Genomic DNA, 50,252 nt, shown 5'->3' on the forward strand with positions numbered 1-50,252 from the left:
GGGGAACCCTTTCGGCAGTTCCTTCTGCGGGAAACCCGCAAGATCGGACTGCCTTACCAACGCAGTGGCTCCCCTATGTATCATTTCAAAAATCAAATCGGATTCCTGTATTCACCTCTACGAGTAATACCATTTCACTTTAATGTTGATCCTAATAGGTAGCAGGTGACTAGGGGCAGGGACACAAATATCAATAAAAGTTGATTTTACTTTTTCTATAAAAAAATCAAATATCAAACACAAATATCTTAAAAAGACATTACTAGATCCCTATTAAGCACAAAGGAATGCTATTATTTAATAACATACCAAAAATTTAACAAAGTAGTTTGAATCGAACTGTTCGGCTTTGTTAAAGGTCTATAATTTGGCATCAATTCAAAAATCAGTCGTAGATAAAAGCGACCAAGTTGCCGATTGAGTGATTGGGGATAAAAATGTCTCACTTTTATAAATGGTAAGTTTAAGTTCTCAGTCTACAACTCAAAATTTTATCGTTGAGTAGTGAGATCGATGTTTCTCCCCAATACATTACCCGGTAGATTTTAGTAGTAGCTAATTACATTTACCATATAGTTTTTTGGTTTCACTAAATCCTTTTAAATCTCTTTTTATAAATCAAGTATAAAATTATACAAAACTATATGTAAATATTATCTAAGTATATAAGAGCTTTTCGGCACAGCATATGAGAGTCTAGCTTTATCAGTATCCCATCCTTTTAAGCTGTGAATAGGAGCATAAGTGTAAATACTTGCAGTAATATTACGGTTATGTAGTAGATAAATTACAGCAAAAACACTTTTTTTGATATGTGTGCCAGAAATTACCCGGAAATTCATAATTTTGACTACCAACAACCTCATAGTTGAAGCATAATAAATAATCTGAAGTGAAAATATCGCCTTCAGTCGGGTGTATACTACTTACTTTCCTACGGTTAATAAATTTGTAAACGTGCTATTTAACTGTCTGTTATATGAGTAACGACATAGATCTGATCAAACGTCTCAGCCCCAGTGCGATGGATCAGATCATGCTTTATCTGGCTTTTAGTGCCATGCGGACCAGTGGGCACAGGCATGGGGCATTTTTAGATGCAGCGGCTACGGCTGCCAAATGTGCAATTTACATGACCTATCTAGAGCAAGGTCAAAACTTGCGAATGACAGGGCATTTGCACCACTTGGAGCCGAAACGGGTCAAAATCATTGTGGAGGAAGTCAGACAGGCCCTGACTGAAGGTAAATTGCTGAAAATGCTGGGTTCTCAGGAGCCTCGCTACTTGATTCAATTGCCTTATGTTTGGATGGAAAAATTTCCTTGGCGTCCGGGGAAATCGCGCATTCCTGGCACAAGTCTGACAAGCGAGGAAAAAAGGCAAATTGAGCAGAAACTACCAAGTAATCTGCCTGATGCCCAGTTAATTACATCTTTTGAGTTTTTAGAATTAATTGAATTTTTGCACAAGCGATCGCAGGAGGACATGCCAACCCAGCACCAGATGCCTTTAAGTGAAGCTTTAGCGGAGCATATCAAGCGCCGTCTACTCTACTCTGGCACGGTGACGCGCATTGATTCTCCGTGGGGTATGCCTTTCTACGCTCTTACCCGTCCTTTTTATGCGCCGGCAGACGATCAAGAGCGTACCTATATCATGGTGGAAGATACCGCTCGGTATTTTCGGCTGATGAAAGATTGGGCAGAACGGCGACCAAATTCCATGCGAGCCTTAGAGGAACTTGACATTCCTCCAGAGCGCTTAGACCAGGCTATGGAAGAGTTGGATGAAGTTATCCGCGCTTGGGCAGATAGATATCACCAAGAAGGTGGCATACCAATGATTTTACAGTTGGTGTTTGGCAAAAAAGAAGACTGATAACTCAGGTCAACACTCAAGGGTCAAGGGGAGCCACTGCGGCTTGGGGTCGCACGCCAGTCCGCTCAACGGGGAGGAACCCTCGCACGCGGCTGGGTCCCCAAGTAGAGCAAGTGGCGTTCAAGAGTCATAATTTAAAATTATGAATTGTTTATCTTCCTTGTCCCCCTTGTCTTTCTTCGGTGCAACAAAAATCCTAACGGCTATTGCCTCTATGAGCTTCAATTACTACCTGGTTGTGTAGGAATTGGGGCCGTTTCAAAAGTAGGGCGAAATTCTGTAGGTCCTTGAACTTGAGGTAGAGCCGAAGGTGTAAAGGTGCTAACTGTGTCACTGCCACTGATACAAGTATCTAATGCCTGAGCGAGAGCAAACTTAATTTCACTACGTAAACCTACCACACATTGACCAAAGCGGACAGGCAACAAACTCCGACCGCAGTAATTTAAAATTGCTGGGTTAGCTGCCTCTTTATTAGGATAGAGGCTAATCCCAATTACACAACTAGCTAAATCTTCAGGACGTCTTGCTTGTCGACAGGTAGTAAGAGCATCTACAGCGCTGATTTGTGTCTGCCTGCTAATTGAAACTACACAGGAAGACAAATCTCGTGGACGGAGTGCCCCTGCACAAGCTTGTGATGCAGAGTTCGCATTAACATTGACGCGCAATAGCTGACCAGCACAGGCACGGTAATCATTGCTGCTGTAGGAGGCGGTGATAGCCATACTGGGAACCATCGTTGCCAACCATCCTGCGATCGCTAAAACTGGCGCGGTCACCTTTACTGTTTTAGCCGACAACATTCTGTAGTCAGAACCGCCTTTTTTGCTCATCGATTTTTGCTCCTTAACATTGCCGTTCTCCAAACACCCAAGGCTATGCTAACTCAATAAGTGCAACCAATCTTCTCCATCTAGGGAATTTTAGTTGCATAGTCGAGGATAACTCAGCAATTCAAAATTCAACAAGGTTAACAGTCAATAGTCAATGGTCATTTGTCATTAGTTCTTTCTTCCTCTCCCTGCCCTCCTTTCTCCCCTGCTTTTTTCTCCTTGTCCCCTTTTCATGTAAAGTAATAAAAGTTTTTTAATTGCGATTGCCTATTGGCATTAGCACAAAATTCTGATGATGAAATCGATAATTTCTGGAAATTCTGTTTTCCAGGTATTTATAATGGAATGTCTGGGTAAAGTTGAAACAGGATTAGATTAAGGAAACACATGTCCCGATATAGAGGGCCTCGCCTCAGAATTGTCCGTCGCTTGGGCGACTTACCAGGATTAACTCGTAAAAGCGCTAGACGCGCTTATCCACCTGGTCAACATGGTCAGAACCGCAAAAAGCGTTCTGAGTATGCTATCCGTCTGGAAGAAAAGCAAAAGCTGCGCTTAAACTATGGTCTGACCGAAAAGCAACTGCTACGCTATGTCCGTAAAGCCAGACGTGTGACTGGTTCTACCGGACAAGTGCTGTTGCAACTGCTAGAAATGCGCCTAGATAATACAGTTTTCCGCTTGGGTTTAGCTCCGACTATTCCCGCAGCGCGGCAACTAGTGAATCATGGTCATATCACAGTGAATGGACGTGTAGTTAATATTGCTAGCTATCAGTGCCGTCCTGGTGAAGTCATCGCTGTCAAGGATAAAGAAGCATCGCGTAAGTTGGTAGAAGCCAACCTACAATATCCTGGACTAGCTAACCTACCCAGTCATCTGGAGTTTGATAAAACCAAGCTGGTTGGTAAAGTCAACGCTGTTATTGAGCGGGAATGGGTGGCTCTACAAGTTAACGAACTGCTCGTGGTGGAATACTACTCACGACAAGCGTAATAGTCATTAGTCCTTAGTCATTTGTCCTTAGTCATTTGCAAAGGACAAATGACAAATTACTATTGACTACCCGCCAATTTGCGACATAGTACGGGTATATGTACCCGCAGTGCCAGATTCACGCTGTTTAAAATTAATTTCTGGCTTCATTGCCAGCAAAGATCTCACCTGCTCTTGCAATTGTGCGGTGCTGATACCAGCCCTAAGAGCAGTTTTTAAATCAATTTGACCAGTTTCATTCAATAGACAAGGACGTAGCCAACCGTCTGCACTCAAACGCATCCGGTTACAGCGATCGCAAAAACACTCCGACATCTGACTGATGAATCCCAGTGTTCCCTTGGCTCCCGGAATCTGAAACACATCTGCGGGACCAGCACCACGAACTTGGGATTCTGTCAATCCCCAACGATCGCGGATTTGTTGACGTAATTGTGCTGAAGAAATCCAACCGCGATCGCCAAATAATTGTCCGTTACCAATCGGCATAAACTCAATAAATCGGATGTGCCAGTTGCGGTCAAGACTTAAAGCAGCCAAATCGAGCACTTCATGATCGTTCACCCCAGGAATCACCACTACATTCAGCTTCAGGGGGTCGAAGCCGACGCGATAGGCAGCTTGAATTCCATCCCAGACTTGCGTCCATCGCCCACGACCGCGATTACCGATAATTTGCTCAAATGTATCTGGTTCCAAAGAGTCCAGGCTAATATTGATGCGCCGCAACCCAGCATCGTAGAGATTTTGGGCGATGGGGGCTAGTAAAAACCCGTTGGTTGTCATTGACAAGTCTTGGGTTTGGGGAAAAGACGCGATCGCCCCGACTAATTCCACTACATGGGGACGCAGTAACGGTTCCCCACCAGTCAAACGAAACCGGGTAAAACCTACAGGGATAAATACCTCTTGAATCAGGGTGAGGAGTTCCTCATCACTCAGAAGTTGTTGCTTGAGAATATAGTCTACTTCTGCACCTTCCGGCATACAGTATTGACACCGGAAATTGCAGCGGTCGATCAAACTAATCCTGAGGTAATCTACCTGGTTCATTTTTTAGTGTTTATTTCTATTCTATTTCCGTAAGCGAGAAGCAAACTGATAGCCAGCGATCGCCCTGATTAAAAATGGGTATATCCAAAATTTCCGCAACCAACTAGAATGGGATATTCTTTTAGCGTCCTCAGCAATTACTACATGCCTTTGTTATTTCATTGTTTTGAATGCATACAGTCAATCTTTCTCCCTCAATCTCGTTCTTTAAGCAAGTTTTAAGTCTAGCGAATTTTTAATAATTATTTTGAGGGATGACTAGATGGTAGTAAAAGTACAACATAGAAAAAATATAAACCAATTTTCGGTTTCACGTTGTTTTTCTGTAATGCTGCTCTTGGGTCAGGTTTTGCTGCATTTACTCCAAGGAAAAACTTATCACCGTAAAATCCTGGAACACATGGTAACTGCTGGACCAGCTTCTCTGCCTCCAGTTCTTCTTGTCAGTGGTTTTGCTGGGATGATTTTCACTATTCAAACAGCCAGAGAATTAGTGCAATTTGGGGCTGAGAGTGCTGTAGGTGGGGCCTTTGCCTTAGCTTTTTGCAGAGAATTAGCCCCCATATTGTCGGCTAGCATTATTGCCGGCCAAGTAGGTTCAGCGTTTGCAGCCGAGATAGGTGCAATGCGAGTCACAGACCAGATTGATGCACTGCATATGCTCAGAACCGATCCTATTGATTATTTAGTACTTCCGAGAGTCATTGCTTGCTGCTTGATGACACCATTATTGACAATTTTTGGTTTAGTTACAGGCATCCTTGGTGGAATTTTTGCCGCCTCACAGTTTTATCAAATTACTCCAGAGGCATTTTTAGAGTCAGTCAGAAGTTTTTTAGAACCCTCAGATTTGTGGATTATTTTGCTGAAAGGGTTTATTTTTGGAGCTATAGTTGCTATCAATGGCTGTAGTTGGGGGCTAACTACCAGAGGTGGAGCCAAGGAAGTAGGAGAGTCAGCAACAACAGCAGTTGTGACTACCTGGGTGACAATTTTTATGATGGATTTCTTTTTGTCTTTGTTACTGTTTGGGAAACCCACGCTTTAAAAGTCTGCATAATATCTCAGCGCATATGCCGTTGCGATTGTGAATTGTTAAAGCTGATTGATCGAGTAAATCTTAAATTTGTAGTGGTACGGCACACTTACGTAATATACATAGCACTTAGAGTTTTGTTAGCCTTTTAAAGGGTTTTTAGCTAAAGTACGTTGCCATCGTTTGCTTTTCACACTGACTGGTTCGTTTGTGTAGAGATTGGCTTTTCTTGAGACTTAGACGGTGCAAGATATGCTCCAGCACCAAGTGCAACCATTCCCCCACCTATGGCATACATAACATTTTTATGAAAGTATTGGGAGCCGAGGTAGCCAAAAGCAATTGCCGCGACTGTTGTAACAATCATTTGAGGTAGTTTCATAAATAGGCCGTCCTTTGATTAACGCTCTATTGAGGCAGATAGTGAGCAATTTGTTGCCAGCGGTGTGTTGTTCTACTATGTAAATTCATCTCAGTGGTTACATAGTAAACTTTTGGTAGAGCTTGCACTACATTCTACAGAGAGGGAATCATACTTCTTTGGGTAGAAAAACAGGAGCGATCGCTTCTCAAACAAACATTATTTGAACTACCTTGTTGTCCATAAATAACCTCTAATCACCATCAGACTTAGGGATTTCCAGAAATTAAATTATCCAATTTTGAGACGCGAAGACGACGATCAGATTCTTTCTCCCCCAGCCTCCCCAGCTACCCCAGCTTCAAAAGCGATGGGATAATTATTTATTTGGAAGTCCCTTACCCAGCCGCTACCAACGGCTTTGGTGCTTCTTGTCTTTGCCGCACCGCTTGTCCTGTAAGGATTTCCACCACATCCATACCATTGCCAATTACACCAGGTACGCTGGGGTAGCCGGCACTCGCTCCCACCATGAAAAGATTGGGGAATTCCGTTGTATATCCTAGGCGATCTAAGCCCACCTGTTTGGGCACCAACTTCGCGCCGTAAATATTTCCTTGGGGTTGTCCCAGATAAAATTCACTGGTGGTCGGTGTGCCGTAAAGTTTCATCCGTGCATAATTGTCTACATCTGGAATCAAATCTCGCACACTGGTCATAATCTGCTGATAAACTTCCCGCTTTTTCGCTTTATAGGCTTTCGGGTCGTGTTTGTGCAGGTATTCAAATGGTTCGTAGGGACAGATGGTAGCAATCTCCAGAACATGATGCCCGCGTGGTCCTATTCCTGGTTCCTGAGTCTTCATGGTTGGACAAGAGAGGAAAATCCACGGGCGGCTAAAGTCTCCGGCTAATTGTTGTTGATATTCTCTGTTGAGGTCACCTGTGGGATAGTACCAAATATTCCAGTTACCAATACCGTAGCGTTCCGGCTCAAAGCGACTATCTAAACCCAGGTAAATATTGAAAGCACTAGCTGAGTATTCGTAGCCAGTTAAGCGCTGATGTTCCTTACGGCTCAAGGCTTCAGAATCATGCATCAACTCCACTGTTAATTTGGGGTCGAGGTCACTGATGTAAGCTTTACTAGCGCTATAAGTTTTACCATTGGCAATAACGCTGTGAATACTGTTGTGACTAACTTGAATATGTTCAACAGGCGTTGAGTATTTAATTACGCCTCCACCAGAGGTAATTGCTTCAGTAATCGTGTCAACAAAGTGTCTAAAGTGATATTTTGGATAGTACGCTCCTTCTGAGTAGTCCCAAACTAGGGAAGTGTGGGTGATGAGCGCAATTTCTTCGGGTGGTAGCGCATAGTCACCACTTTGCCCCGCCAGCACTGCTTGTAGTTTGGGCGACAATCCCACGTAGTTATACAAATCTTGTAGAGTCCAACTCCGCTTCCAAAATAGATTCCAATATTTTGGTAACTTCAACCAATCAGACCACTTGCGATCGAACCAACGCACTTCTCGCACCAAGCTCCGAATTTCTTGACGGAGTTGCTTAATCTCATCACAGTAGCGGTTGATCGCTTGCTGTTCTTCTGGAAAGCTAGAGAGCAAAGCTGTACGCAAATTTTCCCATCCCAAGGGAATTTGGAAATCCGCCTCTGGTGTAATAACGCGGTCGATGCAGCCTGGATCGAGGCTATTAAAGACTACATTCCGTTCAATGTAATTGAGAAATTGGTCTATGGTCTTACCAGGACCACATTGAGAAATATAATGCACATCAGCACAAAAGCTGTATTCACCATAATCAAAGGTGTGACAGCAGCCTCCCGGTAAGTAATGTTTCTCCAGAACTACTACCCGGTATCCTTGCTTAGTTAAACAGGCTGCGGCTGACAGTCCACCTAATCCAGCTCCTAAAATCACATAATCGAAGATTTCCATCACAAACTCCTCTGGCAATCTTGATATCTCTTGATTTCGGCAGTATGGTTGTTATTTTTGTGGTCGAATGGCAAAAATAATCAAAATATTGGCATATTTTCACCTAGCTTTTATGTTTTCAAATCATCTTAATTAGAGATGGGTAAAAACTAAATTAGCGAGGTCAACATTAGTTAGCAAACAAAATCTCTTTAACTACTCGGATAGCTATATAATCTGCAACCGAGCGTCAATCAATACAAAAGATTTATCTTAAATAACACAAACTCAATTAAACCAAACACTCTTGGTTTAAGCTTAAGCTATGGGAAGAGTAAAATATTTTTTCAAATTCAGGTTTTTAAGGCTAATTTGAAAAAATACACTAATCAATCTGTAGCTTGTATTGTATTCCAGGCAAGCGTTTGAAAAGTTTTACAGTACGGTATTTATACTTGATGTCTTCAGCTTATCAAAGACAAAAAGATTTGTTTGTTAAGCTTGAAAAATTGTAGTTTTTCTTAATAAAAGTAATTATATAGAGGCAGAAGACGGAAGGCAGAGGGCAGAAAAAATATTTAATAAGACTGAACAAAAGAGATTATTTCTAATAGCTGAAAATCTCAAAATTACTATACAGTTGTAAAAAGTTATGGTAATATATAGTTGGAATCACAAAGAACTTCTCAAATAGGAGGAAGTGGCGACACCCTTAACACAAGTGTTTGGTTAAGAGTCATGCCAAACCAGGATCTTAGGAAGAAACGACTATGAGAGGTTCTGGCTAAGAGAGCGAGACCAATAAACTCACATTCGTCATGGAGGAAAAATTGGATCAAATTGAATCGCAGACCTGAGGGGTTTAGTTGCTAGCAACTAGACCCCTCGGCTTATGGGTGAGTATCATCCTTTGATCACAGCTACAGGTCTAAGCCGAGCCACCTTACGGGCAATACCAGCATTGTGGACAACATTAACAACACGGCTAACATCTTTGTAAGCCTGTGGTGCTTCCTCAGCTAAACCAGACATCGAACCAGCCCGGATATTGATGCCTTCTTGTTCAAGTTCTCCACGCAAGCGATCGCCTTTGAGTTCCCGCTTCGCCTTAGCGCGACTCATAACTCGCCCCGCGCCGTGACAACTAGAGCCAAAAGAAAGGCGATCGCTTCTTTCAGTTCCAAGCAAAATCCAGCTTTGCGTACCCATCGAACCAGGAACCAAGACAGGTTGACCCAAAGCACGATAGTCAGCAGGTAAATCAGCAAACCCAGGCCCAAAGGCTCTAGTCGCTCCTTTGCGGTGAACACATACTGTCATCTGTTCGCCTTCAATTTCGTGAGTTTCAATTTTGCCCATATTGTGAGCGATGTCATAGACTTGGCGCAAATTCGAGTTTTGTTTACCAAATACTTCCTGAAAGCTGCGGCGTGTATGCGATGCTAAAACCTGACGGTTAGTAAAGGCATAGTTAGCAGCTGACTTCATCGCCGCCAGATAAGCTTGTCCTTCAGGAGATTCAATAGGGGCGCAAACTAGTTCTCGATCTGGCAAATCTATTCCATAGCTGATGACTGCAAATTGAAAATCTTGCACATAATCTGTGCAAATTTGATGCCCAAAACCGCGCGAACCACTATGAATCTGCACAGCCAGACAACCTTCATGTAAGCCCATGACATCGCCTGCTTCTGAGTCGTAAACTTGTTCTACTACATCCACTTCGAGAAAATGATTACCGGCACCCAAAGTACCTAGCTGTCCTCTGGCTCGCTCTTTAGCTCGTTTGCTGACACGTTCTGGATCTGCGCCTTTCAAACAACCAAATTCTTCTGTATATTCCAAATCTTCTGGTTCGGCATAACTTTCAGCCAGTGCCCAACCTGCACCTTCACGACAAACTTGATCTAATTCTGCTGTAGTTAATCGGACATTGCCCTTTTCTCCTACACCACTAGGACAGTTACGGTACAGGGTAGTTGCTAAATTACTCAGTTGGGATTTAGCAGTCTTATACTCAAGTGTCGATGCTAAAACGCGTACACCACAGTTGATGTCATAGCCAATTGCTCCCGGGGAGATAATGCCACCAGGTACTTTGGCTGCCATCACCCCACCGATAGGCATTCCATAGCCTTGGTGGACATCGGGCATGACAACTACATGACCCACTAAACCAGGTAACATGGCAACATTAATCGCCTGTTGAACCGATAAATCTCCCAAGGCATCCTCTAGGAGCTTTTGATCGGCAAAAATCCAGACAGGAACTTTCATATTTGGATGGTAGGAAGTAGGAATTTCCCACAAATAATCCTCAATCCGCCGGAAATCTCTTTTATTAAACATAGACTCCTCTGGCTTTAGAAATTGCTAATTGTCTGATGTCTTAAGGGGCAAAAAGCTCTTAAGTTGTGACGCATTTAGACTGTATATTGACTCGTCAAGGCTGTCCTTTGTCATTGGTCATTTGTGTTTATAAAGGACTAATGATTAATGACAGTTTTATATACGTATTAGCTTAGTTAGTTATCAAACATCCAACACTAAAGTAGCTTCCAGACCTTTTTCTGTAGTCTGAATTGCCAGATTGTTATAAGTTACTGCCTTGATTAACTTATTCCAGTTTTTAACTGGTGCACCACTAACTTTTGCTTGTAAATTGTGCCGATCCAGATGCAGGATTTCAAATTGGTTAAACCCCAAGCCTTCGCTTTCGTGCAGATACAAAAGTTCATTTAACCAAGCAACTAGTAGACTTTCGTAGTCTACGCCGTGGAGTTGAATATTACGGCTAACTGGAGAATTGGCTCCTCGCTGGACAGATGCGATCGCATAAAGTCCATTTGCCGCCTGGATAAATAACTCTGCTAGATTTTGTCCCCATACACGATAAGCCCAATCAGCTGTATGTTCAACCTCCTCAAACCCTGCTAGTGAATTGAGGAAGTCTGGACTTTGCATAAAAACCTCCAAGATTTTTCCATACTATCAACTGGAGGTTACTGATATTTCAATCTTTAGTTAGATTCAGGCGTAACTATCGGTTGAGTTAAAAGTAAAACTAAATAAACTGAAGCATTGCCTCAAGTAGATATTTTTGATATCAAACCATATATGTACACACGAAGTGGCTTCCCGTATGGTACACAGATAAATATCGGTGTTTATCTGTGTTCATCTGTGGTTCCTTATATTTGATTTATATATAATTTCTAGTTACAAGAAATTTGTATCCCTAAGAAACTCAACAATCGCTGTATTTACATCTTTTGAAGAACCAGCTGCTGCATCGTGACAGCAGTTAGGCAAAATTTGCAATTTCGCATTGGGGATAGATTTATGCAATTTTTCTCCATGAGTTACAGGAAACCAACTATCTTGCGCACCCCATAAAATTAGTGTAGGGCATTGAATAGCGTTTAATTTATTTTGAATTTTACTAAGCAAATTTGGTTTCTGACTTTGCCAATGCTCAATTTCTCGTGCTGCTATTTGTAACTCTTCAGCAACTTTTACGAGAGTACCAGGAATTTCAATAAAAGGGTAAGTTATCCAATAGATATCTTCTTGGGTTAGCATTGATGGATCGAATAGCACCCGACGCCTTTCGATTGCCATAACTTCTCTAAATAGAGGTGCAAACAAATATGCCAAACGCAAAGAGTCAATTGTTCCGATTATTTCTAGCGGCGTTTGAGCAAGCACCCACATCGCCCAATGCGGTAATTTTTCAGCAAAAATCGGTACATTAACGACTACTAAACGCCCTACTAAGCCGGGATATTGTTGAGCAAGAGAAAGGGCAATTAATCCTCCTAAAGATTCTGCAACAATTACAGGCGGTTCATCACATAATTCCTGAATTATTCGTGCTAGTTCAACAATTTGATGACCGCTATCTTCTCGCCTTGTCAAAGGTTTTTCTGAAAATCCGTAGCCTTTGGCATCAAAAGAAATTACCCGGCAATATTTAGATAATGGAGCGATACTATGACGCCAATTGTAGCTCCAAGTACCCATGCCATGTAATAAAATTAGCGGTTTACCTGTACCTTTTTCACCATAAGCAATTTGTACAGGATAACCTTGAGTATCAGTAATAATTACACTTTGTCGCCCTTGAGGAAAAGTCGCTTGCCACCAATCTTTCATTCCATTATCAATCAATTATTTAACTACCACTTAAAGCTTGCCACAGCCATCTAATTATTATCATAGGCAATATAACTAAGACAATGGCAATAAGCAACAATCCAGCTACAAGCGCTAAGATAAACCACTTATCTGCTTTTTTAGTTGGGATGGGAGACTGTAAGTGATTTTCTAATAGTTGAATATTAAGAGTATTAGCTTTCCAAGCAAAATCAAACAAGTCTCCCAGCATGGGGATAGAGCCTACCAAACCATCAATGATGATATTAAATACCATTCTGCCGAGAGTAGCTCTAGATGCACCTAATCGCGCTGCTTCTACAACAATGTAACCAGAAAGGATGACTCCTACAACATCACCGCCTATAGGTAACAATCCTAAAATTGGATCTAGACCAACACTAACCTGGGTTCCGGGAACAGTAATCACATTATCCATCAGCCTACTGATCTGACGCAGCCGCTTTAAGGTAGGAGCCTTAGCATCAGGTTCAATAATGGGATATCGAGAAGGAGAATCAGGCATGAGTGCGATCGCTTTTTGAAGTTGAATAGTTAAGTATTTTACTGCTGTATATTAATTAATTTTGTTTAAGAAGATTTGGTTGCCTGCGGGAACGCATATCTTCACCGACTGTAACGTTTAATTGATCGCCCACGAGGAGAACAAAGGCACTCATCCACAGCCAAAGCATTAGCACAATCACAGCCCCCACAGCACCATATACTTTATTGTAGTTACCAAAATTAGCCACATAAAGGCGAAACAACCCAGACAAAATGGCCCAAAAAACAGCAGCTAAACTGGCTCCTGGCATCATTGGTGTACCTGAATTCCACACGCTTGGACCATAGCGATAAACAAAGCTAAAGGCAAGAGCAACAATACTTAAAGCTACAGGCCAGCGTAATAGTCGCCAAAGATCTAACAAGAATACCAAAGAATAATTTTCCAGCACCACTATTGCCAATATTAGGTCGCTGATAAACACTAAAAATGAAGCCAATACTAAAAGCAACATAGTACCGACTGTTAGTCCCAGAGAAACTAGTTTAGCTTTCCAAAAGGGACGCATGTTTTCGGGGGGAATTTGATGAATTTGATCTAGCGCTGTCATCGCAGTACTTACCGCACCCGAAGCAGTCCAAATTGCGATCGCAAAGCTCAGAGAAAACAAACCGCTATTTTTGGAATGAGCGATTTCTGTTGTGGCAAAATCCCGAATTATAACTAGTGCTGCTTCCGGTGCAATTTGACTGATCTGCGCCGCTAGTTGTTTAAAGGTGTATTGTAAGGATTCTGCAAATAAGCCAATGGCTGTGAAGAAAGCCAGAATTGCTGGAAATAAAGACAACATGGCGTTGAAAGCAATTTCTGAAGCAAGTCCCAAAAGTCGTCTTTCGATTGTCCTAGCAACAGTTTTCTTGAGGGTGCGCCAGTTGAGATGGCGAAAGAAGCGGACAAAACGAGGCTGGTACATGACTGTGGTGTTCTGAGTGCTGATTCAAATAATTTGCCAAATTTCCAGTACTCAGCACTTTATTTATTTTTACATTTTTTACCAAAATAATACTGATATGAGAGCAGCAAGGGAGTAGGAAGCAAGAGCAATGCCCAATGCCTATTGACTATTGACTATTGAGCAATGACTATTGACTATTAACTAACCAACAATCTCTATGAGTCAAGACTTAACAACACAATGGTTGACTGAAATCCAGTCCCTCAAACAGCAGATGATAGCAATTGGGCGCGATCGCGACGCAGCTTGGGAAAGCGCGGAGAAGTGGCGTAAACTCTATAACACAGAGGCAGAGCAACGCCGCACCGATACTCAGCTATCTCAACAAGCGATCGCATCTCTAAAAGCAGAATTGCAAAAAGTTCAAGGTTTGGATACACAGGCACTTCCTGATGCCACAGCAGTAACGGCTATCCAACAGGAAATTGAACAACTCCAGTCTGTGGAAGAGTTGAAAACTAAATTAGTTACAGCCATCAAAGAACGCGATCGCCTGTTACAAGCTTTGAAAACTGAGCAAGACAACCACGCCCAAACCCGCGACAACTTAACTACCGCTTTGGGTGATGCTATTGATGGCTGGACGCGGGAGCGAGTTGCTCTCGAACATGATACGCAACCGACTCTTTGAGAAGCCGCACCCGACGCGGGAACGTTTCAGAAGCCAGATACAGGAAGACGCGGAGGAAGATGTTGTTTAATCAATTTTCCCCGCGTCTTTGCCTCCCTATGTGTCTGTGTTGGTTTATCTAAGTACCTTCTTGTTGCAAAATTTTGAATTTTTAAAATCCCATCGCCTCGGCTACTGCTCCCAGTTCTGCCTCAATACCCTGTTTAAATTGACTGTGACTGTGTTTAATGGCTGTATCTGGGTCTTTTAGACCATTGCCAGTGAGGACGCAAACTACTGTTGCTCCTGTAGGAATTTGGTCTTTCACCTGCAACAGCCCTGCTACAGAAGCAGCACTGGCAGGCTCACAAAATATGCCTTCAGATGATGCCAATAATCGGTAAGCATCGAGAATTTCGGCATCGGTGACGGCGTGGAAGTTTCCTTGACTAGCTGATTTAACAGCGATCGCTTTTTCCCAACTCGCCGGATTGCCAATGCGAATAGCTGTTGCCAAGGTTTCTGGATGCTGTACTGGCTGACCGTGTACTAAGGGGGCCGCGCCTGCTGCTTGAAATCCCATCACCTTGGGTAAGCGATCGCATTTCCCGGCTTGATGATATTGGCAAAATCCCATCCAGTATGCTGAGATATTACCCGCGTTACCTACTGGGATACACAGCCAGTCTGGAGCATTACCCAACACATCAACAATTTCAAACGCAGCTGTTTTCTGCCCTTCTAAGCGGTAAGGATTTACCGAATTCACCAAAGTGATCGGATAGGTTTGCGCCATCTCGCGGACGATTTCTAAGGCGCGGTCAAAATTACCTTTTACAGCCAGTACCTCAGCCCCATAAAGTAAAGCCTGCGCCAACTTACCTAGCGCCACATAACCATCAGGAATTAGCACAAAGGCACTCATTCCCCCACGCCTAGCGTAAGCTGCTGCTGCTGCTGAGGTGTTGCCTGTACTGGCACAAATCACTGCCTTCGCCCCTGCTTCTTTAGCCTTGGAAATTGCCATTGTCATTCCCCGGTCTTTGAAGCTACCAGTGGGGTTAAGACCGTCGTATTTGACAAAAACACGCACTTGTCTGCCGATAATTTCAGCGAGCGCCGGCGCTGGGATTAGAGGCGTGTTACCCTCCAACAGGGTGACAACCGGCGTTTTTTCGCTGACAGGCAAGTACTCACGATAGGCTTCTATCAGTCCGGGCCAGGGTTGGCGATGAGATTTAGCAACAGACAGGCTTACAGTCACGGTTATTTATACAAATTTTTAGTACAAACAGAAAAATACCAGGGGTAGATATCTTGCACCACGAGACAGTCTCATTACAAGCAGAAAGAAATTTCTGATGGTGCAGGCGTTTTACCTATAACTTTTATTTACCATTTTCCCAGGCAGCTTTGCCAGAAGTTTTGTCACAAAAGGATCGCAGGTGTGATGTTTTCTCTGGAACACAGTCATCACAATTTGAGTCTCTTATCACAAATCTAAAAACCTATTAGAGTAAATGATGTAAAATATACAATCTTTTAACAAAGCTTAAAACTACATTATTATAATATCTCTAATGGTGTGAGTTGAGTTGTGGATCTAGTTAACTATGTCTACCTGTTCATCTAGTGTTTCCGATCGCGTGTCCCAAGCTGCCTGGGCAAGCAAGTTAAACAAGTCTTATTACCAAGACGATCAGCAAGTTAAATTTATGCACTTGCAAGCAGAGATAGACTCTTTGCTCATGCAGTTGCAGAATCTCAAGCAGCAACGCCTGTCTAGCAATAGTCAAGAACAAGAAGTCTAGAAATTTTGTTAGGGTTTTGGATTGTTAAATTTGTCCCTTGTCTATGCTGCTAGTAGTAGCTAATTGGGGCAATACACCAAACACAATCGAAAACCCAAACCACAGAGCGATCGCCATAGTTAAGAAACTGCTATTCAAAGCGCTGATTTTTTTGTGACCAACGCTTGAGGCTATACTTATCGCCATTCTCTACTAACAAAGCTAGAGACTGTCCATCTGAAAGCTTGGCGATCGCTGTCAGTGCTTGCTCGGAATTTCTTTGAAAATCAGTATAAAGTACTTTACCGCTATCAGACAAGATCAGGGTACGGGGACGGAATAAATTTTCTTCCTGCTTCTGTTCTCCATAAAGCGATTGCTTCAAAGATGCTATTGCTTCTGCTGAGATAGTTAGTACAGTTTCTGTTTGAGAATTATTTGTTAAATTCATTACTTGTACAGGCCAATAGCCTAGTGCTTGTAGCATCTGTGCCAAGTTAGGCCTAGCGCCATTGGGAATGTGACCAGATTGTTGTAAAGTCTGCCACACAGTCGGCAGCATTGCCGTTACTCTGGCTGGATCTTGTTGATATAGTTCTTCCAGAGTGATGGGAGAAGGTTGTACCCATTCTAAGGCAGCATCTGTCAAGGCTAAAGGCTGGGGTTGGAGAAGATTATTTTGATTATTAGCAATTTTTTGTCCGGCAACTAGTAACCGCAAACCCCCCCCTTGTAATTTCACCCCTTTAATTGTGGCGGTAGTTATTTGTTGTTCTCCATTTGGCAACCAAACCACAAGTAAAATTCCTGGGTCAGAATTGATGCCCAATGTTTCCCAGATAAATTTGGCAGGAGAAGTGTTAGGTAGCTGCAAACTTCCAAAAGGGAAATTGAGCCAGCGTTTACCGTCATTAAATGCACTCACCTCTACCTGATACCAAATTTCGTTATCCATCAGTTGGAAGTCTGCTTTTGGGTTTGGTCTGAGCCAATCACTGCTGATTACTTGAGTGAGGGGTTGCACTGAACCTAAAATTCGGCTTGGGTGACCAGAAATGATTTTAGGTCTGACTCCTTCATTACTAAGGCGTACTAATAGATCCTGAATCCGGGTAAGAGTATCTGGCGTAATTTTTGGTTGTGCCTCCAACCAAGAAATTGCCCGTTCTTCCCCTCGTTGAACAGCTAAAATCAATGCTCCCCAAGCTTGTACCTCCGGTCTATTTGGGTTAACTCGCAATGCTGTTGTGGTACGATTCCACAACCGTCCCCCATCCATTTGTAGTAGAGTGGCAATTTCTAGGACATTCTCCGAAGAAGCTTCAAATACCTCTAAAGCTTTCGCCCAGCGACCATCAATCAAATCTGCTAGTACCTGTTGACTTGGAATTGCCCAAACCTTATCAGCTTGGGTTTTGGTTAGTTGGGAGTGTAAGCCAATCAAATCAATTTGCGCCTGTGCCGCTTCCGGAAGCACCTCTTTTCGTTGTTTCTGAAAAGATTTCAACCACTCGAAGGCTGGTGTCCACAGTCCACTACGGGCAAGTAACAAAGCATTTTGGTAAGCAGTATCTTTGAGGACTGGTGTTTTCAGAGAAATTTCTTCTAGTTGAATCGGGTTGAGGAATAACTTAATAGCTTTGACTTGGTAAATGCGTAACTGTGGTTCTAAACCTACTGTTTGATCGATGACTAATTCTTTAACAGTACTACCAGTTACCTGCTGCCATTTAGGCACTTGTCCATTGGGACTTTTCCACGACAACATCTGTTGGAGTTTACTGCGTTGTGGATTGTAGTAGACAATGTGACCGTAGGCGATCGCACCAGTTCCTTGTTGGAGTTTACCTTGTAAATCAAACCAAAAACCTGATGATGGTGTCTCACCATCAAAGCGCTTGACTTCATCTAATGGTAAAGGAATGCTGTTTTCTGAGTTTTCTAGTTTAGTCTCATCAGAAGCAGCCAACACAAAGGATTCTTCTGGCCCGGTGATGGGTAATTGCGCCACAAGACGGTAATATTTTTCTGTCTGGGATTGGAATTCCAAGTCTTTGGCTTGCTGATAAACCCTTAGTTCTACAACTACTTGACAATCAAACTGACAATTAGGTCGCTGTTGCAAAACTGGCAGTAAAAAAGAGTTTTCTTTATCTTGCTCCAAAGCTAGGGTTTTCCCAGCTATACGTTTTTGTTTACTGAGGCTGTTTTGTATTTGTTTAAAGGTCTGAGGACGCTCACCGTAATTACCGACGGAAATTTGTGCCCATTCTGGTAAAAATTTATTTAGCCAAATAATTTGTTCTGGATTGAATATAAATAGAATGCTGATCCAGGCAAAAGTTATAAGTAAACCCACACTGCTCAACAATGCCGCGATCGCTAGCGTTGATGTTAGCAAATTTCCCAGTTGAGTATTGTTCTGGGGTTTTTTAAAGAGATGTTTGATCCTACTTGCACGAGGCTGATTTTGCCCTAAGGGCTTTGCCGTCAGCTTTCGCAACCGATTTGCCATGCTAATTTTCACTCTATCCAGAGAGTATATTTGGGCTAGTTAATTTATCTTTTATACTCGCGCTTGTTAGATATTGCCCAGATTTTTTTTAATCTAGTTTATTATAAAATACGTAATTATACTAATGCTATTAATAGATAATTTTACATACACTCATGGCTTATATATATGATATTGAGTAAAATAAATTGAAAATTAAAATAATTAACCACAGTAAGAGTAGAGCTTGGATGCTCGGATGGTTAATCATTGCGAGCGTCAACGGATTTGTACAAAAAGCAACCGCACAAAACTATAGCTTTCCATCCTCTACAAATCAATCTTACTTAGAAGAAGCCGAACCGATGTCACAAGTCACATCGGTATCTCAATTAAAAGACGTGCAGCCTACAGATTGGGCGTTTCAAGCCTTGCAATCTTTAGTAGAACGCTATGGTTGCATAGCAGGTTATCCAGATAACAGCTATCGTGGTAATCGCGCCTTGACTCGCTATGAATTCGCCGCAGGTGTCAATGCTTGCCTAGATAGAGTCAATGAGTTAATCGCTACAGCTACAAGTGATTTAGTTAGCCGCGAAGATTTAGCGAAGTTACAAAAATTACAATCAGAATTTGCTTCAGAATTAGCAACATTGCGGGGTCGAGTTGATAGCTTAGAAGCTCGCACTACCGAACTTGAAGCTAAGCAATTCTCTACAACAACTAAACTCAGTGGATTAGTAATAGTTGGTGTGCAAGGACGGAATAGCAATAGTGGTGATGTTAATCCCAGAGATGGTATCAAAGACACAAATGATGGTGGTACCAACATTGGTTTAATGTCCCTAACCCAGCTATCTTTAACTACGCAATTTACCCCTCGTAGTTACTTATTTACAGCTCTTTTAAATGGAATTGGTAGCTCTGGTCCTCGATTTACCAATAGCGTGTCTCGCAATGATATAAATCTCGGCTATGAATATCCTACAGATAACCAGTTTATTATCAGTGATCTCAATTATCATTGGTTAATTGCTGACAACTTAGCGCTGATGGTAGGAACCGAAGGCGTGAGTATGGCAAGTGCTTTCCGAGGACCAAACCGTGTAGAAAGTGCTGCTACCGGACCATTATCTTTCTTTGCCCAACGAAATCCGATTTTAGATATAGGATTTGGTCATGGTGGTATAGCTATAGATTGGCAGTTTGCTAAACGTGCTAGCTTACAGGCAATTTATTCTAGTTACATCCCCGGTAATCCTGGTAAACGCACAGGTTTATTTGATGGTACTACTACTACAGGTGTGCAATTACTGTTAACACCAACTGATTCAGTAGATTTAAGTTTGTATTACGTCAATAATTATGCTTCAGATGGCTGTTTAAAGACTTACGTGGGTGATGAATGCTTAACTGCGAAATCAGAACCCCTAGAAACTAATGCTGTTGGTGCCACTATCAGCTGGCAAATTTCGCCTCGTATGACTATTGGTGCATGGGGTGGCTATACTAATTCTTATATTCCTGGGCAACCAGGAAATGTGGAAACAACAAATTACATGGCATTTCTCAACTTCCCAGATTTATTTGCCAAAGGTAATTTAGGCGGAATTTATGTTGGGCAACCTCCTAGAATTACAAGTAGTAACTTACCCGTAGGAAGCAATGTTCCTGACTCAGTTAATACAGGCTTAGGACGTGCTGGAGGCCAACCAGGAACGACTACTCATATCGAAGCATTTTATCGTTTCCAACTGACAGATAATATTAGTATCACACCAGGAATAATTCATATTTTGGAACCTGGACATACACCAAATAACGAGCCAGTTACTATCGGCATTCTAAGAAGTACTTTTCTTTTTTAATTTGTTGATATAGCCTTTTCTGACTCAGTGAGGTACAGGAAGAAGTAATTAATCACAGATTAACAGTTCCTACCCTAAACTTCTCTATAGCTTGCTTCCCCTTGAGGCAAAGGCTACGTCTGATGGGGAACGGGTTCTGTTTTGGAGTACAAGTCTGGCGACCAAACGCAGTGTGCTCCGCAATGTGCTGGCTCCTTTTAGCTTAGTAAATAAACGTGTGAGCGATCGCTTTGGTTCATGGTTGAGCCAAGTAGAAGATTTGTAGCAAATTGTTTGCGTAATTACCCTTAAGCTCCTGCAAATACTTAATAGTATTTTTACTGAGGCATTATGTCTGCTTTACAAAATACTCTAAATGGTCTCTTCCTCACGATTTCAATGAAGAGTCTTACTTTTGCTATCCATCTTGGGATCTAAACAGAAACAGGTGTGAGGAAGCCAAAACACTTTTAATTAGAACAATCATGAGCCTATCATTTACAAGTGCTAACAACTTTCCAGTGAGTTCAAATCCCTCTTCAGATCCCGCTTATGTCGTAATCAAAGACTTAGACGGTGATGCCAAACTTGACTTGGCGGTAGCGAACTTGACTTCCAACGATGTCTCAGTGCTTTTGAATGATGGTAATGATGGCTTTGGCACTCCCACCAACTTTCAAGTCGGAACCAATCCAGTTTTCCTGACCGCAGAAGACTTAAATGGTGACAACAAACCTGACTTGGCGGTGGTGAACGTTAATGATAATAACATCTCAGTGCTGTGGAACGATGGCAGTGGCGGCTTTGGCACTCCTACCAACTTCACAGTTGGGATAACTCCTACTTCCATCGCTGCGGGAGACATAGACGGTGATGGCAAACTTGATTTGGTGGTGGCAAACGCTGATGACTACAACGTCTCAGTGTTATGGAACGGTGGCAATGGTAGTTTTAGCACTCCGACTAACATCCCACTTGGGACGAGACCTTCTACCGCCCTAGTGGGAGATATAGACGGTGATGGCAAACTTGACTTAATTGTGGCGAATGCTAATAACCAAAATGTCTCAGTGCTGTTAAACGATGGTAGTGGCGGCTTTGGCACTCCTACCAACTTCACAGTTGGGATGATACCTTATCACATCGTATTGGGAGACATAAATACTGATGGCAAACTTGACTTGGTGGTAGCAAGCTATCTTTCTAACGATGTCTCAGTGCTGTTAAACAATGGTAGTGGTGGTTTTGGCACTCCCACTAATTTCACAGTTGGGACAAGTTCTAGTTCCGCCGTCTTGGAAGATATAGATGGTGACGGCAAACTTGACTTGGTATTGGCAAACGCTAACAACAAAAACCTTTCAGTGCTGTTAAACAATGGTAGTGGTGGCTTTGGCACTCCCACTAATTTCCCAGTTGAAACATCTTTAGCTGACGTTGCTGTGGGCGACATAGATGGTGACGGCAAACCTGACTTAGTAGCTACGAATCGTAATCTAGATAGCATCTCGTTACTGCTTTATAATTCTGCGCCTACAGACTTAATATTTAGCGCTATCAGTGGTGATGGTAATGATGGCTTTGAGAAGGAATTGGCTATTAATGCCAGCGAACTGGGATTGGCTGCAAATAACCAAATCACAACGATGGTTGAGTTCACAAATATTACTGAGAATATTTTTACTGTCAAAAGTAAAGTTAAAGGTGATAAAGCAAAACTCTCAATCAAAATTGAAGGTAGCACTTCTAAAGTAGTCAATGAAATAGGTGTATTTATTGTTGACGATGCCCAAGGTACAATTGATGGTATTGCTCCTGGTGCAGCAGATTATGCAGAAGTAGCGCTCAAGCGAGCAAAGGTAGTTTGCTCTGCTATTGCCAATGCACCCGATGGTTTTAATGCAGGTGACCTACCAAGGTTATTAGAATTCGACTCAGGTGCAAACTTAAGATTCTATATGATACGCAACAGCACCACTGATGCAGTGCTATCTGGACAAACTTCTTTGTCGGAGGTAGTCTTTTCATCTGCTACAAATGTCAAAGTGGAAAGCACTGAAACTGAAGGGTTCTCTCTTAATTGGAAGGGTTTAGCTAGTGGCAGCAGCGATTTAGTGGTGAAGATTAAGGAAACTAATCAAGACATACCTTTAGGTATAGCCCTCCAAGGAAAGCATCAAGGTGAACTCATTGATTTACGGGAAGCCAAAACTAAGGTAAAAGCAGAGTTCATCATTAACAGAGAAGCTGCTTATGACAACTTAGTTGGCTTCTGTAGAGTAAATGATGAGAATGGAGGTATTGATAGCGATCGCGATGGTAAGATTGATTTCCGTCCAGGGGATGCAGGCTACATTAAAGCTATGCTTCGCTCTCGTGTTGAGGGTATTGACTTGAAGGTGAACAATCAAGGTAAAGCCACTTTCACTGGCAGTTTTGAATCAGGTTCGCTTTTTGTACCTTTTATTATTGCAAGTAATACTATAGAAGCAATTTTAAGTAGTAATTCTAACGACTTAGCAGTTTACAGTCCATTTTTAGGCGCAAATTCTGACAAAAACAATCATGTCCGCTTACTAGGCAATAATATATTTGGCTTTGAGGATCAAGCAGGAGCAGGCAGCGATTGGGATTACAACGATCTAATTGTTCAAGTCAAATTGACTCTAGATGGTTGAATCTTATTTAAGTTGTGAGATTTTTCATGTTCATACAGCGTTTTTGACAAGAGAAGACTATCCTTTGCCAGCAGTTATACCAAGTTGAAATGTAGGGGCGGGGTTTTCCCGCCCTTTAGTTTAGAAAGTGAAAGTAGTTCTCAATGTCCCAATTACGGCATTATCGCTATTAACAGCTTGGCCAGGATTAGTTAACCAAATCACACCAGGAGTAATAGAAATGTTGTCGCTGACGCGATACCTATAGAAACCTTCAATATGGTAAGGGCGATCGCCACCTACACTACCTAAGTAGGGTTGGGCACCTGCAAAAATTCCTAAAAGGTTGCCTTTTTTACCTAAATCTGGCAAAGCTACCCCAACTCCGTAACTCCAAACTTCACCATCATTATTAGCAACTAAGTCTGTAATGTCGCTGTAAAGCACAAAGCCACTAATTGAGAGTTTATCGCTAGGTTTGAAAGCCGCCTCCAAACCGTAAGAGTTACTCTGATATGGACTTCCACCACCGACAAAGTTGGCTTGAGAAGTACCGACTACAGGAAGGTTATATGTGCCGAAATCGAATAAAGCACTATTTGCGCCATGATATCCATGAACGTAGGTTGCAGCTAAGGTCAGGCGATCGCCAACGTTCAGGTTTAATTGTGCTAAAGCTGCATAGTTACCTTCAAATAAACCTGCATTTGCTGCTGGGCTATTCGCTTGGGAGGCCAAGTAACCCAAGGTTACTGAAGGTTTGAAAGTACTGTTAGCACTACCAAATACTAAGTTAACGCCTGCGCCTGCACCACCACCAATTCGGTAAATTGGGCTTTCAGATGCAAAGGTAGATAAAGCACCGTTACCGCCATCAAAATCTTCAAAGTATGGGTTGACGGTAGGTACATAATCGCTGTGAATACCACCACTAGCTGCTAGGTATACTTGGGAGTTGCCAATTGGAAAGTAGTATGACAACCAGTCAATGAAAACACTGTTATTGGTACTAGGGGTAATGTTAAAGCTTTGAGTACCCTCAAATGTGCCATTTGGTAAAGTTAATCCAACTGCATTACTAGTAGCAAGCCTAGTGTGCAATATATCTTTACCTGTGAAGCTGGTTTGTAAGTCTAAACGTACCCTGTTTTGGAAGACAGTGTTGTTGTTGTCGTTGCTGCCAAAGTTATCGGTAACAGCAAAAATTGCCTCACCAACTAGCTTGGTTGTAGTAGAAAATTGATTTGCTTCTAGTTCAGCAGTACGCGCCTCTAGAGAATCTACTCGACCACGTAATGTTGCTAGTTCTGCGGAGAATTCTTCTTGCAAACGCTGGAGGGTGGCTAAATCTTGTTTTGTCACCAAGTCAGCAGTTGCTGTAGCAATCAGTTCATTAACTCTATCTAAACAAGCATTCAAACCTGCGGCAAATTCATAACGGGTTAAAGCACGGTTCCCACGATAAGTACCGTTGGGATAACCGGCGATACAACCATACCGCTCAACTAGAGACTGCAATGCTTGAAATGCCCAATCAGTTGGCTGTACATCAGAAAACTGCGAAACTGACGTAACCTGAGACATTGAATTTTGGTTATCAGCTTCAGTTTCTAAAACTTTATTATCATCAGTCTTGACTTGAGCAATTAACTGCTGATTAATTTTTGCTTGGTCTGTTGCAATAGCAGCAGCACTAGCCTTTCTTGGTGCTTGACTTTGAGAATTATCTAACTTTTCAGCAGCCATGACATTGGCTGAAAGCAACACATTTGCACCCAAAATAACTGGAAATAGCGCCAGATTTGTCCAAAATATACGAGACATATTTTCCGTTTTCTCCTCCAAGAAATACCCAGAGTTAATAGTTGCAAACAACAAATAAATCGGGTAGTTTCTGCACACCTTTAAAGTTAAATAGATTATATTGTTTAGCGGTATAAAGTCAAGCAGTGGTTTATGAAGCTATCACAAAAAACTTCATATTGAAAGCTCTTATTTAGTTCTGTTTAGCCGTAATCACAACACAATTTACCCAAATACAACTTTGGTAAAGGGATGTTACTAGCTGTTTTTACACAAAGTCACGAAGTTGACGACTTTGTGTTGAGTACCTAATGCAGAACAAATATCTTTCTATCGTATGGTATTTGTCTTTGTTCTCATAAATTAATTTTTAATATGCAGAGTATTTACAATTTTCATGTGCAAAATTCATTATTTTTATGCAAAATTATCAAAAAAATATTTCTGTATCAAAAATAACAAAAAAGCAAAAAAACAAATAAATATATGAAAAATTAAAATAACACTTATAGCAATCCGATTTGATTCCTGAACTTACAAACTAGAGGTAGGGAACAGGGAACAGGAAAGAATAGAGGTGGAGTCTACCTAGCTTCGCAAAAATCAAATACGATTCCTATATATAAACCGTCTTGATCAATAGAAGCAGCAGAATCCTTTGATGTTTTCCTAGTTGGTTCTCGGAACTCAATGAATCTATTACAAGATAAGGGATTGATCAAATCTTGTTGGTACACAGGTTGCTTTAATAGTGCTTGGCAATTCTACGCTAGCGATCGCCGAGTTTAAGAATTTGATGCGCAATCATATCAAAATAGTAGTAATAGGAAGCGATCGCACTTCTACCCCCCTGAACGGGTACTACAAAGGTCTAAAACAAGGTGGGAAGAAATTGTTACTGTAAACGATGTGCCAATGCCGACTTTACTTTCAACGGTAATGTTTCCTTGATGAGCATCCACACACTTTTTCACAATGGATAACCCTAATCCCGTACCGGGAATGTTGCTGACATTAATTCCTCTATGGAAGGGTGTAAATAGTTTTGCCAAATCTTGATTTGTTAGCCCAATTCCTTGGTCTTGAATGTGGAATTGAACATAATCTAACTCACACCGTAACTCGAATGTCACTCTACTACCTTCTGGAGAGTATTTTATGGCATTCTCCAGTAAGTTGGTCAGGATGTGTTGCAATAACTTGGGATCAAGCTCATAAAAAAGCTGTGCTGTTTCTTCGCATCCCGAAACGGTCAAAACCAATCTATCTCTAGTTTTAGAATGGGATTGGAGATCTTCTACCAGGCTGGAGCAGAACTGGTAAATATTGATGAGTGTTGGTTGGCATTGAAACTGCTCTTGTTCCACTTGGCCCAGAACTAAAACATCTGTAATCAGTTGCGCCATGTGCTTGATAGCTGCTTTACCCCGTTGTATATGAGCCAGTCGCTTTTGGGGAGTTAGTGAATCCGGCTGTTCAAAGAGTTCTAGTGTCACGAGTAGGGAACTTAACGGATTGCGAAATTCATGGGAAACAATGGAGACGAATTGAGATTTGAGTTCGTTAAGCTGTTTTTCTTTCTCCAGTGCTTGTCGTACAGCTTGCTCTGCTAGATGGTTAGCCAAGGCTACCTGGATAGCAATTATGAGATCCTGTTCCTCAAAGGGTTTAACGATGTAGCCGTAAGGGTGCGTAGCGATCGCCTCCTTTAATGTTGCCTCATCAGCATGGGCAGTCAGAAACACAACAGGTAGATGAAACTGTTGATGAATTTGATCTGCTGCTTCAATCCCGCTTTTGTCGCCTTGAAGGTAAATATCCATTAACACTAGATCGGGTTTGGTTGCTGCAACGAGCTCCAAAGCTTTTTCGGCAGAATTAGCTGTTCCAGACACGCTGTAGCCTAACTTTTTCAGATGTTGTTTGATATCTAGAGCAATCACCCACTCATCCTCGACAATTAGGATAGTGGGGCTAGAAGAGTGTTGCGCCATATTACAACCTTTTTCGCAAGAGAATCTTGAACTGAGTGCCTCTTTGCCTATCTAGTTGCAGCGTACCTCCAAGTTGTTCTGTTAATCCATGTATAAGTTGCATTCCCAGTGAAGTAGTATACTGAGGATCAATATGGGTAGGTATTCCAATTCCATTATCTTTGACAATTAGACAATAATACTCAGGATCATCCAGCCAGAATTGCAAGATAATTTCGCCTTGTTGGTTGGGAAAAGCATACTTCAAGGCATTAGAAATTAGCTCATTGATGATTAAACCGCAAGGAACAGCTGTATCTAGATCTAGTTCCAGATCTGCTACTTCTAGGAAAACACGGATAAATGATTTATTACAGGTATAGGAGCGGACTAAATCATTGACGAGGTGTTGAACATAGGTTGCGAAGTTAATTCGGGCAAGGTTTTCAGAACGATAGAGCCGTTCGTGAACGAGTGCCATAGTTTTGACTCGACGCTGGCTTTCGCTGAGTAACTTCAGTACAGCAGGGTCGTCAATGCTCCCAGCTTGCAGACTTAACAAGCTAGAAACCATTTGCATGTTGTTCTTGACCCGGTGATAGACCTCGCGCAATAAAACTTCTTTTTCTTTGAGAGATGCTCGGATTTGTTCTTCAATTTGTTGGCGTTCTTGCAGTTCAATTTGAAGCTGCCTGTAAAGTTCAGACTGCTGGATAGCGATCGCCAATTGGTTTGATATCTGCTGCAACAGTTCCATCTCCCAAGACTGCCAATGGCGAGGAGATGCATTTTGGTAAACCGCTAACAGACCCCAAAGATGATCTCCATAGAAAATAGGAGCGATCGCATAGGCTCTGGCTTGAAACTGTTCTAGAAGCGCAATATGACAATGCTGGTGGCCAACAGTATAGATATCCTCAACAGCAAAGGTTTCATGATTTTTGTAGCGTCCTCCTCGAGTTGCTTGCAAATGAGTATCTTCCCAAACTTTTTGAATGTCGGGTTTAACCAGTTTGACCCAATCTGGAGCGACTGACTCCACGATAAAACTGCCACTCCAATCGGAATTAAAGCGATACACAGCAACCCGATCGGCTTGCAATGTTTGCCTAATCTCTGTTACGGCAGTTGTGAGGATGGCATCTAAATCTAGAGACTGACGTATTTCTTGGGTAACGAGCCGGAGCAAATGCTCAAGTCTTGCTTGCTGGCGTAGGGCTGCTTCTGCTTGTTTGCGTTGCGTAGCTTGCCGATAGGCCTCGCTCACGTCTTGCAAAACTCCATGCCAGGCAAAAGCTCCATTTTCCCGTGGTTCAACTTGAGAATTGATTTGCACCCATTTAAGTTTGCCCGAGGGCGTAATCATGCGATATTCCATGAAAAAAGGTTCTAGGTTCTGGATGCAACGGGCCATGATGGCAGCGCGAGTGGGTAAATCTTCAGGATGAATCAGCTTGAGTATAGAGGTAGCATCTTGCATTGCTTGCTCTGCTGTTACCTCGATGATAGATTTACAGGCTGGACTGATGTATTCAAACCAAATGTAGCCATTGGCTTCCTGAACCATCGTGTAGACCACTGCGGAAATCTTGCTAAAATTCTGCAACCACCTTTCGCTGCGTCGCAAAGCGGCTTCTGCCTGTTTGCGATTGGTAATATCCATAGCAATTCCTGTTAGCCTCACAGGTTGTCCCTGCTTGTCCAGCACACAAGCACCTCGTGAGTACACCCAACGAATATTGCCATCCCTTCGTATCTGCCTATACTCTACTTCATAAGAAGAACCTTGTTCTATCACTTGCCTTGTTTGTTGCACAACATAGTCCCGATCATCAGGATGAACGCAACTCAAGAACAACTGGAAGTTTGGGTAAGGACTGAGTACTTCTCCGTTTTGATCGAGAACACGTCCTTGAGCATCCGTTTGAAAGCCAAATAGCTCATATTCTTCAGGCGACCAGTGGACGATTTTCGTCTGTATATTCAAGTTCCAAGTTCCCATCTTGGCAGCAGAGAGTGCCATTTTGAGTTGGGCAGTACGTTCCTGAACTCGCTGTTCTAACTCCAGGTTGAGTTGTTGCAATGCCGCTTCGGCGCGCTGGCGATCGCTGAGTTCTTGCTGCACCTGTTGATAGAGTTGTGCTTGTTGAATAGCGATCGCTAACTGATCTGCTACTTTACGAGCGAGTTCTACCTCTTCTTCTTTCCAAGGAGCTTCTTCAACAGGCTTTGATAGCGATAAGCTACCCCAAATTGTATCGTTAACGACGATAGGTGTTAACAACCAGGCAGGAGGACGAATCTGGGCAATTTTTTGGTTAATTGGATCGTTAATGCTATCCATTCCATCTATCCGCACTACCTGGAGTTGCTTCAGCTGTGCAGCGAAGGGATTACCCCGATCGGGAATTTCTAAACCTGTTATATCTGTTAGCGATGCATCTTTGCAATCAGATGCTAGAGTTTGCCAGCATTGGCGTTCTGGAAAATACTGCACAATAGAAGTCCGATGAACTCCTAATAATTCAGTGACTTCAGCTATGGCTGTGGAGAAGATCGTCGATAAATCCAGGGAACTGCGAATGCTTTGAACTACCCGATTTAAGGTTTGCTCTTGCTTTGCCTGACGCTTTAAGGCAATTTCGGCTGCTTTGCGATCGGTAACATCCCGCGAAATACACAGTATCGACTCAATCACGTTATCACGAGTCAGTTCAGGTGCGATCGCCATTTCAAAGGAACGCACTCCGTTAAGTGTCAGAGTTTCAAATTCAATGATCTGTTTTTGACCCGTTGTCAGTAGTGCTTGGGCAGCCGCTTCCCAGGTGTTAATCATTGCCAGAGGCAATCCCAATTCGCGACAGGTTTTGCCCAAAAACACTTCTGCCGGAATTCCTGTGAGTTGTGTCAGGGCTGGACTAGTGTAAAGATGCCGCAGCTGGGTATCGAAGCGTTCGATAATATCAGGAGAATTTTCCACCAGGGTTTGGTACAGCCGTTGCGACTCTTGCAAAGCAGTTTCGGTAGGTTTGCGATACCTGCGGCAAGTTCTGCGGTCTATGCTTTTAGCTGCTTGACAACGAGTTTGGGTGTTTTGCCAAACATTACGAACTGCTTGAACCAATTGAGTCAGATGTTTGGGCGACTTGATGACATAATCATTCAACCCCGCTTTCATGGCTGCGACCGCAACTTCTTCGCTACCACAACTTGTAAACATAATCACGGGACAATCGCTAATCTGCGCTTTGAGAGTCCGCAAAACATCCAGTCCAGTTGTCCAGGGCAACTTATAATCGACGATCGCCAGATCAAAGTCTGGAGCGATCATCGCCTGCGCTAACTCATCAGCATTAACAATTTCCTCAATGTGAAGCCCTAGTAAGTTCTGAGTCAGTGCTTGGACAATGAGAGCACGATCAACTGGATTACCATCGATTAGCAGAATTCGTTGCAACAACTGCTCTCGGCTCATGAGGTTCCAACAGCTTTAAAAAAGATATATATATTTGGATGCTGATCTACATCCAATTTAAGCCACATTGGGTAAATATGCCGAAGTAAATATTTACCCTGGGGATAAGGTAGACGAGAAGAGAATTTTAGCCTTATTTATTTTTCTTCACCTAAGCTATATCGATTTTTACCTTTCTATTTCATGTAACTATAAATAGTATGTTAATAGCCAGACTGTGCCAAAACTGCAAATTTGACGCTTGTATATTTAAATAAGTGTAGTGAATCAAATACACGGTGGTTTTGAGAAACCGAGCTTACGAGCGATCGCCTACACTCTCAAAAGTCAAAGAAAAAGAATTCAGAATTCAGAAATCAGTATGCAATTAGTGGGGGCTTGTGACCCGCCGCTAATTGAAGACCACCAAATTGAAAATTTGGTGGGGGCTTGATACCCCTAAGTCATCCACCACTCGCACACTCGTCATTCTGACTCCTGGCTCCTGACTCCTGACTACTTCTTGGTAAACTTTTACTAAGTAGATTACAGTTTCAGCAACGGCAGTATGACAGTAAAGGTCGTACCTATGCCAACTTTGCTATCGAGTAAAATCTCGCCTCCATGTGCATCAACACACTTTTTGACAATTGCTAAACCTAAGCCTGTACCAGGAATAGAACCGACATTTTCTGCACGTTGGAAAGGCTGAAATAATCGTTTTTGGTCTGGTTCGGGAATGCCAATCCCCCAATCTTGAATTCGGAAAGCGATCGCATTCTTTTGACCCATTAGTTCAAAGTTTACTGTACCGCCTGGTAGGGAATACTTAATCGCATTAGTCAGCAAATTTCCTAAAATATGCCGCAGAAGACTCTCATCCCAAACTGCATCTCTAAATTCTCCAACACTTGTAAACTCAAGCTTGAGATGCTTGTCCTTGGCAGTTATTTGAGCTTCTTCAATTAGTTGACGGCAGAAGATTTGTAAATCGAGGGAGACGAGTTCACACTGGAGTTTACCTGAATCCGCTTGACCGATTAATGAAACCTCATCCAATAGCTGCGCCATATTTTTGATTGCCGAGCGAATAATTTTAAAGTGAGAACTTTTCTTCTCTTTGGTTAATTTTTCATCGCTATTTTGTAGCAATCCAGCAGCTAGGAGGATCGTATTTAAGGGATTGCGGATGTCATGAGAGATCATTGATACAAATTCGGATTTAAACTGGTTAATTTCTTGAGCTTTTACCAGTTCGGCTGTGCGTTCTTCAACCCGGTTTTCTAATGTTTTATTAGTTGTCCGTAATGATTCCAAAACTTGTTTGCGCTCGATCGCATAATGTATAGAGCGAACCAACACCTCGACATTTACCTGTCGTTTGAGTAAATAATCTTGTGCCCCTTGCCGCACTGCTTCAATCGCTAGGGCTTCGTCATTGGTATTTGTGAGGACAACAATCGGTAGCCAAGGGGCATAATCAATCAGTGTTGGCAAGGATGACAATCCTTCGCTATCAGGTAGGGTAAGATCCAACAAAATGACATCATAGGAGCATAATACCCTGTCCTTAGTTAATTCCTGGAGCGCATTCTGCAAGCGCTGAACATGAACCACACTAAAGTCTTTGGATTGGGCTTGCTTCAGAAACTCTTGTAACAATCTCGCTTCTGCTAGGTTGTCCTCAATCAACAAGATTTTTACTGAGCCTGTAGCCATCATTTCCTGGTTCTACCTCCTCTATCTAGAAAGAGTGCTGAGTGCTGAGTCAAGGGTCAAAAGGCAATACGGTTCAGTTAAGAAAATTCCTCTGTGGAGGCAAGGGAACAGGGAACGGGGAACAGGGGCAGACAAAACAGGCTTATCTGAACTGTATTGGGTCAAAAGGCAATAGGCAATGGTCATTAGTGATTTCCCCCTTGTCCCATTTCTCCCCACCCTCTCCCACACTCCCCACCCTCTCCCACACTCCCCACACTCCCAGGGCCGTTTCATTCGTAATGGTATGTATTTTGTCAATATGATTGGCGATAAATATCAGAGCAAAAGTCATAAATTGTTGACCATCTTGATGCCTAAGATTGAATACCAAGCTCGTTTTTTATCTCCTGAATCCTTGCATTTTCAAGCCTTTTAGGGAATGAAACAGCCCTGCCCACACTCCCCACACTCCCCACACTCCCTGCTCCCCTGCTCCCCTGCTCTTACTCCGATGGCAATGTGGCAGTAGAGAGCCAAAACTCTTCAATACCTTTGACGATTTGAAAGAGCTGGCTAAGGTTACGAGATTTAGTGATATAGCAATTCACGTGCAAATCGTAACTATGAAAAATATCATCCTCGTTTCTGGAGGTTGTGAGCACAACTACCGGAATGCGTTTCAGTGTGGGGTCGGCTTTAATTTCCGCCAACACCTCACGGCCATCCTTTTTAGGTAGGTTTAAATCCAAGAGAATGAGGTCAGGGCGTGAAGCATCAGCATATTCACCTTCTTGGCGTAAATAAGCCATAGCGTCCATGCCATCCCTGACTGTTACCACTCGGTGTGGTACTGTGCTATTTTTTAGCGCTTCTTGGATTAGACGGATATCGGCTTTATTATCCTCGACCAAAAAGATCGTTTTGTGTTTTTCTTCCGTTTCTACGCTCACGCTCGCGGCCTCCAACTGGAATCGTAAAGTAGAAGGTTGCACCCTCATCTAGCTGTGACTCTACCCAGATTCGTCCCCGATGACATTCAATAATTTTCTTACAGATTGCCAGGCCCATGCCAGTGCCGGGATACTCTTCTCTTGTGTGTAGACGCTGAAAGATGACGAAAATGCGCTCGCTAAATCGCGGATCGAGGCCAATACCGTTATCCCGCACAGAGAACAACCACTCATCTTCTAATCTTTCTGCTCCGATATGAATTTGTGGCGGTTTGTCACTGCGGAATTTGATGGCGTTGGCAATCAGGTTTTGAAATAGCTGCATTAATTGTGTACTATCAGCCATCACAGTAGGTAGGGGATCGTGGGTAATCACTGCCCCAGTTTCATGAATGCGTCCTCGCAAATTGCTGAGGCTGCGATTTAAAGGCTTTTCTACCTCAGTTAGCCCAAAGGCGATCGCTTGCATATCTACTTTAGAGTATGCTAGTACGTCATCAATGAGCGTTTGCATTAGACTAACTCCCTCAACGGCAAAGTTAATAAATTCCTTTGCGTCTTCGTCGAGTTCTTCTTCGTAGCGCATCTCTAATAGCTGCACATAGTTTGCCACTTGATTTAACGGTTCTTGTAAATCATGGGAAGCGACATAGGCAAACTTTTTCAGTTCAGCATTAGAACGTTCTAAATCTTGCGCTAACTGCGCCAGTTCATCGGCTTGACGCAAAACAATATTGATGATGGCTTTGCGCAGTTCCAAAGCTGCTTTGATTTCGACAAATTGCCAAGGTAAAGATGTTAGACGAACTGTTTCTTTCCACAGTTCAAATGATTTTCGGGGAACGAGGCGCAAATTTCCTTGTGATTGGTTGACTTCAAACGCTTCATTGGGATTACCTCCCCAATTTACTGTTTGAATGACTTCTGGTCGAAACCACAACACATAATTGCGCTTGGAAATTGGAATTGCTAACAAACCGCTGGCGACATTTTTAAATCTTTCAGCATCAGGATAAATGCGCGGTAGAGAATCTGTATAGAATACTTCTTCATCGACATTATTCTTGAGCCATTGGACTAAAAAATTCAAGTCTTCTTCTTTGGGAGTCTCGCCAATAACTGTGCAATTATCCCCAAAACATACAGCTGCGCCTTGAGCACTCGTTAAATCTAGGAGATTCGGCTGGTGTTTAACTAAACCATCGATAAAATTCTCCTCTTGGGACATATATTCCATCAAAACTGACTGAATATATGCCAAATTCATCCGGTAATCGTAATCTTCTGTTTCTTCTCTGGCTGAGATTTCTGTAAATATCACTCTTCCCAAAAATTCGCAGGCTTTACGCAATTCATAGGAAACATATTTAGGCGTCTGATGGTGACAAGCAATTAAACCCCAGAGTTTGCCATCTTTAATTAAAGAAATAGTCAAAGAAGCACCTACACCCATGTTGTGCAAGTACTCTAAATGACAAGCAGCAGCAGTTCGCAAAATTGAATTAGTTAAATCAATTGGACGTTGGCTTGTCGGATTATTCACCGGAATAATTTGTACAGGCTCAGAATATGAATCTGGTATTAATCTGATGAAATTGGAAGCGAATAATTTTCTTGCTGGTTTAGGAATATCTGACTCTGGGTAGTGTAAGCCCAAGTAAGGTTCCATGCTGTCCAACTTTTCTTCAGCAATTACAGAGCCATGCCCATCTTCATCAAATTTATATAGCATTACTCTGTCAAATCCAGTTACTTTTCGTACTTCCTGGACAATTATTTGACAGAAATCGCGGAGATTAGTTGTTTTTTCTAGCTGGTTAATAGAGGCTCTAGCTAGATGATAAAAACTTAAAAATGGGATGCTTTCTTGAGAAATAGCTGGCTCTAATTCTAAAATCAAAATGCCTTCGGGATTGCGATGAAAAATGGCATCAAATACTACGTAATCATCACCTTTTTTTCTCACCCAAACTTTAGTCGGATTAATATAATCGAGATTTCCTTCTAATATTCCGGCTTTAATTCTTTCTATTTGGAAAGGATCGAGTAACTCTTCTAGTTTTTTTTGCAATACATTTTCGGGCAAGATTCCGAAAACATTCCATGTATTATTACTAACTTGGATAATTTTTAGCTCAGGCTCCTCCAATACCAAAAGGACGCCATGAGACTGAACTCGACTAGAAATATGAATCGGTGCTTCTTTCAAGCTACTAACATTAATACCTTGCACTTCTAATTCTGTCGCCATTAAGATTCTCCTCTATTGGACGGGAGCATCAAAAGTAATGTATCAATAAGTGTTAATTACTTATTGAACTTTGCATACTACTTTAGATGTTTAAAATTTAGTTGCAGATAGCGAGATGAATGCCTAGGCTGGAATCATTTTCTTGAGTAATATATCGTTCAAAATGTCCCGATTGCCAGAGGCAGGAAATCAACAATGCGAATGCGAAAAAACTTGATAATCACCTACTATATATCATTTTTTACTATATATTTAATTCCCTAATTCACTGCGCTAGCTTGATTATTTTTATGCTAATACTTTTAATTTTTCAGTAGCATCACGCAGTGTCTCCCTTGTCTGCAATTCACAGTTTAACAGTCAGAAAACTTATGTAGGGATAAGAAATATGAAAAACATGTGATTAAATCAACTACCAAATGTGTAGTTGTGTTAAATCAAACTTGCAGTTAGCCATTCAAAAAATATTTAAACCTCGTCTATGTAGAAACCCGTTTTTATTAAATTAGTTAGCTTATTCGTGCGTCATAGGTTGCGCCTCAATAGCTTGGCGATCGCCCGCACTAATGTGTCTGGCTCCACAGGTTTGGCTAAATGCTGTTGAAACCCAGTGTGCAAGGCTTGCTGTTGGTCGCCTTCTCCAGCGTAAGCCGTAAGCGCGATCGCCTTCACCTGTCCTCCCTGCTCTAGTGGTAATCTCCTGACTTGTCGCATCAACATATAGCCATCCATATCTGGCATCCCAATGTCGCTAATCAGCACATCGGGCGGAGATTGCGTGAACGCCAAAAATCCTGCGCTTGCGGTTGCGGCAGTCGTAACGCTTGCACCTGCTTGCTCTAAGACAAACGCCACAAATTCGCGTGAATCGGTTTCATCGTCAATCACCAGAATTTGTAAACCTTCTAAAGGTCTGAGTGCTGAGTACTGAGTGCTGGGTGCTAAATTCTCAGTCCTCAGTTCTCGGTTCTCAGTCCTTAGCAACGGCAGTTTGACCGTAAACATCGCTCCCAATCCTTCGCCTGCACTGGCGACTTCGACTGTACCGCCGTGCAACTCGACTAAGTGACGGACGATCGCCAACCCTAACCCCAATCCGCCAAACTTGCGCGTGGTTGCGCCGTCCTCCTGCCGGAAATGGTCAAAGACATGGGGCAGGAAAGTTGCCGAAATGCCTTTGCCGTTGTCGCTGACGGTAATCTGCGCTTGCCCATTAACCTGTTCTAATCGCACCTCCACTCGTCCTCCTACGGGCGTAAACTTCACGGCATTGGAGAGTAAGTTCCACACGACTTGCTGTAAACGGGTTGCATCACCGGAGACTTGTCCGACTTCAGAATCCAACTTGGCTTCTACCGCAACGGATTTAGCGTCTGCGGCAAGCCGCACGGTTTCGATCGCGCCTCGAATCGTAGCGGCTAAATGAACTGGACTGACATTTAGACTAAGTTTTCCTTGCAGAATGCGGGAGACATCCAGCAAGTCTTCAATAAGTTCCGATTGCAACTTTGCGTTCCGTTCGATCGTTGTGAGGGCTTGAGCAGTTTTGGCTGCGTCCAGCTTGCCGTTTTGCAAAAGTCTTGACCAACCGAGAATTGGGTTGAGGGGCGATCGCAATTCGTGAGAGAGTACAGCTAAAAATTCGTCTTTAATACGATTCGTCTGTTCGGCTTCTGCCCGTGCCGCTTGTGCCTGTTGAAGCAATCGCTCGCGTTCGGCTTCCGTCTGCCGTTGTTCGATCAAATCGGCAGCTTGGCGAGCCAGTAAATCGAGAAATCGCAACTGGCGATCGCTTGGTCGATAGTGGGTACGCCAGTGGTTGGAAACCATGCCGATTAATCTACCAGAGCGGGTAATCAGCGGCGTGGACTGAGCCGAGAGATAGCCCGCCTCCATAAGCAGCCGCAGAGAACCATGCGAGTCTTCGCTTTCGGGTACATCAAAATCGACAAAGCTACGCTCGCCAACTCGCAGAGCAACGCCGCAGGAGGTATTAAAACTGGCATCGATGCGGCAGAAAGGCTCAGACATCTCTAGTGGTATGTTTTGCGAGGCAAGCATCACCAGTTCGTTGGTTGCAGCATCCAGCAGTTGCAGCGTCCCTGCCTGAGCCTGGGTAATGGTGATCGCGGCAGCAATAATCTCTTGGTACAGGATTTGAAAGTCGCCTTCTGTGACCAATCGCGCCCCCAGTTCCCGCAGCAGTTGCGTGTCTTGTAAATCGGCGGCAACAGCTTCCTCCGCACGGGCACGCTCCAGCCGGGGAAAGATATGGTTGGCTAACTCACGGAACAAGTCAATCTCATCCTCTTGCCACTGACGCGGGCGCGAATCATAGCCGTTGAAGAGAAACTTCCATTGCCCTTCACGCAGCAACGGTACGTGGATGAATGCCTGAATATTGAGGACGGCGCAGTTCTGTGCATGGGTACGCGCATCCGTGTTCGTATCGTTGACGATAATGATGTCTCCAGCCCGTACCGCCGTGTAGAATGCTTCGGTCACAAATTCAGAGATGCGATACGTGCCAATCAAGTTTGGTGCGTCTTCTCGATGCCAAGTGTGATGCACGATCGCCCGCTCTTGGGCTTCGTCCACATCGACAAAGGCACAGATGGAAAGATTCAAATACGAGCCGATTTTTGCACCGACGGTCTGCATTATTTCGTCAGCCGTGGTGAGACGGGCACAATCGTTTTGGATTTCAGCGAGAAAAGCGAGATTGGCTTCGCGGCGTTTGCGATCGGTGATATCGCTTGCTTCGCCAAACCATTCGACAATTTCACCCGTAGCATTGAGCAATGGAACGGCGCGTGAATACGTCCACCCAATCGTCCCGTCTGCCCGGATAACGCGATGCTCCAACTCAAATAAACCTTTAGCTTCAATGGCGGCATGAATGGCTGCTAGCACTTGCGCCCGATCGTCTGGGTGGATATAGTTTTGCAGCCAGTTCCGGCTCGGCTTTGGAGTGTCGGCAAGAAAATTTCCGCCCTGAAGCTCCTGCATCTCGCTCCAGTCGGCACTCATGCGATACAGGACATTTGAGCTGGCACTGATTAAAGTGCGGAATCGTTCCTCAGATTCGCGCAGCGTAGCTTCGGCTTCAACGGTGGCTGTTATGTCCGGCGTAGCTCCGACATGACCGAGATACGCACCGTCCGAGCCGAACAATGGCTGAGCGAACGATTCCACCCAACGCCATTCGCTGTCGTACCGCCGAGAGCGAACGCGCCCGTGCCAAGGTTGTCGCGTCCGAACCGCCTCCATAAAGCCTGCAACAAACTTTTCGGCATCATCGGGATGAAGCAGTTTCTCCCAACCTTTGCCGCTGATTTCCTCGGCAGTCTTACCCGCGAAGTTAATGAAATACTGGTTGACCCAGACGTTCTTGCCTTCTGCATCCTGCTGCCACATCAACACCGGAATAGTATTTGCGAACGTGCGAAATTTTTCTTCCGATTCGCGCAACCGTTCTTCAACGCGCTTGCGTTCGGTGATGTCATAGGACATTGCCAGCACCGCATAGACCTCACCTCGATCGTTCACCAGTGGAGTGCCGTGAGAAATGTAGTGGCGATCGTGGCTATTATGCTCCCAGCTAAACGGTTCACCCTTCAGGGCTTGACGGAAGTACGGCTCGTAAATTGCGGCGAGATCTGGAGCGAGTGCCTCCCAAATGGTTTTGCCCACCAGATTTTCAGAAGTCATGCCTACTTCTTCAAGCGCTTTGCCCTCTGCCAGTAGGTAACGTAAATTGCGATCGACAACGAACGCCGCCCCTTGAGGTAAGTTAGCCGCCACTGCACGCAAGCGAGCTTCGCTTTGCCGCAGTGCTTCCTTTGCTTGGCTGTCCCTAGCTTGCGCCGCTTCCTCACGCTCCATTGTTTCCTTGAGCGTCTGATAGTTGGCTCTGAAACGCTCTAAAGCCATACGTTGCGATCGAGTTAGGTAACTGACCAACCCTGCCGCGATCGCGAACAAACTCAATCGAACAACAGTTCCTATATTGATAATTTGTAAGGAATAGAGTGGCTCAATAAAGAAATAGTTAACAGCCAGCGTAGACAGAACAGTTGCTAGCAAGCCAGTCTCCCATCCGCCCAACCAGGCACTAATCATAACTGCCACAAAAAATAGGGGCGTAACGGTGGGATAAAGCCACGGTGTCAGCAGCAGCGTGAGTCCAAGTGCCACAGCCACACTGAGAACTACTAGCCCAAAGTCAAACAGGCGATCGCTCCGATTTCTCCTTTCAGCCCTCATACGTTTACTTCCCTTTTGAGAAAGTATTTTTCTCGAATGGCTCGGCTCCGTTCCCGCAACCTGGCATCGGGGGATTGAGACAATTGGTTTAGCAACGTGTCAATTTGCTTGAGTGCTAAAGCAGAAGGCGTAGCGCGTCCATTTTTCCATCGATTAATGGTAGCAAAGGTCATGCCTAATTCGTCGGCGAACTTTTCTTGGGATAGCTGCATCGTATGCCGCAGTTCCCGCACCAATTGGGCGAACAACATTCGTCGCGCTTGCGCGAACGCGGGTTGTTGCAGCCGATGTAGTTTGGGTTTGAGGAGCATCTCAAGGGACAAGTATATATAGCTACATATCACTTTCAATGTAGATCGTCTTGCTGTCTACTATCTAGAGCTAGAAGCCTTTTGCTGTTGGCATTTGATATGTGCAGCTTGTATACTTCTTACTCAAGCAATCTCAGAACATCTCAAGCAAGATAGTGTGGTGGGTGATGCCAAAAAGGCGATCGCTCTGCTGCAACGCCTAATCCCGCTGAAAACAGCAATTGATTAGACGATGAAAAGATTAAACCTCGTCTATGTTGAAACCGGTAGTTTTTCCTCATCAGGATCAAGATGATTTTTCACCCATAGGCGATCGCAAATCTCAAAGGGAGTGGAATTAATATCTTGTTCAAATAAGTGAACACGTTCAATGAGTTCAGCAGCGGATTGATAGCATGTGCGCTCAGTAACATCTTCACGCAATCATTTTTCAAATTGGTATCAGTCTCCAGAAAAAAGAATTGAATTCTGTCCACAGCAATTAATTCTATATTCTGAATACTTATTTAATTTTTGTATTTCTGCATTCAAATCCAAGAATTAAACAACATCCGGAGTTTATAGCCGTTAGATGTGAGAGGTAAGCCCAAATAAATCGGCATCCAGAAGATAAAAGCTGCCAAAATTAGAAAAGCAAGAGTAACACCGAATGCTCGTAGTTCCCGATAATAACTGCGAAGACATTGATCTACAAACCAAGCGATCGCTATAAATACAAACACTACAGCACATATATAGTGGTAAATAAAAACGCACCTAGTTACTTTTACCCAGGGCAATAAATTAGCGGCATAATTTAACACTATATACAAGGCAACCCAAGTATCAACAGAAAGATTTGCAGGTACAGACAAACGCTTATGCTTGATTATAGGAATTACCAGTTTCGACAGCAGCATTCCTACTAAAAACAACATAGCAGCCATACCAGACCACCATAAAAAAGGATTACCCATTGCATGGACATCATAAATTACCTGTCCATCAGCAGCAGGTAAATTAGGCCCCAGTACTGGTAAGGGATCGGTGAAACTATGAGCTGTTTGATAATAATAGGCCATTGGTCGAGTCATCAAAGGCCATTTGTACCAAGGAGCGCAGTAAGGATGCACTGTGGGACTATTACCACCCATATGCAGGTGAAACTGCAAAATTTGTTGGTGTACTTCTATAAAACCGTATTTTGTATCTAGTTGCAGGTGAGGAATCCAGATTAGGCTGTAGATTAAAGCTGGGATAATTCCTAAATAAAACACCATCTGGAAAATATTTAGCTGAGTCAACTTTTGTAGCGGTGTCTCAACTTTAGCTATTGGTGGTTCCTGAAATTTGGCATCTTTGCTAGGACTAAGATAAGAATGTAACCAATGAACTAGCCAAGCAGTAATCCAAATTAAATAAGTACCTAACAGAAACCATAAACCATTCCATTTAGTGCCAACTGATGCACCAAAACCAATACCAGCAGCAACTAACCATAAAGAACGCCGTTGATTTTGGTTATCTAATGCTAAAAATAAAAACCACTGCCCTAATAAACCAAAAATTACAATATAAATATTGCTGAGAGCATAGCGAGACTCAACAAGGAATAAACCATCACACGCTGTAAAAAATCCTGCAAGTAAAGCAAAGCTACGGCGATGACTAATTTGATAGGCTATAGCAGCGACAACTAAAGGAATAAATGAGCCAGTGAATGCATTTGCCCAACGATAACTCCAAGGAGATAGTAAAGAACCTACTAGTCCATTGATTGATTCTTGCCCAAAACTAAAATGGCTGCCAAGCCAAATTCCAATACCAATAATATATTGACTCAAGGGCGGATGAGCATTGAAAAATGGAGTATGGGTAAGATAGTTATTCCCAAATTTGGCAAAGTAAACTTCATCAAATACTAGGGTATTGAATCGATCAAGTCCCCAAAAACGCAAGGCGAGCGAGAAGAGGAATATAGCCGCCATTCCTATTCGGAACCAATTTTTAATCATTAGTCATTAGTCATTGGTCATTGGTCATTAGTCATTGGTATTTGGTTATTTGTGATTAGTTATTAATCATCTTATATATTTAGTTCTTATCGGCGGTTAATTAATCATTTGCTGTTGCCGAACTAATTCGACAACCATCGCCACCACTGCATCGGGAGCAACTGGTTTGACTAGATGTCTTTGAAAACCCGCTGCGATCGCTTTTTGCTGATTAATTTCTCCAGCATAAGCAGTTAAGGCTATGGCTGGAATAGATTTACCTTGTGGTGAGGCTCGAATATTTTGTATTAGCATATAGCCATCCATCTCAGGCATACCGATATCACTAATCAATAGGTCGGGAACTCTTTGGTTAAAAGCGTTGAGCGCCGCCAATCCCGATGACACAGATGTAACTGTTGCCTGTTGTTGTGTCAACACAAAGGTGAGAAAGTCGCGGGAATCTGGCTCGTCATCTACAATTAAAATGTAAATGCCGCTGAGATTTAACGATGGGTGATTTGATGATGGTGGTAAAGCAGCTTTAGGAATAATATCCAAGAATAGGGGAATTTGTACTGTAAAAGTTGCACCCTGTCCTTCCCCAAGACTTTCCACTCCCACAGTACCGCCATGCAGTTCCACGATCTGACGCGCGATCGCTAGCCCCAATCCCAAACCACCAAATTGCCTGGTTGTGGAGCCGTCTTCTTGCTGGAAATGGTCAAATACATAAGCTAGAAATTCTGGACGAATGCCTTTACCTGTGTCTTTGACTTGAATTTGAGCGTTGCTACCAACAGATGTTAAGTGAACTTCAACTTTTCCTCCTGGTGGAGTAAATTTTACAGCGTTGGATAAAATATTCCAAACCACTTGCTGCAATCGAGTAGCATCCCCGATCGCACTAACCATTGGGCTAATATTTGTGTATATTTCTAAAGACTTGGCTTCAGCAGCTAATTGCACAGTCTCCAGCGCCGAGTAAATTATCCTACCCAAATCTAGGGGTGTGGCATTTAAGACCAGTTTGCCCTGGAGAATTCGCGAAACATCAAGTAAATCTTCAATCAGTTGTACTTGTAACTTAGCGTTGCGTTCGATGGTGGCGAAAGCCTTGGCCGTTTGTGTAGCGTTAAGGTTACCATTTTGCAACAACCTCGACCAGCCAAGAATCGGATTAAGTGGGGAGCGCAATTCGTGGGAAAGGACGGCAAGGAACTCATCTTTGACCCGACTTGCCCGTTCGGCTTCTTCACGGGCGGCTCGTTCGCGTACAAGTAGTTCTTCTCGATCTTGCTCGGCTTGTTTACGATGGGTGATATCGCGAGCGACTGCATAAATCACGTTCTGTTTGGGGAAAGCAACACCATTCCACGCAATCCAGCGATATGACCCGGATTTTGTCAGGTAGCGGTTTTCAAACCCGATCATTTCGATTCCCTGTGCCAGCTTTTGGGCTGCAACTATTGTTGCAGCTTGGTCATCAGGATGGACAAACTCAATGTATGGCTTTGCGGTCAATTCTGTTTCCGTCCAACCAAGGGTTTTTTCCCAAGCGGGATTCACCTGTGTGAAATAACCATCGAGCTTACCGATCGCCATCATATCTGTGGACAAGTTGAAAAAGTGATCGCGTTCTTCTGTAACTTGTTTGAGTTCGGTTAGATCCAGAATAAAGGCAATAACTTCTTGAGACTGATTGTAAGGTTCTTGAAGCAATGCCGCAGCAATTAAAATCGGAATTCGCCGCCCATTTTTGTGGAGATATACTTTCTCGTAAGGCGCACAACTTCCTTGGGTACTCAATTGTTCGACTGCTTTGGCATCTAAATCCGCAAATTCTGGTGGGGTGAGTTGGCTCCATTGCACTTGCCCAGACTGCATTTCTGCTAAAGAGTAGCCTACCAGATTTAAGAGATAGTCATTGGCGTAGTGTAATCCACCAAAGCAATCGCCAAAAACGACACCAAATAAATTTGATTCCACCAATCGCCGCAACCGCCGTTCACTCTCGTGTTGGGCGGCTTCAATTTGCTTGCGATCGCTAATATCTTCGGCAACTCCAGCAATTCGATATGGTTGCCCATCCCGATCTCGAACTAAAAAGCCGCGATCGCGTATCCACCGAATTGCACCATCAGGACGCAAGATGCGATATTCTTCAGTATGATTGCCTTTGGCCAGACATTGTGCGCCAGCCATCTGCACCTGTTCTCTATCTTCGGGGTGAATCGTTTCTATCCAACTACTTTTATCAGCATACAAGCTCTCACAGGAACGTCCCCAAATTTTCGCGTAGGCAGGGCTGACATAAAGCATCTGTTGCGCTTGCGGATCTGATAACCAGAAGACGCTTTCAATTGTGTCTGCCATTTGCTGAAATAGTTCTTGGCTCTGACGCAATGCTGCTTCTGCCTGCTGGCGATCGCGTAGCGCTGCCTCTGCTTCCATCCTTAACGCTTGTTCTTGTTTGCGCGCCGCTTGCCGCAGTTGAGATAATTTCAGATTGTTTTCTACACGCGCCAGCAATTCTCGTGCCGAAAACGGCTTAACTATATAATCATCCGCGCCAGCCGCCAGTCCTTCAATCCGCGATTCTTCTCCAGCTCGTGCCGATAACAAAATAATGGGGATATCTTGAGTTTTGCGATCGCTACGTAGCGATCGCAGTAATTCAAAGCCATCAATTCCTGGCATCATCACATCTGTTAATACCAAGTCTGGTGGATGCTCCTGAACTGCATTTAACGCCGCCTTGCCATTTGCGACCGTCTCAACTGTATAGTGAGAACTCAACAATCGCTTGACATATTCACGCATATCTGCATTATCATCAGCCAAGAGAATGCGAGCAGACGAAGGTAACAGCTGAGAACTGACAGGTGATAAGTAAGATTCTTCCCTGTTCCCTGATTCTGGTAGCCAAAGTTGGGCTTCTTCCACATCAGGAATTGAACTTAAAGTAATTGCTGCTAATGTGCGACTGGCACGTAGTGATTCCCTTGGTAAATGACTAGCTCCCGTGGGAATGGCGACGATAAAGCAACTGCCCTCTCCCAAAGCACTGGTAACGCTAACCGTGCCACCATGAAGTTCCACAAATTCCTGCACGAGGGATAAGCCAATACCTGAGCCTTCAAAACTGCGTCCTTGGGCACCTTTTACTCGATGAAATCGCTTAAATAAATGCGGTATTTCCTCTTTTGGAATGCCAATGCCTGTATCTTCAACAATTAAATCAACGTAATTGTGAACATACTCTAATCGAACTGTAATTGTACCGGAGAATGTAAATTTAAAAGCATTTGATAGAAGATTAAAGACAATTTTTTCCCACATTTCGCGATCGACATAAATCGCTTCTGGTAAAGGAGGGCAATCAACAATCAGTTGGATTCCTGCCTGTTCAATTGTGGAGCGAAACACGCTGGCAAGTTCAGCCGTAAACCTGGCTAAATCTGTTGGCTCATAGGCTGCCTGAATGCGTCCGGCTTCAATGCGGGAAAAATCGAGCAAGGTGTTGACTAATTTTAGTAACCGCAGGGCATTGCGCTGCACAATTTCAATTCGTTCGCGTTGCACAGCAGGTAATGGAGTTGCAGTATCAGATAAGGCATCTTCCGTTGGCCCCAACATCAACGTTAATGGCGTGCGAAATTCGTGGGAGACGTTACTGAAAAACTGAGTTTTGGCGCGATCGAGTTCTGCGAGTGCTTCTGCCCGTAGCCGTTCTGCTTCGTAAGCGCGAGCATTGGCGATCGCAGTGGTAATCTGTCCGGCTACTAAATCCCAGAAGCCTTGATAATCATCGTCGAACTGGCGGCGCGGACTAATACCTGCAATCAAAAATCCGCTGAGTCGCGCCTGTCCGGGGGTAGTGAGGGGTAACACAAAAGCGCAGTTTGGTGACTCTGGCCAAGCACCACCAGGTAAATCCCCAAACTTTGATTTCACTTCATGTACTAACTGACTTTTGCCTTCTTTAAGGACGGCAGAAAGTGACCAGCGATCGCATATCTGTGATCCCATCTCAATTTCTGGGGGGCTGGCTGCTGTTCCGGGAGCTAATCTGGTTGTCCCCACCAGTCGCGCTTGCGATCCAGTATCATCCAGCAAATACAGCAGCGCAAACGGCACATCGTAGGGGTTATTGGCTAAAGTTTGAGCAGAAATTTCACAAGCATCTTCGACGGTCTTCGCTTTTGCTGTTTGGGCTGCAAGTTCTCGTAAAGTGTGCAGACGGCGATCGCCCAAAACGCGACGAGTTTCCTCAGTACAGGCACAGAAGATCCCACCCACACTTCCATCGTCTTGGGGAATGGGGCTGTAGGAAAAGGTAAAGTAGGTTTCTTCTGGATAGCCATTACGCTGCATAACTAAGAGCAATTCCTCATTCCACGAAGAATGCCCTTTTTGCAGTACGGCTTCAGCTTGGGGTCCTAGGGTGTCCCAAATCTCCGCCCATACTTGGGAAGCTGGCTGACCTAGTGCTTGGGGATGGCGTTGACCCAAAACCGGAATGTAAGCATCGTTATAAAAATTGGTCATCGACTCTCCCCACCAAACAAACATGGGGTAGCGCGACCCTAACATAATGCGAACGGCAGTTTTCAAGCTTTGTGGCCAAGTTTCCACAGCACCAAGGGCGGTAGTTGACCAGTCAAGCGTTCGCATGAGTGCCCCCATCTCACCTCCGCCTGCCACAATTTCTTCACATCTCGTCAATTTTTGCTCAGTGACCACAATCTTTACTCCGCTTCTGAAAAGTATTTCATAAAACCTCACCTTTAGAGGCAGGAGGAGACGAATACAGGTGCTTGAGTGTGCGAATTTGCTTCATTGGTAGAGGGGAGGGGTTGCCCGTCGATTCTCCCAGAAATTAATTCTGGGGGAAGTCAACCCCTATGGGTGATTCAAAATGCCAAATCAATCATATCCATAATAATTGTTAGGTAAAATTATTTCTCATGTCTATATATCTCCAGAAAGAATGGATTTAAGGCTGTTTATTCTCAACTTTTGCTACATTTAACATTGTTTTTAGAACTGAATCAGGATTTAAGCTAATAGAATCAATTCCCTGTTCAACTAAGAACTGGGCAAATTCTGGATAATCGCTAGGTGCTTGCCCGCAAATCCCAATTTTGCGATTATTTTGTTTTGCAGCTTCGATTGCCATTTTTACCATGCGTTTCACACCTTGACTGCGTTCATCAAATAATCGCGCTACCAATGCTGAATCTCTATCTAAGCCTAGTGTTAGCTGAGTTAGATCGTTAGAACCAATAGAAAATCCATCAAAAACCTCAGCAAACTCTTCAGCCATAATTACATTGTTGGGCAACTCGCACATGACGTAAACCTGTAAGTCATTGACGCCCTGCTGTAAACCATTCTTGGCCATTTCTGCTAATACTAAACGTCCCTCATCGGGAGTGCGACAGAAAGGAATCATTGGGATGACATTGGTTAAACCCATTTCTTCCCGTACTCGTTTAATGGCATAACATTCCAAAGCAAAAGCTTCTCTGTAACCTGGATCGTAGTAGCGTGCTGCTCCACGCCAGCCCAGCATCGGGTTTTCTTCATGGGGTTCAAACTGTTGACCACCTAAAAGATTGGCATATTCATTACTTTTAAAATCTGACATCCGCACAATCACTGGTTTGGGATAAAATGCCGCAGCAATTCTACCGATCCCTTGGGCTAATCTATCTACAAAATACTGGGTTTTATCCTCATATAGTGCGGTAATTTCCGCAATTTTAGCTTTGACAAATTCATCTTTTAAATTCTTATAGTGAATTAACGCCATTGGATGAATTTGGATTTGGTTGGCGATAATAAATTCTGTACGCGCTAAACCCACTCCATCATTAGGAATAGCAGCTAAACTAAATGCTTCTTGGGGATTACCCACATTCATTAAAATTTGCGTGCGGGTGCGGGGTACGTTTTCTAAGAGAACTTCTTGGACTTCAAAAGGTAATAAACCTGGATAAACTCGTCCTTCTTCTCCTTCCGCACAAGAAACTGTTACTTCTTGACCAGTTTTTAAGACTGCTGTAGCATTGCCACAACCCACGATCGCAGGTACGCCTAATTCTCGCGCAATAATCGCTGCGTGGCAGGTGCGACCCCCAGAGTTAGTAATAATTGCACTAGCCCGTTTCATAATCGGTTCCCAGTCGGGGTCAGTTCTATCTGTGACTAAAACTTCCCCAGGCTGAAACTGGTCGATTTTATTCACATCTAAAATTAGGCGTACTTTCCCTTGACTAATCGCTTCACCAATCGCGCGTCCGGTGACAAGAGGATGATGATCCGCGGCGGATTTCGCGCTTTTATCTTCATCACTTCTAATGAGGCGGTAACTCCGCAGCACATTTCCCCGTTTCTGCGACTGTACGGTTTCTGGACGTGCTTGGACAACAAACAGTTGATTGGTAATCCCATCTTTTGCCCACTCAATGTCCATTGGAGTGTAATGACCGTGAACTTGAGAATAATGATCTTCAATTACACAAGCCCAACGCGCTAGTTGTAAAATCTCGTCATCGCTCAGGACAAATTTAGCTCTTTCTTCGGTAGGAACTAGAATATTTTTGGTAAATTTTGAGCCATCATCATAGACCATTTTTAATTCTTTGCTGCCCAATTTTTTATCGACAATGGGGCTAAAACCTGCTTTTAAAGTCGGTTTAAAAACATAGTATTCATCTGGGTTTACCGTTCCCTGTACGACATTTTCGCCTAAACCGTAAGCAGCAGAAATTAATGCCGCATCCTTAAAACCAGTTTCCGTTTCAATTGAGAACATTACCCCAGAAGATGCTAAATCAGAACGCACCATTTTTTGCACACCTACAGCTAGGGCAATACTAAAGTGGTCAAATCCTTTAGTATGACGATACGAAATGGCGCGATCGGTAAATAATGAAGCAAAACATTTATGACAAGCGCCTAAAACTCCTGCAACACCCACAACGTTCAGATAAGTTTCCTGCTGTCCGGCAAAACTGGCATCGGGGAGGTCTTCCGCAGTGGCGCTAGAACGGACGGCGACATCTGTATCTGCATTGTATGGCTCACATAAACTTGTATATGCTGTAGCGATCGCCTGGCGCAGTTCCACAGGAAATGGTGTGTGCATCAGTAGCGATCGCGCTTTTTTTCCTCGTTCCTGTAAATTTTTTACATCCTCAACATCTAGGTCAGAAAATAGTTCCCTTAGCTTTGTTTCTAACCCAGCAGACTCAATAAAATAACGATAAGCATAAGCAGTAGTAGCAAACCCAGTCGGAACGTTAACGCCTTTGGGTGTCAACTGTTGAATCATTTCCCCTAGTGATGCATTTTTCCCCCCAACTAAGGGAATATCCGCAATACCCACCTCATCAAACCAAAGGATCAGCGATCGCTCTTTGGTATCAACAGACAAAGTATTTTTAGCTACTGTTACCATCAGTATTACCTCACAATTAAATGCTCTGGTTGTAAGTGCGAAATCGCTAGTACTATTACGCGGAATTCAACAATAGTCAAGGGTTAAGTTACAGGGATCAAGGAGAACAATGAGCGACCAAGGAATTCTCCTATTTTGAATAGAGTTTTGATTTCCGCTGTGGTGTGCTAGTATATTTTGCCTATGTTCAATTTTAAATAGTAAATTTGGAATTGTGCTACAAAATGCCGAAATATAGTCAAGAAAAATTAACAATAATTCGGGATAATAACAATATTGAGAATTATGGATACAATATAAGATGGCGCAATTAGAACAACTACTGAAAATGGCAGAAGACGAGCTAACTGAGTACAGTACTGATGCTCGCAAAATTGAAAAACTGCGCCGGAAAATTGGTTTATCGGTATCGTTAGTCGAGCAACGAGAAATCAAAGCAGCATTATTAGCTACGATGCAACCCAATGAAATTGCCCGAATTGTGGAAGAACAAAGACAAGTAGTAGCTTTACCATTTTGGGGAATTGCTGGATTAGGTTTATTATTAGGAATTTCTTTAAATCAACCCATAGGATTATTAGCAGCTATAGGTGGTTCTGTAGCAGCTTTTAGACTGCAAAAATGGGGTTGGCAATTACAAGCAAAACGTTTGTTACTCCAAACCTTCGAGGATATTGAAGCGCGAATTGCTCAACCCAATAAGTAAAAAATTTTGAGTAGTTAATACTAATGTGCGATCGCAAGTTTAAAGATGCGTGACAATTCGTTAACATTATGGCTAACGAGAGTCGCTGAGAATGCGATCGCCTGTTTCACAGTGAGCTTCAGATTTAGACTTTCTGCAATAATTGCAAACAGGGCTTACGCAAGCAAAATTTGTCATTGCGACCGGAACGTAGTGTAGGGAAGCAATCCCAGAATTTCA

34 protein-coding genes and 1 pseudogene are annotated in these 50,252 nt (G+C 43.3%); 11 read left to right on the plus strand and 24 right to left on the minus strand.

Annotated elements, in window-relative coordinates; translation table 11 throughout:
* Positions 1-979: 979 nt before the first annotated feature.
* Positions 980-1,879, plus strand: a complete 900-nt coding sequence (gene hetR / locus BV372_RS23780) for a heterocyst differentiation master regulator HetR (protein ID WP_086688968.1) — start codon at positions 980-982, stop codon at positions 1,877-1,879.
* Between the two features lie 221 nt (positions 1,880-2,100).
* On the opposite strand, the gene BV372_RS23785 is transcribed toward hetR, so the two are convergent.
* Positions 2,101-2,715 carry a hypothetical protein gene (locus BV372_RS23785; protein ID WP_086688969.1) on the minus strand — a complete coding sequence of 205 codons (615 nt, stop codon included), beginning with the start codon at positions 2,713-2,715 and terminating at the stop codon, positions 2,101-2,103.
* Between the two features lie 387 nt (positions 2,716-3,102).
* On the opposite strand from BV372_RS23785, the gene rpsD reads away from it, so the two are divergent.
* Positions 3,103-3,711 (plus strand): 30S ribosomal protein S4, encoded by a 609-nt coding sequence (rpsD, locus tag BV372_RS23790; protein WP_086688970.1) that lies wholly within the window; start codon positions 3,103-3,105, stop codon positions 3,709-3,711.
* 66 nt (positions 3,712-3,777) lie between these two features.
* Here rpsD and moaA read toward each other — a convergent pair whose 3' ends face one another.
* Positions 3,778-4,764 carry a GTP 3',8-cyclase MoaA gene (moaA, locus tag BV372_RS23795; RefSeq protein WP_086688971.1) on the minus strand — a complete coding sequence of 329 codons (987 nt, stop codon included), beginning with the start codon at positions 4,762-4,764 and terminating at the stop codon, positions 3,778-3,780.
* Between the two features lie 262 nt (positions 4,765-5,026).
* Here moaA and BV372_RS23800 point away from each other — a divergent pair, with 262 nt between their 5' ends.
* A complete protein-coding gene (locus tag BV372_RS23800; RefSeq protein WP_086688972.1) occupies positions 5,027-5,812 on the plus strand; it encodes an ABC transporter permease in 786 nt (261 codons plus the stop codon).
* 178 nt (positions 5,813-5,990) lie between these two features.
* Here BV372_RS23800 and BV372_RS23805 read toward each other — a convergent pair whose 3' ends face one another.
* From BV372_RS23805 to BV372_RS23835, 7 genes are all read right to left on the minus strand, one after another.
* Entirely contained in the window at positions 5,991-6,182 is a 192-nt protein-coding gene (locus BV372_RS23805; protein ID WP_086688973.1) for a hypothetical protein, read from the minus strand.
* 377 nt (positions 6,183-6,559) lie between these two features.
* A complete protein-coding gene (locus BV372_RS23810) occupies positions 6,560-8,122 on the minus strand; it encodes an NAD(P)/FAD-dependent oxidoreductase (RefSeq protein WP_086688974.1) in 1,563 nt (520 codons plus the stop codon).
* 882 nt (positions 8,123-9,004) lie between these two features.
* Entirely contained in the window at positions 9,005-10,450 is a 1,446-nt protein-coding gene (locus BV372_RS23815; protein WP_086688975.1) for an RtcB family protein, read from the minus strand.
* A 183-nt stretch (positions 10,451-10,633) separates the two neighbouring features.
* Positions 10,634-11,065, minus strand: coding sequence for an archease (locus BV372_RS23820; protein ID WP_086688976.1), 432 nt, complete (start codon positions 11,063-11,065; stop codon positions 10,634-10,636).
* A 255-nt stretch (positions 11,066-11,320) separates the two neighbouring features.
* Positions 11,321-12,256: an alpha/beta fold hydrolase gene (locus BV372_RS23825; protein ID WP_086688977.1), complete on the minus strand. Its 936-nt coding sequence runs from the start codon at positions 12,254-12,256 to the stop codon at positions 11,321-11,323.
* Positions 12,257-12,275: 19 nt separating this feature from the next.
* The gene (locus tag BV372_RS23830; RefSeq protein WP_086688978.1) at positions 12,276-12,782 is read right to left on the minus strand and encodes a DUF4112 domain-containing protein; all 507 of its coding nucleotides are present in this window, start codon (positions 12,780-12,782) and stop codon (positions 12,276-12,278) included.
* Between the two features lie 55 nt (positions 12,783-12,837).
* The gene (locus BV372_RS23835; RefSeq protein ID WP_086688979.1) at positions 12,838-13,737 is read right to left on the minus strand and encodes a YihY/virulence factor BrkB family protein; all 900 of its coding nucleotides are present in this window, start codon (positions 13,735-13,737) and stop codon (positions 12,838-12,840) included.
* A 199-nt stretch (positions 13,738-13,936) separates the two neighbouring features.
* Here BV372_RS23835 and BV372_RS23840 point away from each other — a divergent pair, with 199 nt between their 5' ends.
* Positions 13,937-14,410 (plus strand): hypothetical protein, encoded by a 474-nt coding sequence (locus tag BV372_RS23840; RefSeq protein WP_086688980.1) that lies wholly within the window; start codon positions 13,937-13,939, stop codon positions 14,408-14,410.
* Between the two features lie 151 nt (positions 14,411-14,561).
* Here the strand turns inward: BV372_RS23840 and thrC are convergent, their stop codons facing one another.
* Complete coding sequence (gene thrC / locus BV372_RS23845; protein WP_086688981.1) at positions 14,562-15,653, minus strand: threonine synthase; 1,092 nt, start codon at positions 15,651-15,653, stop codon at positions 14,562-14,564.
* A gap of 349 nt (positions 15,654-16,002) precedes the next feature.
* Between thrC and BV372_RS23850 the strand changes: the two genes are divergently transcribed.
* Positions 16,003-16,200 carry a hypothetical protein gene (locus BV372_RS23850; protein ID WP_086688982.1) on the plus strand — a complete coding sequence of 66 codons (198 nt, stop codon included), beginning with the start codon at positions 16,003-16,005 and terminating at the stop codon, positions 16,198-16,200.
* Between the two features lie 130 nt (positions 16,201-16,330).
* Here the strand turns inward: BV372_RS23850 and BV372_RS23855 are convergent, their stop codons facing one another.
* Positions 16,331-18,694, minus strand: coding sequence for a hypothetical protein (locus tag BV372_RS23855; RefSeq protein ID WP_179198207.1), 2,364 nt, complete (start codon positions 18,692-18,694; stop codon positions 16,331-16,333).
* 230 nt (positions 18,695-18,924) lie between these two features.
* Between BV372_RS23855 and BV372_RS23860 the strand changes: the two genes are divergently transcribed.
* The 3 genes from BV372_RS23860 (at position 18,925) to BV372_RS23865 (ending at position 23,198) form a co-directional block, all read left to right on the plus strand.
* Positions 18,925-20,541: an iron uptake porin gene (locus BV372_RS23860; protein WP_086688983.1), complete on the plus strand. Its 1,617-nt coding sequence runs from the start codon at positions 18,925-18,927 to the stop codon at positions 20,539-20,541.
* Positions 20,542-20,632: 91 nt separating this feature from the next.
* Positions 20,633-20,806, plus strand: coding sequence for a hypothetical protein (locus tag BV372_RS36610; RefSeq protein WP_179198208.1), 174 nt, complete (start codon positions 20,633-20,635; stop codon positions 20,804-20,806).
* A 199-nt stretch (positions 20,807-21,005) separates the two neighbouring features.
* Positions 21,006-23,198 carry an FG-GAP-like repeat-containing protein gene (locus tag BV372_RS23865; protein WP_086688984.1) on the plus strand — a complete coding sequence of 731 codons (2,193 nt, stop codon included), beginning with the start codon at positions 21,006-21,008 and terminating at the stop codon, positions 23,196-23,198.
* A 120-nt stretch (positions 23,199-23,318) separates the two neighbouring features.
* Here the strand turns inward: BV372_RS23865 and BV372_RS23870 are convergent, their stop codons facing one another.
* From BV372_RS23870 to BV372_RS23880, 3 genes are all read right to left on the minus strand, one after another.
* Positions 23,319-25,001, minus strand: a complete 1,683-nt coding sequence (locus BV372_RS23870) for an iron uptake porin (RefSeq protein WP_086688985.1) — start codon at positions 24,999-25,001, stop codon at positions 23,319-23,321.
* Positions 25,002-25,822: 821 nt separating this feature from the next.
* Positions 25,823-26,974, minus strand: a complete 1,152-nt coding sequence (locus tag BV372_RS23875; RefSeq protein ID WP_086688986.1) for an ATP-binding protein — start codon at positions 26,972-26,974, stop codon at positions 25,823-25,825.
* Between the two features lies 1 nt (position 26,975).
* The gene (locus BV372_RS23880; RefSeq protein WP_086688987.1) at positions 26,976-30,428 is read right to left on the minus strand and encodes a GAF domain-containing protein; all 3,453 of its coding nucleotides are present in this window, start codon (positions 30,426-30,428) and stop codon (positions 26,976-26,978) included.
* A gap of 262 nt (positions 30,429-30,690) precedes the next feature.
* On the opposite strand from BV372_RS23880, the gene BV372_RS36615 reads away from it, so the two are divergent.
* Complete coding sequence (locus tag BV372_RS36615) at positions 30,691-30,861, plus strand: hypothetical protein (protein WP_179198209.1); 171 nt, start codon at positions 30,691-30,693, stop codon at positions 30,859-30,861.
* Between the two features lie 92 nt (positions 30,862-30,953).
* On the opposite strand, the gene BV372_RS23885 is transcribed toward BV372_RS36615, so the two are convergent.
* The 6 genes and pseudogenes from BV372_RS23885 to BV372_RS23910 all read right to left on the minus strand — a co-directional run bounded on the left by BV372_RS23885 (position 30,954) and on the right by BV372_RS23910 (position 39,898).
* Positions 30,954-32,126 carry a hybrid sensor histidine kinase/response regulator gene (locus tag BV372_RS23885; protein ID WP_086688995.1) on the minus strand — a complete coding sequence of 391 codons (1,173 nt, stop codon included), beginning with the start codon at positions 32,124-32,126 and terminating at the stop codon, positions 30,954-30,956.
* 485 nt (positions 32,127-32,611) lie between these two features.
* A complete protein-coding gene (locus tag BV372_RS23895; protein ID WP_086688989.1) occupies positions 32,612-33,058 on the minus strand; it encodes a response regulator in 447 nt (148 codons plus the stop codon).
* Positions 33,006-35,309 (minus strand): ATP-binding protein, encoded by a 2,304-nt coding sequence (locus BV372_RS23900; protein WP_086688990.1) that lies wholly within the window; start codon positions 35,307-35,309, stop codon positions 33,006-33,008. The genes BV372_RS23895 and BV372_RS23900 overlap by 53 nt, the downstream gene beginning before the upstream one ends.
* Positions 35,310-35,834: 525 nt before the next feature.
* Positions 35,835-38,339, minus strand: coding sequence for an ATP-binding protein (locus tag BV372_RS23905; RefSeq protein WP_306299017.1), 2,505 nt, complete (start codon positions 38,337-38,339; stop codon positions 35,835-35,837).
* A gap of 123 nt (positions 38,340-38,462) precedes the next feature.
* Positions 38,463-39,575: pseudogene (locus BV372_RS38440) on the minus strand (PAS domain S-box protein); the annotation flags it as partial.
* Entirely contained in the window at positions 39,572-39,898 is a 327-nt protein-coding gene (locus tag BV372_RS23910; RefSeq protein WP_306299016.1) for a DNA-binding transcriptional regulator, read from the minus strand. The pseudogene BV372_RS38440 and the gene BV372_RS23910, both read right to left, overlap by 4 nt.
* A gap of 82 nt (positions 39,899-39,980) precedes the next feature.
* On the opposite strand from BV372_RS23910, the gene BV372_RS37850 reads away from it, so the two are divergent.
* Positions 39,981-40,115 (plus strand): hypothetical protein, encoded by a 135-nt coding sequence (locus tag BV372_RS37850; RefSeq protein ID WP_256973424.1) that lies wholly within the window; start codon positions 39,981-39,983, stop codon positions 40,113-40,115.
* Positions 40,116-40,138: 23 nt separating this feature from the next.
* Here the strand turns inward: BV372_RS37850 and BV372_RS36620 are convergent, their stop codons facing one another.
* The 4 genes from BV372_RS36620 to ppsA form a co-directional block, all read right to left on the minus strand.
* Complete coding sequence (locus BV372_RS36620) at positions 40,139-40,309, minus strand: hypothetical protein (RefSeq protein WP_179198211.1); 171 nt, start codon at positions 40,307-40,309, stop codon at positions 40,139-40,141.
* A 104-nt stretch (positions 40,310-40,413) separates the two neighbouring features.
* Positions 40,414-41,880, minus strand: coding sequence for a dolichyl-phosphate-mannose--protein mannosyltransferase (locus tag BV372_RS23915; protein WP_086688992.1), 1,467 nt, complete (start codon positions 41,878-41,880; stop codon positions 40,414-40,416).
* Between the two features lie 96 nt (positions 41,881-41,976).
* Positions 41,977-46,605, minus strand: a complete 4,629-nt coding sequence (locus BV372_RS23920) for an ATP-binding protein (protein WP_373270811.1) — start codon at positions 46,603-46,605, stop codon at positions 41,977-41,979.
* Positions 46,606-46,858: 253 nt separating this feature from the next.
* On the minus strand, positions 46,859-49,327 hold the full coding sequence (gene ppsA, locus BV372_RS23925; RefSeq protein ID WP_086688993.1) for a phosphoenolpyruvate synthase: 2,469 nt from the start codon (positions 49,325-49,327) through the stop codon (positions 46,859-46,861).
* A gap of 301 nt (positions 49,328-49,628) precedes the next feature.
* Here ppsA and BV372_RS23930 point away from each other — a divergent pair, with 301 nt between their 5' ends.
* A complete protein-coding gene (locus tag BV372_RS23930) occupies positions 49,629-50,033 on the plus strand; it encodes a hypothetical protein (RefSeq protein WP_086688994.1) in 405 nt (134 codons plus the stop codon).
* Positions 50,034-50,252: the final 219 nt, after the last annotated feature.

It is taken from the genome of Nostoc sp. T09 (assembly GCF_002154695.1).
Classification (GTDB): domain Bacteria; phylum Cyanobacteriota; class Cyanobacteriia; order Cyanobacteriales; family Nostocaceae; genus Aulosira.

Coding starts and splice junctions, on each gene's coding strand:
- BV372_RS23900 (WP_086688990.1), bottom strand. CDS start 35,309: ATGGCGACAGAATTAGAAGTGCAAGGTATTAATGTTAGTAGCTTGAAA.
- BV372_RS23885 (WP_086688995.1), bottom strand. CDS start 32,126: ATGGCTACAGGCTCAGTAAAAATCTTGTTGATTGAGGACAACCTAGCA.
- hetR (WP_086688968.1), top strand. CDS start 980: ATGAGTAACGACATAGATCTGATCAAACGTCTCAGCCCCAGTGCGATG.
- BV372_RS23855 (WP_179198207.1), bottom strand. CDS start 18,694: ATGGCAAATCGGTTGCGAAAGCTGACGGCAAAGCCCTTAGGGCAAAAT.
- moaA (WP_086688971.1), bottom strand. CDS start 4,764: ATGAACCAGGTAGATTACCTCAGGATTAGTTTGATCGACCGCTGCAAT.
- BV372_RS23860 (WP_086688983.1), top strand. CDS start 18,925: ATGCTCGGATGGTTAATCATTGCGAGCGTCAACGGATTTGTACAAAAA.
- BV372_RS23820 (WP_086688976.1), bottom strand. CDS start 11,065: ATGCAAAGTCCAGACTTCCTCAATTCACTAGCAGGGTTTGAGGAGGTT.
- BV372_RS23830 (WP_086688978.1), bottom strand. CDS start 12,782: ATGCCTGATTCTCCTTCTCGATATCCCATTATTGAACCTGATGCTAAG.
- BV372_RS23930 (WP_086688994.1), top strand. CDS start 49,629: ATGGCGCAATTAGAACAACTACTGAAAATGGCAGAAGACGAGCTAACT.
- BV372_RS23840 (WP_086688980.1), top strand. CDS start 13,937: ATGAGTCAAGACTTAACAACACAATGGTTGACTGAAATCCAGTCCCTC.
- BV372_RS23815 (WP_086688975.1), bottom strand. CDS start 10,450: ATGTTTAATAAAAGAGATTTCCGGCGGATTGAGGATTATTTGTGGGAA.
- BV372_RS23800 (WP_086688972.1), top strand. CDS start 5,027: ATGGTAGTAAAAGTACAACATAGAAAAAATATAAACCAATTTTCGGTT.
- BV372_RS23915 (WP_086688992.1), bottom strand. CDS start 41,880: ATGATTAAAAATTGGTTCCGAATAGGAATGGCGGCTATATTCCTCTTC.
- BV372_RS23835 (WP_086688979.1), bottom strand. CDS start 13,737: ATGTACCAGCCTCGTTTTGTCCGCTTCTTTCGCCATCTCAACTGGCGC.
- BV372_RS23880 (WP_086688987.1), bottom strand. CDS start 30,428: ATGAGCCGAGAGCAGTTGTTGCAACGAATTCTGCTAATCGATGGTAAT.
- BV372_RS23810 (WP_086688974.1), bottom strand. CDS start 8,122: ATGGAAATCTTCGATTATGTGATTTTAGGAGCTGGATTAGGTGGACTG.
- BV372_RS23875 (WP_086688986.1), bottom strand. CDS start 26,974: ATGGCGCAACACTCTTCTAGCCCCACTATCCTAATTGTCGAGGATGAG.
- BV372_RS23825 (WP_086688977.1), bottom strand. CDS start 12,256: ATGAAAGATTGGTGGCAAGCGACTTTTCCTCAAGGGCGACAAAGTGTA.
- BV372_RS23785 (WP_086688969.1), bottom strand. CDS start 2,715: ATGAGCAAAAAAGGCGGTTCTGACTACAGAATGTTGTCGGCTAAAACA.
- rpsD (WP_086688970.1), top strand. CDS start 3,103: ATGTCCCGATATAGAGGGCCTCGCCTCAGAATTGTCCGTCGCTTGGGC.
- BV372_RS23865 (WP_086688984.1), top strand. CDS start 21,006: ATGAGCCTATCATTTACAAGTGCTAACAACTTTCCAGTGAGTTCAAAT.
- BV372_RS23870 (WP_086688985.1), bottom strand. CDS start 25,001: ATGTCTCGTATATTTTGGACAAATCTGGCGCTATTTCCAGTTATTTTG.
- BV372_RS23850 (WP_086688982.1), top strand. CDS start 16,003: ATGTCTACCTGTTCATCTAGTGTTTCCGATCGCGTGTCCCAAGCTGCC.
- BV372_RS23905 (WP_306299017.1), bottom strand. CDS start 38,339: ATGAGTGCCGACTGGAGCGAGATGCAGGAGCTTCAGGGCGGAAATTTT.
- ppsA (WP_086688993.1), bottom strand. CDS start 49,327: ATGGTAACAGTAGCTAAAAATACTTTGTCTGTTGATACCAAAGAGCGA.
- BV372_RS23805 (WP_086688973.1), bottom strand. CDS start 6,182: ATGAAACTACCTCAAATGATTGTTACAACAGTCGCGGCAATTGCTTTT.